This window comes from Coprococcus sp. RTP31081st1_H1_RTP31081_211007 (genome assembly GCF_040227275.1).
GTDB lineage: Bacteria > Bacillota > Clostridia > Lachnospirales > Lachnospiraceae > Coprococcus > Coprococcus aceti.
Window position 1 is genome coordinate 1 of sequence record NZ_JBEHVP010000008.1, and the last position, 57,671, is coordinate 57,671.

Consider the following 57,671-nt stretch of genomic DNA (forward strand, 5'->3'; position numbering starts at 1 on the left):
TCATCTCTGATCCGACGTTCTTGAAATTCTTGTTTGGAATTTCAGGGTTGTCATGTTGTTAATTTTTCAAGGTTCTTATATAGCTCTGATACTAAGTATGTCTAACGGAGAAGGAGGGATTTGAACCCTCGCGCCGCTATTAACGGCCTACTCCCTTTCCAGGGGAGCCCCTTCAACCGCTTGGGTACTTCTCCAGTATCAAGCGCTTGAACTTTCATTATGTATGAAAGTCAGCGGAGAGAGAGGGATTCGAACCCTCGCGCCCTTTCGGACAAACGGTTTTCAAGACCGCCTCGTTATGACCGCTTCGATATCTCTCCAAGTTGTTTTTGTTCGTCGCCATCAACCGGCGACTTGTACATATTATCACTTTACCATCTTTGTGTCAACATCTTTTTTCAAAAAATTTGAAGCAATTTTTAAATCCTCAGGAGTGGTGATTTTCAGGTTCTCATACGCCCCCATTATCACCTTCGTTCTGACGCTGCTATAACGCTCCACTATCATTGTGTCATCCGTTATAACCTGACATTTGTCATGCGCCAGTCCATCATAACAGGTAAGCAGAAGTTCCCTGTTAAAACTCTGTGGAGTCTGAACCTGCCACAGCCTGGATCTATCAGGAGTATCCACTCCCATCTGATCCTCATCTACTATCTTGATGGTATCCTTCACAGGTACACCCACTGTACACGCAGAATATATCTTTACTGCATCTATAGAATCTGTGATGATTTTCTGGGTTATGCATGGTCTCGCACCATCATGGATGAGTACATACTTCGCACCATCCGCCGCAATAAGTCCATTATGTACGGAGTCATAGCGCTCTGCCCCACCGGTCACGATCTTCCTGACTTTGGTGATGTTGTACCTGTCTACTATGTCATTTCTGCAATATTCTACATAATCCTCACCTGTGACAAGAATTATGTCATCAACCGAACTGTCCTGAAAGGCCTTGAGCGAATAATACAGTACGGGATAATCCCCCAGCGTCATAAACTGCTTAGGTATATCGCTGTGCATCCTGCTGCCCTTTCCGGCTGCAAGGACTATTGCCGTGACCTTTACTTCATCCACTGTATCAAAGATTTCTATATTTGATTCCTTGTAATCAGCATTATCCGCATCGCCCATGTTCATCTTCTCCCTAGTAGTAGTCTGACACCATCACACACTTGACCAGGCTGGTTATCTCTCACCCAGCTTGAGGTTTGGTATGGCATTCAGATCCCATCCATGTCTTGTTCCATTTATGTATTCGTAGTATCCCGCCGCACCTATCATGGCCGCATTGTCCGTGCACAGTATCGGCGATGGATGATACAATGTAAGCCCAGCCTTCTCACAGGCCGCCTTCATGCTGGCTCTGAGAGCAGAATTGGACGCAACTCCGCCAGCTATGGCTATCTTATCCATATGGTATTCCTTTGCCGCAGCAACCGCATGCTCTGTGAGCACTTCCGTTACTGCTTTCTGGAACGATGCTGCCACATCGGCCTCATTGATCTGCTCGTCTCTCATATGAGCCTGATTGATATAGTTGAGCACTGCGGACTTCAGGCCACTGAAGCTGAAGTCATAGGCTGATTCTGCCACCTTTGCCCTTGGAAATTCTATAGCGTCAGGGTTGCCCTCCTTCGCCTTACGATCTATCTTCGGTCCTCCCGGGTAACCCAGTCCTATAGCCCTTGCTACCTTGTCAAATGCCTCTCCTGCCGCATCATCCCTGGTTATTCCCAGTATCTCAAACTTGCCGTAATCGACTACCTTTACAAGATGTGTGTGACCTCCTGACACAACAAGGCACATGAACGGAGGCTCAAGCTCCTTGTTCTCTATATAATTCGCTGCGATATGACCTTCTATATGATGCACACCAACAAGTGGTATATCTTTTGCAAATGCTATGGCCTTGGCTGCTCCCACACCAACGAGAAGAGCGCCAACAAGCCCCGGTCCATATGTGACTGCAACCGCATCTATGTCATCCAGTGTGCACTCTGCCTCTTTGAGCGCCTGTCTTATGACCTGTGTAATCTTCTCTATGTGCTTTCGCGAAGCTATCTCCGGCACAACGCCTCCATAAAGTGTATGGATATCTATCTGTGAATATATTATATTTGACAGTACGTTTCTTCCATTCACAACAACCGCTGCGGATGTCTCATCACATGAGGATTCTATAGCCAGTATCTTTACATCTTTCTCCATAATTCATCTCACCTTTGTCGATCTATTCTACTCCTCCGAAAACTTGAGCGTTGTTGTCGTCCTGTCCTTTGCTGCAATAGTTCTCGGGAATATCTCTCTTATCTCATCCATAAACACCGCCGGTTTTGCCATCGACGGACTGTAATGTGTAAGCCACATCTCCCCCACATCTGCCTTTGCCGCTATGGCCGCAGCCTCCTGCATCATCATATGCTTATGCTCTATGGCTTTTATCTCTTTCTCCTTTTCGCCGTACATGCCCTCGCATATGAACAAATCTGATCCGGCTGCATACTTCTCTATAAGGGGGGTCGGTCTGGTATCTGTGCAGTATGTGAGCTTCAGGCCCTTGCGGTCAGGACCAAGCACCATATCAGGAGTATATATGTGTCCATCCTCCTCGTATGTGTTGCCCTTCTGCAAGCCATTCCAGTATTTCATTGGAATCTCATTCTCTCTAGCTCTGTCCACGCTGAATTTTCCTGTTCTTGGAAGCGAAAGGGAATATCCATAACATGTCACATTGTGATTCACCCTGAATGCATCCACCCTGAGATCCTCCCACATAAAGCTCTCCTCAGCCTCCGAGAGCTCCTGGAACCTGATCTCAAACGGAAGCTCAGGCGCTATAACCCTGAGGGAATTGACTACCTTCTCAAGTCTCTTTGGGCCAACCATAAGAAGTGGCTCCGTTCTCTCGGCATTGCCTATCGTGAGCAGCAGCCCCGGCAATCCGCTTATATGATCTGCATGAAAATGTGTGAAGCAGATCACATCTATCTGCTTAAAGCCTATCATGCCCTGCTGACGCATTGAGGTCTGGGTTCCCTCTCCGCAGTCTATCAGCATCTCGTGTCCGTTATATCTGACCACGAGAGATGTAAGTGCCCTGTATGGCAGCGGCATCATCCCTCCGGTCCCCAAAAGACATACGTCTATCATCTTCTATCTCCATTTCTAAGGCAGAGTCTATATGCATACTCTATGCATACTCTGTCACATCATCTATCCTTGGAGGTATGACACATTCATTTACAAGTCTGTCGTAACAGTCCTCACACATCCTGAGTGTGTATTTTCTGCCATCCTTGTGTGAGAAATACCCCCATTCCTTCTGAATAAGGACGTAATCCTCCTTGTTATGCATATCTCCAAATACAATTATCCTTCCACACCTATTACATCTGATCTCACTCATATTTATCTCCTGTCCGACTGTATGCAGCCCTGTTATGAGTCTGATTATAAGCTAGATCCTTCACAGAATATACCGACAATGTTTTCCAGCCGTGCAAATGTGGTCTCCACGCACTGTATATTCTGCATATATCTATTACTACAACTGTTTTTGCATAACCAGACCATCCTCCACCGGTGAGTCGTAGTATTTTTTTCTTGTAGAAATTTTTATAAATCCAAACTGCTCATACATAGCTATCGCAACAGCGTTGGATTCCCTGACTTCCAGAAATATGCTCTGCACATTCCTGTCCTTGCAGTCATCGATCATGGCTTCCATCAGCTTACAGCCGATGCCACGACGTCTTGATCCGGCATCCACTGCTACCCTGAGCAGATCTGCACTGTCACACACCGCCGAATATATGATATAGCCGGCGATTTCTCCTTCAGAAGTTTCAAGGATCTTGACATGATCGTACGTCCCCTGTATAGATGAGGACACCATCTCCTCATTCCACGGATGCGAAAACACCGCCATCTCAAGTGCAGCTATCCCGGCCAGGTCTTTCATATCTGCCAGTCTCGGGCGTACATGGGAAAAACAGCTATTCATGTCCATCATTCTCCAGTTTTGCCTTTTCAGCTCTCTCCCGCTCTGCCTGTGACTGTCTGAGATATTCAGGGGCAAATGTATCCCCCTCCTCATACTGTCCGGCTGCATATCTCACCTGGGCTGCGGCTGCCACCGAGCCAGCTCTCTGCTTATTCATGTGTGCCGGAGCAAATGCGTAGTCTGCCGTCATCTTCTCTTTTAAAACATCAGCATACACATCTATTCCATCTCCCACAAATATAACCTTTTCCCCTCTCTCATTGAGTTGGTCTATAAGGTCAGCAATATCCATAGGAGTCTGATCCATTATCGTCTCAAGCCTGTCATCACTGTTAAAACTATAAAGTCCCGTATACACCTGTTTTCTTCTCGCGTCCATGATAGGGCAGATAAGTCTGTCAGTTCCCCACACATTGTATGCAAGCCCCTCAAGTGTCGGCACCGCAATAACCGGTATATTCCATGCAAGTGCAAGTCCCTTGACCGTCGCTGAGCCTATTCTGAGTCCTGTAAATGATCCCGGTCCGGCAGCAACAGCCAGCGCATCAAAACTCTCTTTGTCCGTCTCTGTCATCTTCACGATCTCTTCCAGCATAGGAAGCAGTGTCTGGGAATGTGTCTTCTTGTAGTTGGTTGTATATTCAGCTATCAAATTATTGTTCTCGACTATGGCAACGCTCGCCACAAGTCCTGAGCTGTCAAATGCTAAGATCTTCATATCTGATCATGCCTCTCTTCTATCGTAATACGCCTGTAATCAAGGCCCTTTGAAAGGTCCTTCTCTATGTCGATTCTGGTATATGTGTCAGGTAATATCTCCTCGATGAGGTTAGCCCACTCTATAAGACATACTCCATCTCCATACACCATCTCATTGTAGCCTATCTCATCCATCTCGTCTACATCGCCGATCCTGTACACGTCAAAATGATACAGAGGCAATCTGCCCTCGTCATACTCCTTCACAATAGTGAAAGTCGGGCTGTTCACCACTTCAGTGATTCCAAGTCCAGCTGCCACCCCCTGGGATATTATCGTCTTGCCAACTCCCAGATCTCCATATATACAGTACACCTGGCCAGAAGCTGCATTCTGTCCAAGCTGTACTCCTGCATTGTAGGTTTCTTCCTTGCTATTACTCTCTATGACCATATTCTCTCCTGTCTGTCATACATATGTGTTCTCTCCGGTATTCCGGAACTATTCTGTTACTTCTAAAGATTGAGCGTGATCTTCCTGCCTTTTGCTTCAAATGGCCTGTATGCAACACCAGCCATGTCAAACATTTTCTTGGAGGCTATGGTGCTCTCTGTCATCGCATACTTGTCTGACATATACACTACTTCCTTTATACCGCACTGAATAATAGCTTTGGCACATTCATTGCACGGGAACAGAGTAGAATATATGATCGCATCCTTGAGATTGCCACCTCTGTAATTAAGAATGGAGTTCAGCTCCGCGTGGCATACATAGAAATATTTGTTGTCAAGCGGGGCTCCGGACTTTCCCCACGGCATTGTGTCATCGTCGCATCCTGCCGGCATACCATTATATCCCATGGACAGAATTCTGTTGTTCTTGTCCACTATACACGCACCAACCTGCGTTGACGGGTCTTTGCTTCTCTCTGCCGACATCATCGCAATGCCCATAAAATACTGATCCCACGATATGTAATCTGTTCTCTTCATACCCTGACTCCTTTCAAATTCTTTTATGTTCCCGCCTTATACGGGTGCAGCCGCATGAAAAGCGCTTCGCGCGGCGTCTGCTTCATCATAAGGAATCCCCCGCCTTAACGGCGGTTCCCCCTTATGATAATTTACGCCGGAGTTTCCCCCGGCGTATATTGTAAGGTCCTGCAGAACAGAACTTCATATGATTCTGTTAGAATTAACGATCGCCGAGTGCGAACTTGTCATGGATCGCGTTCATTGCGCGCTCTGTATACTGCTCGTCGATGAGAACTGTAACTCTGATCTCTGATGTTGAGATCATTCTGATGTTGATGTTCTCATCATAAAGAGCCTCGAACATCTTGGCTGCAACACCTGCATTTGACTGCATTCCTGCACCAACGATAGAAACCTTTGCAACATTCTTGTTGACATCTATGCTCTCAAACTTGCCTATGTTGTTCTTGATGATCTCCTCTGCTTTGTCTGCATTCTCATCACTACATGTGAATGTAATATCCTTTGTTCCATGTCTTCCTACTGACTGCAGTATCATATCTATATTGATGTCATTCTTTGCAAGCAGGTTGAAAAGCTTGAATGCAACACCCGGTGTGTCCTCTAATCCTACAACTGCCACTCTCGCTGAATCTGCATCCGCTGCAACTCCACTAACTAACATCTTCTCCATTCCAGTATCCTCCTTAACTATTGTACCCTCTGAAAAATTGAGACTTGAACGAACAACCAGCTGAACGCCGAACTTCTTTGCAAGCTCAACTGAACGGTTGTGCAGAACGCCTGCTCCAAGTGTAGCAAGCTCAAGCATCTCATCGTATGTTATCGTATCCAGCTTACGTGCGGTCTTTACCTTACGTGGATCTGCTGTATATACTCCATCCACATCTGTGTATATCTCACACGCATCAGCGTTAAGTGCCGCTGCAAGTGCAACAGCTGTTGTATCTGAACCACCACGACCAAGAGTTGTGTAATCGTCATACTTGTTAATTCCCTGGAATCCTGTGACAATAACTATCTTTCTCTGCTCCAGCTCATGTCTTATTCTCTCAACATCGATTCTCTTCAGACGCGCATTGCCATACACTGAAGTTGTATGCATTGCCACCTGGAATGCGTTCAGAGAGATTGCAGGAACTTTAAGAGAATTCATAGCCATAGCCATAAGCGATACGGACATCTGTTCACCTATTGTAAAAAGCATATCCATCTCTCTCTTAGGTGGATTCTCATTTACCTGCTTAGCCATATCTATCAGCTCATCTGTGTATTTACCCATCGCAGACAGAACTACGACTACGTCGTTCCCCCTCTGCCAATCCTCAATACATCTTTTGGCCACGTTAAAGATTCTTTCGGTATTTCCAACAGAAGTACCACCAAACTTCTTTACTATTAACATATTGTCCTCCTGATCGCTCATTTGAAAATTTGTATATTTAACTCTTCACCGGAGCGGTCCGGTAAAAAGAAATAAGCCTTTTGTAAAATACCGCAATTCGACTAGGATTGCAAGGTCATTGAATAATATTGTACTAATCCAGCACTCTAAGAGCACTCTTGACACCAATCTTATTGCAACATGCCTCAAATTCACCCTCTGTGATCACTGCTGTAACAAATGCCTTTTCATCGAGATCAGAATCGACATACTCAACATCACCAAATACCGCCTTGATGGCAGCCTCATTCTTCTCATCTGTTCTGACAAAGAATCTGCTCTCTGAGTCCGCAAATGTACCCATCTCAAGTTCTTCGTCCTCCCATATGATAGGAACATGTCTTCCCGCATTCTTCACTGCATCAATAACGTCTGATACAACCGCAGACGCTGTTGGAAGCTTTCCGGCGCCCTTGCCGTAGAACATTACGTCGTCAAGTGCATTACCATGTACAAGTATGCCATTGTATACATCATCTATCTTTGCCAGCGGATTGTCATGTGGAAGCATGACCGGGGCAACATATGAATATAGCTTGCCGTCTGTTTTTCTGGTTGTTCCGACAAGTTTTACAGAGTAACCCATCTTATCCGCATACTTGAAATCATCTGTTGTTATCCTGGTTATTCCCTCCATATGTATCCTGTTGTAATCCAGGTTCTTGCCATATACGAGAGATGTAAGTATAGCTATCTTTCTACACGCATCGCCACCCTCTACATCAGCCTCAGGATTGCGCTCCGCATATCCGAGCTCCTGTGCCTGCTTCAGCACTGTCGCATAGTCAGCCCCCTCTTTATCCATCTTGGTTAGGATGTAATTCGTTGTACCATTGAGTATTCCTGTGATCTCCGTAACATCATCCGCAGTTATGGATGTGTTAAGTGGTCTTATAACAGGAATTCCACCGCCTGCTGATGCTTCAAAGAAGAAATTGATATTGCTCTCTCTGGCAATCTTTATAAGCTCAGGTCCATGAACGGCCACAAGCTCCTTGTTGGAGGTTGCCACACTCTTTCCGGCAAGCAGGCACTTCTTGACAAATGTATATGCAGGCTCAACACCTCCCATAACCTCCACAACGACGCTTATATCATCATCGTTAAGTATATCTTCAAAATCATGGGTGAGAATATTCTCGACAGGATCCCCAGGAAACTCCCTGAGATCAAGCACTCTCTTAACGTTTATCTCCTGTCCAGCTCTCTTGTTAACAATATCATGGTTGGTGTTAATCACTTCCACAACTCCTGAACCCACTGTACCATAACCTAATACTGCTATATTCACCATGTTTTTATCTCCTTCTTATCTCCTTTTTCTGCATAATAATGCAAGTTTAGTACGTCATTACTTTATCAGTATAAAGCGTCATTGTCAAAGACTAATTTCTTATCATCAAATGACTCTCATGTGCTGCTACACCTCAACCTTATTCACCCATTTGAGATAGGCTGTCATAAATCCATCAAGATCTCCATCGAGAACCGCCGATACATTTGAATTCTCATAGGATGTACGTTTATCCTTGACCATGGTATACGGTTGGAGCACATACGATCTTATCTGACTTCCAAAACCATTGTCAGTTACCTCTCCGCGGATGTCCGAAATCTTCTCCAGATTCTCCTGTTTCTTCAATAGATAAAGTTTGGACTTCAGCATCTGCATAGCCTTATTCTTGTTCATGAGCTGTGATCTCTCATTCTGGCACTGAACAACTATACCGGTAGGATAATGTGTGATTCTGATGGCCGATGATGTCTTATTGATATGCTGGCCACCTGCGCCGCTCGATCTATAGGTATCTATCCTTATATCTTCATCCCTGATCTCTATCTCCAAATCCTGCTCTATATCCGGTATGACATCACAGGATGCAAACGAAGTCATTCTTTTGCCGGCCGAATTGAATGGTGATATTCTTACCAGTCTGTGCACTCCCTTCTCTGACTTGAGATATCCGTACGCATGCTGCCCATTTATCTGAATGGTCACAGACTTTATACCAGCCTCATCGCCCTCAAGGAAATCGAGCACCTCAACACTCATGCCGTGCTTTTCTGCCCATCTGGTATACATTCTGTACAACATACTCGCCCAGTCGCAGGACTCCGTTCCGCCCTCTCCTGAATGGAGTGTGAGTACCGCATTACAGTCATCAAACTCGTCAGTGAAGAGAAGATTTATCCTATACTCCTCAAATTCCTTCGTAAATATATCTATCTGCTCCCCTATCTCAGGCACAAGACTCGGATCATTCTCCTCCTCCGCCATCAGGATCAGTGTATCTATATCCACATAGTCATTTTCAAGCTTCTTATAGTTTTCAACCAGATCCTGAAGTCCCTTCAGTTCCTTCGATACCTCACGGGATCTGTCGATATCATCCCAGAAATCCGGCTGTTCCATCTCATAATTAAGCTTTGCTATTCTGTCTGTCTTGTTTTCAATGTCAAGGGATGACTTGACCTCCCCCAAGGGATCCCTATAGGAGGCCATCGTCGCCCTGAACTCATCCAATTCTATCACTTGGTTTCTCCTGTATCACGTATTTATGCGTTCTTACCGCAGCAGTTCTTATACTTCAGACCGCTTCCGCATGGACAGAGATCATTTCTGCCTATCTTCTTGGCTTTCTTTACAGGTCCCCTTGACACTGTGTCATCCTTATTGGTTCCTGTAACCTTATTCACCTCTTCACGCTCAATCTTCTGCTCAACCTTTATTCTGAGAAGAAGCTTTACAGTATCCTCACGGATCGCTGCTGTCATGTCATTGAACATGTCATATCCTGCGAATTTGTATTCTACAACAGGATCTCTCTGGCCAAGTGATCTAAGTCCGATTCCCTGTCTCAGATTATCCATGTCGTCGATATGATCTGTCCACTTTCTATCTATAGTCTTGAGGAGTATAACTCGCTCGATCTCTCTCATCTGATCAGGATCACCGATCTCTTCCTCCTTGGCAGCATAGAGCTCAAGAGCTTCATTGTACAGTCTGTCCTTCAGCTCGCTGATATCTGCCTTTTTGATCTCCTCTTCGGTAAGTGTAACCGGCTCAGCAAATGGAACTATGCCCCTTATCATGTCATCCAGCTCTACCTGATTCCAATCCTCAGGTGCTGTCTCTGATGAGCATACCTGATCTACTGCTGCATTTATATCATCCTTTATCATCTTGAGGATAACCTCGTGCATGTTCTCGCCGTCAAGAACTCGTCTACGCTCCTTGTAAATGATCTCTCTCTGCTCGTTGTTAACACGGTCATACTCAAGAAGATTCTTTCTTATGGCAAAGTTGTTACCCTCGATCTTCTTCTGTGCCTTCTCTACGAAGTTGGAAATAGTCTTATGCTCTATCTCCTCGCCCTCAGGTATCTTAAGGGTATCGTACACTGACATAACTCTCTCTGATCCGAAAAGTCTCATCAGATCATCTTCCAGTGACAGATAGAACTTTGACTCTCCCGGATCTCCCTGTCGTCCTGAACGTCCACGGAGCTGATTATCGATACGTCTGCTCTCGTGTCTCTCTGTACCGATGATCCTGAGTCCTCCGAGCTCTGCAACACCCTCGCCGAGCTTGATATCAGTACCACGTCCTGCCATGTTAGTCGCGATGGTTACCGCATTCTTCTGTCCAGCGTCTGCAACTATCTCAGCCTCAAGCTCGTGGAACTTGGCATTGAGCACCTTGTGAGGTATCTTTCTCTTGGACAGCATATGACTGAGTTCCTCTGATGCGTCGATATTGATCGTACCGACAAGCACCGGCTGTCCCTTTCTGTAACTTATATTAATCTGCTCAACGATCGCATTGAGCTTTTCTTTCTTAGTCTTAAATATAGAATCCGGCTGATCTATTCTCTGTATAGGTCTGTTCGTAGGAATGACAACAACGTCCATTCCATAGATCTCTCTGAACTCCTCTTCCTCTGTCTGGGCTGTACCTGTCATACCTGCCTTCTTGTCAAACATGTTGAAGAAGTTCTGGAATGTGATCGTTGCAAGAGTCTTGCTCTCTCTCTTGACCTTTACATTCTCCTTTGCCTCTATAGCCTGATGCAGACCATCTGAGAATCTACGTCCGGGCATGATACGTCCGGTAAACTCATCAACGATGAGTACCTCATCATCCTTCACCACATAATCTCTGTCTCTGAACATGAGGTTATGTGCACGGAGTGCCAGGATGATATTGTGCTGGATCTCCATGTTCTCAGGGTCTGAGAGGTTGTCAATATGGAAGAATTGCTCTACCATCTTCACACCATTTGCAGTGAGCATGACGTACTTGTCCTTCTCATTTACAAGGAAATCTCCATCCTCCTCTATCTCTGTCTTCATGAGCATATCCATCTTGGATATCTCTCCATCACCCTCACCTCGCTTCATCTGTCTCGCAAGGTAATCACACATCTTGTAGAGCTCTGTAGACTTGCCGCTCTGACCGGATATGATAAGAGGAGTACGTGCCTCATCGATAAGAACTGAATCCACCTCATCGATTACACAGTAGTGAAGATCTCTCAGAACAAGCTTCTCCTTGTAGATTACCATGTTATCTCTCAGGTAATCGAAACCGAGCTCGTTGTTGGTAACATATGTAATATCGCAGTTATACGCCTCACGTCTCTCGTCTGTTGTGGAACTGTTGAGTATGATTCCTACCTTAAGTCCGAGGAATTCATGCACCTGCCCCATCCATTCAGCATCTCGCTTTGCCAGGTAGTCGTTGACAGTTACAACATGGACACCCTTTCCTTCAAGGGCATTCAGATAAGCAGGAAGTGTTGATACAAGTGTCTTTCCTTCTCCCGTTCTCATCTCTGCGATTCTTCCCTGATGGAGAACTATTCCTCCTATGAGCTGTACCCTGTAATGCTTCATTCCAAGTACACGGTATGCAGCCTCTCTCACAACCGCAAATGCTTCTACCAATATATCGTCTAACGTCTCGCCGGCAGCAAGTCTGTCCTTAAACTCTTGTGTCTTGCCCCTCAGCTCTTCATCTGAAAGTGCCTGCATCTTCTCGTCGAGTGCCTCTATCGCATCAACTATAGGATTGATCTTTTTCAATTCCTTCTCGCTGTGCGTTCCAAATATTTTCTCAAACAAACCCATGTTGTTTTTGACCTCCTAGCTATCGTTATTCAGGGTACATTCTAACATCATATGACATTTATATCAAGCAAAAAGGAGACCTTCTATAACCGAAAGTCTCCTTTAAAATACTATATTCAATTATCATCGGCACTTATATTAACCGTGCTTTTGCCAATATCTGATCTTAATATTCAGGCTCGATGATTCCGTATGTGCCGCCCTTTCTCTTGTATACGACATTGACCTCATCTGACTCTGCATTCCTGAATACATAGAAATTATGTCCAAGCAGATCCATCTGGATACATGCATCCTCTGGATACATAGGTTTTACTTCGAACTTCTTAGTTCTCACGATCTTGATATCGTCATCATCCTCAACGTCCTCGTCGACAAATGCATCGTTCAGGTATGCTACATTCTGCTCCTTGTCAATGAGCTTCTTACGATGCTTGGTAACCTGTCTCTCAATAACCTCTACAACGAGATCGATCGAAACATACATGTCATCACTAACCTGCTCGGCTCTGATGATATGTCCCTTCATAGGAATCGTTACCTCTATCTTCTGTCTATCTTTCTCAACGCTGAATGTGACCTGTGCGCCAGTATCAGCCGCAAAGTACTTCTCAAGCTTTGAGAGCTTGTCCTGTACTGCATTTCTAAGTCCTTCTGTAACTTCAATGTTCTTACCGCTGATTATGTAATTCATGATGCCCAACTCCTTCTTTTTTGGATATGATCCAAATTGATATGACCATTATACCACAACGAGTCTTTTTTTCAATATATTTGACGTATTTTTATGTGCATATTGACAACTTTATTTATTTTCGCTGTCATGTTTTCGCCATTTTACACAAAAAGCGCACATGTATACCATGTGCGCTTCAATGTATTCATTATACCCTATTATATACAGCTTGTCTACTGTCCTATGATTCTGACTGCACAGAGCGGATCTCTGTAGAATGCAGAGGATATCTTGATACCGGTCTCCTCTGTGCTGGCATGTACTATCATTCCGTCTCCGATATATATAGCGCAGTGCTCTATAGAGCTGTCTCCATAGAAAAGTATGTCTCCAGGCTCAAGACTTGAAGTGTCTACTCTTGTTCCATACTGTGACTGTGCTCCCGCTGAGTGTGGAAGTGAATATCCAAACTGAGCGTATACAGCCATGACAAAGCCTGAACAGTCAGCTCCATCCGTAAGGCTCGATCCGCCATATACATATGGATTACCCACAAACTGTGTTGCAAAGTTCGCAAGGTCTATTCCTGTCTGGCCGCTCGGTGCCACTACATTGTTCTGTGAATCGTCTGAATCGCTGCTGTCAGATGATGTGTCGTCTGATGTATCCGATGACTGGTCTGCAGAATCTGTATCCGGCTGATCTGGCGTGTAGGAATCATCCTCTGTGCTCTGGCTGTCATCTGATGCGTCCTCAGCTTCTGCCTCGTCTGCGCTCTCCTGTTCCTGTCTTGCCTGCTCCTCTGCCGCCTTTTCTTCCGCAGCCTTCGCATCAAGCTCTGCCTGGATCTGCTCCATGGACTTGGCAGTTGCAAATGCATATGTATCATCTACAAATTCAGTGCTGACATAACCATTCGTCTCGTCGTCAAGTGCTATCTGCACCCATTTATCATCCTGTGATATGACATCAAAGCTCTGGCCTGATCCAACCTGTGTTATACAGTCGGAGTTCACATCAGCCTCTGTTCTTACGTTGAGTGTCTCTGTATTGACAGTTACCTGCTTCGGACAGTTCGCCTCGGCATAGGCTCCCGCATCATCTCCAAAAAGAAGCAGGTCATTCCTTATATATCCTGTACAGTCACCTGATGTGACCTTGGTCCACTCCTTGCCCTTCTTCTCTATGGTTGCTATTCCATTGTTCCCTATGATACCAACTACATCTGAATCAGTTCCGGCTCCCGATCTTATATTCACATAATCCTCGGTGGCAACAAGACACTTATCCTTGAAATCAGGATATTTCACCTTGTTCTCTTCGCTTGTCTTGTCCTTCTTAGCCTCCGCAGCATTCTTTCCTGCGGATGCTGTAGTCTTCTGTGCATCTGTGGACGTTGCCGCCTTTGCAGCATCGCCTGCGTTTTTATCATTGCCCGCAAGGGTGTTAGCATATCTGTCAAATGCAGATGAAATACCTACAGTTGAATCGCTGTATATCTGTCCCGCGCTCACCGTTCCTATGGAAGTGGTGATCATCATTCCTGCCGCTGCAGCAACAACTATAGTCTTCTTAAATGACTTTGCTTTAGACATTATAAAAAACCTCCTGTGCTGATCTTAACGCAACAATTATTACATCTTTGTTACAAATCTATTGTAGTATAGCAATAATGATTACATTTGTCAACACAGGAGGCGTTGTTTTATACGTTTGTATTTATTTTTTGTTACATATTTGTTACATATACTAGTTTGAAATTACAACTCCATCCTCGCCATTTACAGTAACTATAGCGCCAGACTTAAGTATCTTGGTCGCGTTCTGTGCACCCAGGATAACAGGTATGTCACGGCTGAGTCCGACTATGGCAGCATGTGAATTGCCACCGTTCTTCTCACACACGATCGCAGATGCAGTCTTGAGCTGATCCATGATCCTGTTGCTGGTCTCATTTATGACGATTATGTCTCCATCCTTATAGTTCTTGATGAGCTCATCCTCTGACTCGCATACACAGAGCGGTGCGGTTGCAGATCTCTCATTTATAGAGAAGCCCTTTACAAGGATATGTCCTACAACGTGTACCTTTATCAGGTTTGTCGTGCCGGTCACGCCAAGTGGGACTCCGGCGGTGATTACAGTCACCTCACCGTCCTTAACATAGCCGTGCTTCTTTGCCGCATCAACAGCATGCTCGAAGAGATCGTCAGTGTTGTTCTCCTCACCTATAAGAAGAGGCTGAACTCCCCATGAAAGATTGATCTGTCTGGCAACCTTCTTAACAGGGGTACATCCGATGATCGGACATTTTGGTCTGTACTTTGAGAGCATTCTCGCTGTCTTTCCTGACTTGGTAACAGTGATGATGGCTGCCGCTGCAAGGTCTATGGCCGTTGTACATGTCGCATGTGATATAGCACTCGTTATATCAGGATTCTGCACTGCATCCCTGTTGAAGAATCTCTTGTTGTAATCTATGTCTCGCTCTGCTCTCTCTGCGATGGTCTTCATGGTGTGAAGAGCCTCAACCGGATACTTGCCCGCTGCGGTCTCTCCTGAGAGCATGATTGCACTTGTTCCGTCATATATGGCATTTGCAACATCTGTCGCCTCTGCTCTGGTAGGTCTTGGATGTATCATCATGGAGTCAAGCATCTGTGTAGCTGTTATGACCTGCTTGTCCGCATTGTATACCTTCTTGATGATCATCTTCTGGATGATAGGCACATCCTCAAGAGGTATCTCAACACCCATATCTCCTCTTGCGACCATGATTCCATCGGACACTCTGATTATGTCGTCTATATTGTCAACGCCCTGCATATTCTCAATCTTGGCGATGATATTGATATTGTCACACTCATACTCGTCAAGGATCTTCCTGATCTCAAGTATATCGTCGGCTGATCTTACAAATGATGCAGCGATGAAATCGAAATCATTCTCAATACCAAAGATTATATCCGCCCTGTCTACATCGCTTATGTATGGCATGGTGAGGTTAACTCTTGGAACATTTACACCCTTGTGGTTTGATACAGGTCCGCCATTCTCTACGCGGCACACGATATCTTTATCAGTAACCTTCTCTATCTTCATATTTATAAGGCCGTCATCGATGAGTATGGTATCTCCCGGCTTGACATCGTTCACAAGATTCTTGTATGTAATGGATACCTTTGCCTGGTCGCCCACCACATCCTCTGTCGTCAGTGTAAATGTCTGTCCTTCTACGAGTTCAACCTTGCCCTCCTTGAAGTCCCCAACTCTTATCTCCGGGCCCTTAGTATCAAGCAGTGTTGCAACCGGAAGTCCAAGCTCCTCACGAAGCTTCTCCACTCTGTCCTTGTTCTTCCTGTGCTGGGCATGATCACCATGAGAAAAATTGAATCTGGCAACATCCATACCTTCGATCATGAGCTTTCTGAGCACCTCATCATCGTCCGTCGCCGGTCCCAATGTACAAATTATCTTTGTCTTTCTCAAATTCATATGAATACTCCTCCTACTGTTTTATATATTGTATTTGAATGTGTCTTCTATAATTATTTACCTTTGCTCATACTGGGCAAATTCTTGCGCCAGATCATTCTGTTCTACCTGTGCCGGACCTTCCTGTGGATCGTCATCCGGGTTATTCTTATGATACTGCGATACAGCGGCAAATATGTATATCACAGATATGAAAAGCGCCAGCATCCCCATCGTTCTCTTCGCCGGCCATATGTATGTTGCAATGACCATCATGAGGAAATACCATAATAACCTTATATATATGGCAGATTTGTAAATAGTGCCAAATGATACCTCGATCTTCTTCATGGATGCCGCTATCAGTCCCGCTACCGTTATAAGCAGTGACCAGAACAACGTGAGCACAAATCCAACAATTATCTGCAATACCCATGCAAGCACAAGCACTGGTGTGTCGAGCTTATTTATGAGATTGATCACATCCTGCTTTGTAACAGCCTTGAATCCATATGTCTCATTCAGGGATTCATATATATCCTTACATCTTATGATCTGTGTTCTTCCTGAGTTATATGTGAGTATCTCATCCGCTGATATGATGAATACGGTACGATACCCGCCGTCTGCAGCAAGGTCTCTTGCAACAGCTTCATCCACTTTCGTCTTCGATGTGTCGATCTTTATGTAGGACATGTTCTCATCATCCGACCAGTCGAATGTCCCATCGTAGTAAAAGCCATCTCCGGTCAGTGAAAAATCCTCCATATTCCGGTCTATCCTGTCCGCAAACCTTCCGCCGCCAAACAACTGGTTATATGGAATAAAGAATATCACCAGATAAGTCAGTGTGCTCATGATAAATGTTATCAGCATCGCCGATGACATCCGTCCAAATCGTCCATTTCTGTAATAAGCTTCCGGTTTTGCGACACCTACGAACATGTTCTTCAACGCGCCTAAAAATCCAACTCTTTTTTTATCATCCAACAGTTATTGTCCTCCAAATTTCATATGCCTGCTAATTATAACATAGACTTTATGTATTTAATATGAAAAACATCAACCTTTACCGACTTTTTTCTTGTTTTTCATTCAGGCTTTATGTTTTAGCTGGATTTTAATAAGCATTTTGTAATATATTCGTAACAAATCAGTGCAGTTTTATTGACTTTTCATAGCGTACATTATATTATGTAAACTGTGCTCAAAACTTTTTACAAAACGGGAGGAATTCATGATTATCAGAAAATTTACTAGGATAATTCTGGGCGCTGCTCTGGGTATAAGTGTATTCGCATTTGCCGGCAACGTGCCCGAAACAGCCTATGCCGCAAACATGTCCGACATAAGCGTTACATCAACGAGGGAGGATGTACAGCAGGTGGTGGACGATGGAAACTTCGACTACACAGAGCTTGACGGTACAGAGATCGATCACATATACGAGTTGTATAATAACGATCCCGAAACCATCAAACAGCTCCAGCGTCAATCCGATTACAACGCCACCGGCGATATAGCTACGCTGAGTGCCAGATATACCCACTCTTCCATGTTCGATGGCTACAAAGTCATCAAGGGCATAGACGTATCCGAGTGGAACGGCGACAACATCAACTGGAAAAAGGTTAAAGCCGCAGGAATATCCTACGCATTCATACGTGTGGGCGGACGCTACTACGGTTCAGGAAAATATTTCATCGATTCTACATACAAGGATAATATCAAAAATGCACTGAATGCAGGTGTTGACGTGGGTGTGTACTTCTACTCACAGGCCATCAGCACATCGGAGGCCAAGACAGAAGCCAAATACACTACCGACCTGATCTCAGGCTACAACATAACTTATCCCGTTGTCATGGATTATGAATACGCATGGGAAGATGGAGGTCTGAGCGGTCGTCTGTACAACGCCCACCTTTCCAAGAGTGCAGCTACACATGTCATAAAAGCATTCTGTGCGGCAGTTGAATCAAAGGGCTACGTAGGCATGATCTACGCCAGCAAGACTGTCATCACAGACGACATGAACGCATCTTCGATCGCACAGTCATATCCTATATGGAATGCCCAGTACAACGACACGGACACTCTCACAGTGAAACATTCATACTGGCAGTACAGCGACGTCGGCAAGGTGTCAGGAATCAGCAATGCAACTGATATGAATTTCAGATATGTCAAATCTCCTGCCGCGCCTTCATCTCTGACACAGTCAGCGTGCACAGACTCCACTATCACACTGACATGGACGAAGATCCCTGAGGTCTATGCTTACCAGATAGTACGTTACGACAGCTCCGAAGATAAATACGTCTCCGTGGGAACTGCCAAGGGTGCCGGAACGACTACATTTACAGATAAGAATCTTCAGGACGGTAAAAAGTATACATACAAGGTACGCGGATATTACAAATTGAGCTCAGGAGCCATCTACGGAACCTACTCAGCAGAGTGTACCGGCATTACAATAGCTGATACCATAGAGAACTTTGCGGCTGCAGTTACAGCGCCTACATCTGTAAAACTTTCATGGTCACCTATCCCTGCAGCAACAGGATACAGAGTATACAGAAGCAACGGTTCATCAGGCAGCTACGAGACGATTGCCACGACCAATTCTCCTGACGACTGCGAGGTTACCGACAGCCAGCTCAATCCTGGCACAAAATATAACTACAAGGTACGCGCATACACAACAACTGATACCAACACCATCTGGCACGTTCTATCAGATGCCAAGACCATAACCACCGACCCAGGCGAGGTTACAGGGCTCAAGATCACTTCAGCCTACACAAGCTCACTTACACTGAAGTGGAATAAGCAGGAAAATGTTGACGGATACATCGTATATGTATGGGAGCCATCCAATGCTACTTGGACAAGGCTTGCAAAGATCTCTTCCAAGTCTACTGACACATACACACACAAGGGACTTCCTCATTCAACTGAGTACAGCTACACGGTATGTGCATATTACAAGAAAAATGGAACATACCACTACACAGAGACAGCCAGCGCAGTGAGCGGATTTACCGGACCTGCTGTTCCTTCCCAGATCGCAACCGCATCAAGGACAGCCAATTCCGTGACCATAAGATGGACACAGATATCTGATGCCACAGGCTACACGGTATACAAATATAATACGTCCAGCAAGTCATTTGAGCAGGTGGCACGTATCAGCGGAAGCAGCAACAGAACATACACATTTACAGGACTTAAAGCCGGAAAAGAATACAAATTTGGAGTGAGAGCATACACAGAGCGGAATGGATTCACAGGCTTCAGTGACCGCAAGGATTTCAGCTCCTGCACTCTCCCGGCAACCTTTACGTCATCCTTCAAATACACACCACTTGGATCGCAGAGATTCCTCCAGTGGTCAAAGCTGTCATACGCTGACGGCTACATCGTATACAAGTATGATCAGAAGGCAAACAAATACACAAGAGTTAAGAAGATAACATCCAACAAGACAAATTTCTGTTTTGTTCCTAACCTCAGAAGAGGCTACGGTTACCGTGTTCTTGCTTACATGAAGTACAACGGCAAGATATACTACGGTGCAATTTCAAAAGCACCGATCAAGAATACATCTCTTACCGGAACGATCACTGACAGCAGCGTAAACCTCCGTGCAAAAGCCGGAACAAACAGCAGAGTAGTCAGAACGCTTGCAAGGGGTTCAAAGGTCAAGATCTCCGGCTACGCAAAGTCTGGAAGATATATCTGGTATAAGGTCACATACACCAGAGGCTCCAGAAAATATACGGGCTATATAAGATCTGATTTCATACGTGTCAAGTAATTCTGATTCTTATACAATTAAAATAGGGAAAAGCATACATACTATGTATCTCCTGCTTTTCCCTATTTTTTTTATATTTTTTCTCAATATTTTTCTCATGCAGGCCTTTTATTAATAATATTTTAATAATATTTTAATAATCTTTTTGTAATATAATCGTAACATTTGTATTAGGAGGCTTACATGAGAATAAAACGATTATCTAAACAACTTTTTATTATTTCCCTTGGAATATTTATACTGACTGCGGCAGATAATATCTTCGACTCTGCCACAGTATACGCGGCTGACACCTCCACCATCTCAACATCATCGACCAGATCTGAGGTCCAGGAGGTTGTGGATGAAGGTAACTTTGACTACACTCAGTTGAGCGATGCCGAGATCGACCACATATATAGTCTTTACGGCAACGATCCTGAGACGATAAGGCAGTTGCAAAAGCAGTCAGACAGCGCTAATCCTTATGGTGTTGCCACGCTCTCATCGACAACATATACACACGCATCCCAGTTCAAGAACTCCACTGTCATGAAGGGGATAGATGTATCGGAGTGGAACGGTTCCATCAACTGGAGAAAGGTAAAATCCAGCGGCGTTACATTTGCCTTTATCAGGGCTGGAGGAAGGTACTATGGCTCAGGTGCATATTTCGTCGACTCCAAATTTGCTGAGAATGTCAAGAATGCAACTGCGGCAGGGATTGATGTCGGAGCGTACTTCTACTCTCAGGCCATAAACGCCGCCGAGGCCAGGCAGGAGGCGGCATACACCTTGAACATCGTATCCTCTTACAACCTGACACTTCCCATCGTCATGGACTACGAATACGCATGGGAGGGTGGACTGACCGGCAGGCTCTACAATGCGCACCTGTCCAAAAGTGCTGCCACCACGGTCATCAACACTTTTTGCAGTACAGTGGAAGCAAGCGGCTACGTGGGCATGCTGTATGCGAGCAAAAGTGTTATAACCGATGACATGAAGATCACCAGTATAAACAACAAATACCCGATATGGAATGCGCAGTACAACGATTCAGACACGCTGACCGCCACTCATTCATATTGGCAGTACGATGACAACGGAACCGTCGCCGGAATAAGCTATCCGACGGATCTCGATTTCAAATATGTAAATACACCGGCAGCACCTACAGAACTCACATTTAAGTCATCGACCAACTCATCCATAACCCTCACATGGAATAAGGTTCCGGAGGTATATGGTTATCAAATAGTTCGTTACGATGAGGCCGAAGGAAAATATGTGTCGATCGGAACAACAAAGGGGGCTGGAACTCTGACCTACACTGATAACGGTCTCACCAGCGGTAAAAAATATACCTACATGGTGCGCGGATACCATAAATTAAATACCGGCACTGTATACGGAGCTTACTCGCAAGAATATAGCTGCACCGCCACCTATGCAGAAGCTGTAACTGCATCGACAGATCCTGAACCTCCAATCTTCGATACCGCCCCGGACATGCCTACCCAGGCCGCAATAGCAGACAGGACTTCCAGTTCCATTAATGTCCGCTGGAGCAAGATTTCCGGAGTCACAGGCTATTTCGTGTACAAATACAACACGTCCACTGGTAAATATGACAGAATTGCAAGATGCATAGGCGACGAATCCAGAAGTTATAACTTTACCGGACTTTCTCCCGCCACAACATACAAATTCGGCGTGAGGGCGTATTATGAATACAACGGTGTGATCATGTACAGCAACCGCCTGGAGTTCAGCAAATGTACAAAGCCACGAACCTTTACATCTTCATTTAAGTATACTCCTATCGGTTCGTATCGCTGTCTGCACTGGCAGAAGCTTTCAAATGTATCCGGCTACATCATATACAAATATGATATTGCCCATAACAAATACACAAGAGTAAAGAAAATATCCTCTTACAAAACAACCAGTTGTATACTTCCTGCTTTGAAGAGTGGCTTCGGCTACAGGATTCTTGCATATAAGAATGTCAATGGTTCGATAGTATATGGCGACATTTCAAAAGCTCCCGCAAAAGCCAGCTCATTGAGCGGAACAGTCATTGACAGCCAGGTCCGTCTCAGGGCAGGGGCAGGAACCAACAAACGTATCATCCGGGAACTTGCCAGAGGATCAAAGGTCAAGATCAGCGGCTGCAAATATTCCGGCAAGAATGCGTGGTATAAGATCACTTACACCAAGGGCTCAAAGAAATACACCGGATATGTAAGATCCGATTTCATAAGAATAAACTAGTCTTAATTCAAACAACAAAATAGGCATCATACCTGATCAGGTATGACGCCTATTTTGTATCTATCATAATGATCGTCTGTTAGCGGAAACTATTTCACAACCTTGAATGAAGCCTTTACATAGCCATCTGCATAAAGCACAAGCTCTCTGCCATTGCTGCCCCACATGAGCTCTTCCTCTGCGTATGAAGGCTCTACAAACTTAACATCAAGTCTCTTCAGGTCCTCGTGTGCACATGCTGCTGTGCGGAGGAGCAACATTCCCTGAACTACAGGATGGTCTGTGAGGTGGATCTTATTCTCGTCTCCTGTCTCCTTGCTGAATGCATAAACCTCTTCCTTTGTAAATGTGTGGAATGGCTTCTCGTCCTCATAATCCGTCTTCTCCACTCTCTTGATCTCCTTCTCCTTGTCTGATGCCTTTACGAGTGTGATGGTCATCTTCTCAACAGGAGTCTCTTCTCCCTCTACCTTTCCAAGGATAGAGAGTATGTACATGAATGCGTTCTCCTTAACATCACCATACTCATATGTGATGCTGTCGGCAGCCTCTGCCTTCTCTCTGTCTACTGTGTAGGATATCTTGCCTATAAATGCGCCCTGATATGTGGATGCATCCATGTCTGTCATCTTTGTTCCAATTCCCATGATCCTGTCATAAATCTTCATATACTTCTCCTTCTAAAACTTATTCTGCATGTTATATTCTCTTATTTGCGTGCAGTTAATCCTTCTCATCCAATTGCCTTGCGCACGGAGCACCCACTAATGTCTATGAATGTTTTCTGTCCGTGACAAATCCGTTTCTTCTTATCATGTCAAAGTCAAGGTCAAATGATGTGCCATCGGTGGTCAGGAAGTCACCGCTTATGACCGCATTTGCCCCGGCTGCAAGTGCAGCCTCGCCGTTGTCCTCATATCTTCCTCTTCCAGCCGCAAGCCTTATCATGACTTGGGGCATGACAAATCTGTATACTGCTATCGTTCTGACGTACTCCTCCTCAGTGAGAGGTGTCTTGTCATAGAATGGCGTCCCCTCCCTCGGATTGAGGAGGTTCATCGGAACCGAATCCACGCCAAGCTCTCTGAGTTCAAATGCAAGCGCCACCCTGTCCTCAAGTGTCTCGCCCATGCCGAACAGACTGCCACTGCACACCATGAGTCCCGCAGCCTTTGCAGCGCGTATTGTCGCCTTCTTCTGTTCCTGGGTGTGACTGGTGCACACCTCCGGAAAATATGCAGGTGATGTCTCAAGGTTATTGTGTATCATTGTAAGTCCCGCACCCTTAAGCTTCGTAATGTCATCCTGATCCAGCAGGCCAAATGACGCGCATATGTTGATATCCACATTGTCGTGTATATCCTTGACCGTTTTCTCAGCAAGCTCAACCTCCCGCTTTGAAAGTCTCCTGCCCTCAGCCACAAGGCAGTACCTGAAGCTTCCCTTGTCATAGTCAATCGATGCACCCTCAGTAACCGCTTCATTACCAAGCAGATTTATCTCTGGTATATCCTTCTTCGCTATCCTGGACTGTGCACAGTATCTACAGTTCTCTGTGCATCTGCCCTCCTTCACGCTTATGACCGAACACACATCGCACCGGTCTCCGCAGAAATACTCTCTTATCTCATTTGCTGAAGCCGCCAGTATATCCAGATCCTCATGTGCAAGCTTTAGAGCCTCATCATATGTGATCTCCGCTCCACCATTCAGCACGCGGTTCTTAAGCTCCTCTACATACTCTCTGCCCATATGATTCCTACCTCTTTTCTGTAAAGTTCCCAGTTTCATCTGGTCTTCAGCCCTTGTGTATGTAAATCACAGAATCTGCCGGATGTCTGCAGTGTCTACCGCCCATCTGACAGTTCATATGTATATATGGAAAGAGCCTGCCACCGGCAGGCTCCCCCATCTGTATATAACTCTCTATATCTTTCACAGATATTTAGTATCAGCTATTTATCTTGTGTTCTCTGTTATGTCTCCAAATGATCACATTAGGATTACAGTGCAGCCTTGATCTGCTTGTAGATACCCTCGGCATCAAGCTCATACTTGTGAAGCAGTTCCTTTGCAGGGCCTGACTCACCGAATGTATCTCTCACACCGATCCTTGTCAGCTTTGTAGGACACTTCTCAGCAAGCACCTCTGCAACAGCACTTCCGAGACCGCCTATGATGGAGTGCTCCTCAACTGTGAACACTCTTTCTGTCTTCTGAGCTGTCTCAGCGATGATATCCTCATCGATAGGCTTGATAGTGTGGATGTTGATGAGTTCAGCATCTATACCGTCAGCAGCGAGCATATCCACAGCCTTCACAGCCTCAGATACACAAAGTCCTGTAGCTATGATAGATATGTCCTTGCCGTCCTTGAGCTTAACCCCTTTGCCAATCTCAAACTTGTATGTGCTCTCATCATTGAGTACTGGAACTGCCAGTCTTCCAAATCTGAGATATACAGGTCCAACATACTCATATGCAGCCTTGACTGCTGCTCTGGCCTCTACATCGTCACATGGGTTAATGACAACCATGCCCGGGATCTCTCTCATGAGTGCGATATCCTCACAGCACTGATGTGTTGCTCCATCCTCACCTACTGAGATTCCTGCGTGGGTTGCACCGATCTTCACATTCAGATGTGGGTAGCCGATGGTATTTCTCACCTGCTCAAATGCACGTCCTGCAGCGAACATTGCAAATGAACTCATAAATGGAACGTATCCGCATGTTGACATTCCGGCAGCTATTCCTGCCATGTTCGCCTCCGCGATGCCACAGTCAACGTGTCGCTCAGGATAAGCTTTCTTAAAAATAACTGTCTTGGTTGCCTCTGCAAGGTCTGCATCTAAAACAACAAGATCATCATGCTCCTTTGCGATCTCTACTAAGGCATTGCCATAGCTCTCTCTGGTTGCGATTGCTTTATTCTCTATCATAATGCTGCAGCCTCCTTCTCAAGTTCTTCCATGGCGATCTTATACTCTTCTTCATTCGGAGCCTTTCCATGCCAGCCGGCCTTGTCCTCCATGAATGATACACCCTTGCCCTTGATCGTGTGGGCGATGATCGCTGTAGGCTCACCCTTGTGGAACTTTGCCTCAGCAAATGCCCTGTCGATCTCGTCAAAGTCATTGCCATTGATATTGATAACATGGAAGTTGAATGCCTTGAACTTCTCATCTATAGGATATGGTGAACATACATCCTCAACCGTTCCGTCAATCTGAAGATTGTTGTTATCTACTATAACGCACAGATTGTCAAGCTTTCTATGTCCTGCGAACATAGCTGCCTCCCATATCTGTCCCTCCTGGATCTCTCCGTCACCGCAGAGACAGTATGTTCTGTAATCCTTGCCCTGCATCTTTGCTGCAAGTGCCATACCTACTGCAACTGAAAGTCCCTGTCCCAGTGATCCTGATGACATATCCACTCCTGGAGTGTGCTTCTTGTCAGGATGTCCCTGAAGGTAAGATCCAACATGTCTGAGTGTCTTTAAGTCTTCTATTGGGAAAAAGCCTTTTAACGCAAGTGCTGCGTAGTAGCCCGGAGCTGTGTGTCCCTTTGAGAGCACGAATCTGTCACGATTCTCGTCCTCAGGATTCTTAGGATCCACATTCATCTCCTCGAAATAAAGATAAGTAAACAGGTCTGCTGCTGATAATGAGCCGCCTGGATGTCCGCTCTTTGCATTGTATACACCTGTAACAATGCCCTTGCGAACTTCTACAGCTTTTTTCTGAAGTTCTAATTTGTTCATCTCATTCTCCTTTTAACTTGATACTGTATTTGTATCATACAGAGTCATTATAACATAATTTCTTCTATTTAGAAGTACGTTTTTACATGCATTTTTCAAGAAATATTACAAGGTTTTTTTAAGGTTATCTGTGCATTTCGACCAAATATACCTGCATGGGTGTCCGGCGGATCATTGTATTCACTTTGTCCGCCTCGCAGCGCACCTGTCCACATATCAGCCGCTGATCCACTCATACAGTATGCCTGCCATCTCCCTGACATAGTATGTCGGAAGCAGCCACCATGCAGTGCTTCCGGCTATGGAACCCGTATCTATACCCTGCTTTTCCGCAATTCTCTTTGCCCTGTACTCATGGAATTCATTTGTCACGATATTCATTCCGTCAGGCAGGTCATTCTGTTCTATTATCTGAGCCGAAAACTTTATATTCTCCCTTGTGGATGTGGACTTGTCTTCCATATATATTCTCTCCGGAGCAATTCCGTGCTCTGTAAGGTATTCATACATGCACTGAGCCTCCGACATGCTCTCATCTGCGCCCTGTCCACCGGACACAACACATACAGCCTCCGGGTTCTCATCAAGATAATCCTGTGCTGCTATAAGTCTCTCTCTCAGCATAAGGCTTGGTCCACCGCCTCTAACTGCGCATCCGAGCACTACGACTGTGGCATCCTGTTTAGGCTTTACACAAGCCGCATAGACCATGTGATAAGTGATGACCACAACAAGGGCAAGCGCAGCAGTGACAAGTGCAAGCACGAAACTTAAGCATATCTTTCCTGCTTTTTTATCCCAAAGCTTTCTGACAGATTTGTCTATCTTTGCCCTGAATACTCCATACAATGTGAGAAGTGCAAACACGCCTGTTCCCAGCAGGGTTCCTATATTCACATGGCAACCTCTGAACACCGGATATATGAACATCAGCATTCCCAGCACGCCTATTATACAGAATATAACTCTCCATATATGATATCCCCGTGTACGCACCGCCACACCATCTTTGTTTATTTCTTTACTCATATCTTCATGGCTCTTCTGAGTCATTTTATCTGTCATCTATTCTATCCTCCCTGTTTTTTCTCTTTTCAGCTTCTTAATACCATTCACACAGAATAACAGTGACATAACTGTTGCTATAGTCCAGCCTATCGGCCAGGCCAGCCATATTCCTGTGGCGGAACCTATAACTCTTGACAGCACTATCGCCAGCACCACTCTAAGTATCAGATCCGTAAACGTCGATGTCATGAATCTGCCCATCATGCCTGTTCCCCTTAGTATTCCATCAGCTACAAGTTTTGCCGATACTACAAAGTAGAACGGCGCCAGTATCCTGAGATACGTGACTCCCGTGTCAAGGGCAAGTCCTGTCCTATTCTCCATAAATGGATACATGCCATAACGGCCAAAGAAGAAGTACAAAACCGCAAATGGTATGCATAGTCCCCATATGAGTTTTATTCCAGCTTTAAGTCCCTGTCCTATCCTGTCGATCTTACCCGCGCCAAGATTCTGTGCGGTATAGTTGGATATTCCATTTCCAAGTGTTGTAAATGACGTTATGACGAGATTGTTGAGCTTTACAGCCGCCGCATAGCCCGCTATGACAGAGGCTCCAAATCCATTGATGACGCTCTGAATAATTATATTTCCAACTGAGATAAAGCTCTGCTGAAGTATGCTCGGTATGGCTATGACTGCTATCTTGCCCAGCATGCTTCCCGAAAATACACGGACCTTCCCCTCAGTGCGAACTGCTGTCAGGCGTCTGAACACAACTATTATCGCAAGTACAGCGCTCACGCCCTGACAGATGAATGTAGCCCACGCAACTCCATTTACCCCCATCTCAAATGTCTTTACAAACAGTATATCAACGGCTATATTGGACACCGATGAGATGGCAAGGAATATGAACGGTGTTCTCGAGTCGCCCAGCGCAGAGAATATTCCTGTCGCTATGTTGTAGAAGAACAAAAATGGCACGCCCAATATGTATATGTTCAGATAAGTAAGCGAATCTCTCATCAGCTCATCCGGGGTATCAATAAGTGCCAGCAGTCTCTCTCCAAGCAGGAATCCAACCAGCATGAGAACCGCCACAAGTACCGCGCTTGCTATGAGAGTAGTCCAGACCGCAGTCTTCATCTCGCTGTATTTCTTTGCCCCGAACAGCTGGGATACTATGACCGAACAGCCTATATTGCATCCAAATGCAAATGCTATGAAAATAAGTGTTATCTCATAGCTATTGCCGACCGCCGCCAGAGCATTTTCTCCTATGAACTGCCCCGCCACAAAGCTGTCCGCTATGTTATAGAGCTGCTGAAATATCACACTTCCGAAAAGTGGCAGGCAGAATCTCCAAAGCACGGATTCAGGCCTTCCCACAGTAAGATCTTTGTTCACTTTTTTCCCTTCTTTTCTATAATTTACTCCTGTTTTCGGTTTTATTCTAAACTCGTTCACCCGGCATTACAATAGGCAAAATAGTAAACATCTTCGGCTGAACACCCGTTTTTTGTACTTATTCCCATATATTTTCTATCATGTTATGCATATAAAAACGACAGTACATGCCGAGATGGACATATACTGCCGAATCTTTTTATATTTTAAGTTTCTTGGTAATTACAGTATATCTATGTATTCCCCTGACAGCGCCTTGTTCATCGATCTGACAGCACAGAATTTACCGCACATACTACACGTGTCGCTGTACTCGTCATCAGGCTTTCTGCTGTCCCTGATCTCCTTTGCAGTCTCAGGATCTATGGCACATGCAAACTGTGCATCCCAGTCGAGGACACGTCTCGCATCCGCCATCTTGTCATCTATATCCCTCGCTCCAGGTATCCCCTTTGCTATATCTGCCGCATGGGCTGCTATCTTGGAGGCTACGATTCCCTGCTTGACATCGTCTACATTTGGCAGGGCAAGGTGCTCTGCTGGTGTTACGTAACAGAGGAATGCTGCGCCGTTCATGGCTGCGACCGCTCCGCCTATGGCACTTGTGATGTGATCGTATCCCGGTGCTATATCTGTGACAAGAGGTCCAAGTACGTAGAATGGTGCGCCCATACAGAGTGTCTTCTGAACTTCCATGTTGGCTGCAATCTGATTGAGTGGCACATGACCAGGGCCCTCAACCATAACCTGTACGTTATGATCCCACGCGCGCTTTGTCAGCTCTCCAAGTCTGACAAGCTCCTCTATCTGACATACATCCGTTGCGTCCGCAAGACATCCCGGACGACATGCATCTCCAAGTGATACTGTCACATCGTATTCCTCGCATATATCAAGGATCTGGTCAAAATACTCGTAGAACGGATTCTCATTGCCTGTCATGGTCATCCATGCAAATACAAGACTGCCGCCACGGCTGACTATATTCATCTTTCTCTTATGTTTCTTGATCTGTTCGATCGTCTTTCTTGTTATTCCGCAGTGGAGAGTCACGAAGTCAACTCCATCCTCCGCGTGGAGACGTACCACATCGATGAAATCCTGTGCTGTCAGTGTCGCAAGATCTCTCTGATAGTGGATAACGCTGTCATATACCGGCACAGTTCCTATCATAGCCGGACACTCTGAAGTGAGCTTCTGTCTGAACGGCTGTGTATTGCCGTGGCTTGACAGATCCATGATCGCCTCTGCTCCCATCTCGACAGCACTCATAACCTTCTGCATCTCGATACCATAATCCTTGCAGTCTCTTGACACACCGAGGTTGACATTGATCTTGGTCCTCAGCATGCTTCCAACTCCCTCTGGGTTTAAGCATGTGTGCTTCTTATTGGCAGGTATCGCTACCTTACCCTCTCCTACCAGTTTCATCAGCGCCTCAGTGGACATATGCTCTTTCTCGGCAACTTTCTCGATCTCAGGAGTTACTATGCCTTTTCTTGCTGCGTCCATCTGTGTTGTGTAATTTCTCATCTGTTCCTCCAATCTGATCCGGCTTTATAAATCTGTTCCAGATCTAATATTTGTTTCTCTTACACTTTTATAGTGGCGGAAGGTGGTGCCCCCAATCAGCCACTTTAGGAATATCCCACTCATGTAGATTATTCCTTATAAAGGAGCAGACGCATGAAAGGCGCTTACGCGCGGCGTCTGCGTAATATGTCGTCAAGCACCGCTTGATGACCTGCGCGCACATCAGTGCGCTTCCACTCTTCACAAGGAATCCTCCCACTTACGTGGGTCCCTCCTTATAAAGGAGCAGACGCATGAAAGGCGCTTACGCGCGGCGTCTGCGTACTTCACAAGGAATCCTCCCACTTACGTGGGCCCCTCCTTATGAAAATAAAAAGAGACACAGGAATGCGTCTCTTCTTTCTTACATCATTATGTATGTATCAAACGTATCCCTACGGCGGCATTATCCGCATCAGGTTGTGGGTCGAAGCGTTCAGCCTCCTCTCAGCCGGCTAACTCGCCAGCTCCCCCTATACTATCCAATTCTCTGACAACAAGTATACCGCTGTCAGATCGTAACATCAACATATTTTTCTGTGATGTTACACCGTATGCTGCAACTCATTACTGATCTGCATCTTTTCTAAGGTCATAATAGTGCGGAATGATGTCCTCATAATGTCCGTCAGGCATTCTAAAGCCTCCCGGGATAACGCCCAGCGGAGTAAAACCAATCCTTTTATACAGATGGAGTGCATGTACATTTGATGCTACTACGGCATTGAACTGGAGCACTCCAAAGCCTTTCTTCTTTGCCATGGAGATACAGTCAAGCACAAGCTTTTCTCCTATGTGCTCACCGCGGATATCGCGTCTCACGGCATAGCTGGCGTTACATATATGTCCGCATCTTCCCACGTTGTTCGGATGAAGTATGTAGAGTCCTACCACCTCACCACTCTCTGCGTTCTCGGCGATACCGGTATATGTCTGCTCTTTGAAAAATGCATCTCCTGATTCCGGTGTCAGGACTTCCTCCTGTGGAAATGCCACACCATCATCCACAACCTGGTTCCAGATCTCTGATGCTGACTTTGCATCTGCTGCCATGTACTCTCTTATGTTTATATTCATCTATGCGTCCTCCTATTATGATAAGATTTCACTTATGTTCTATTTATTATTATATCGTTCTGTCTGGCAGCGCACTATGTATACATCAAAACAGTGTATATTGCCGATATTCAGCAATAATAATCAGATTATGGTGCTGACAGTTATGGGCATATAGCTGTCAGCACTTTAAACATTGTACTACTGTCTATTTATGTTGCAAATTGCACCTCCTTTATCTGCTACATATCCACAGCCTGCCTCACTTCTCTCTTTTTCCAGCTCACAAATCCATACATGTCGTTCACAAAGAATATGACGAAGTTTACAACTACAGGAATATATGACGGATTCTCAAAAGATGCGAGAACCCATAATACTATGAGTACTACATCATTTGCTGCATATCCCACCGCATAGTATGACGATCTCAGCATGGTGAGCGCAGCCGCCAGGAAACTTGTGACTATGGATATTGTGCTGAATACTATATTCGGCGTGTCAAGTATCATGAGTATATAGTAGAATACAACCGTTACAAGCACTGTGCTGACAGTGAGCCATATCACATGTCTTCTTGTCAGTTTCTGTATGGCTACCTCACTGCTGTTGCCCTCCGATGGATTCTTGAACCACGTTATGACTGACCACACCGCCATGGGCATAGTCATACCGAGGTAGGTTATCATCTCACCCCAGTAGCGGAACCTGAAAGATATGATACCGTATAATATGCTGAATACCACCATCAATATCTGCGCCCACACATTTCCTTTTGCAGCAAATATAAGCGATGTCACACCTATGAGTGCCGCCGCCAGTGTGAGGATATCCAGATCTGTAGCGAGAAGATTTGACGCCAGCACTATAATGAGGGAACACAGCCAGATAAGCCATTCCCGCTTAGTCAGTTCTTTTATTGGATTGTTCATGATGTCTTTACTCCTTCTGCTCCACTGGGGTATCTTTAAACCTTCTAATACTGCGTCTTTTTTCTATGCTATCTCTTACTTCCATAGCTATGTCTGCCTCCGTCTGTCTCCGTAAATATATGTATGTAAACTGTCTATTATCCAAAGCATCATAATTGCTGTATATCTATAACCATGCACTCCTCAGATGCCTTAAATCCCATTGATTCGTACAGCGGTCTTCCGCTTTCCGTGGCATCAAGACTTATCTCCGTGGCACCATGTACACGCGCATCCTCTATAAGCATATTCACAAGCTGCCTGGCGATTCCTCTCCTCCGATAGTCCTTTTCTGTATATACATTCATGAGATGTGCTCTCTTTCCAGAAGTATGAGAAAATGTTGGCATAATTTCAATATAAGACATACTGGCACACGCCACACATCTTCCGTCATCGACAGCTACAACTGTTGTCTGATCACCCTCAAGAAAATATCTCCTGCTGTTTGTCACCAATTTATCGTCAAATATATAATCAACTGGAAGATCATTGACTATCCTAAGCATGGACAATCTGACATTCATCAACATATCTATATCGCTCGCGTCCGCTATCCTATATTCCATAATATCCCCCTAATCAGTCCTTGACATTTGCTAACCTCCTGTTATAATAACACAAGTCGGACGGTATGTTGAATATTAATATACCTTGCAAGGTGTTCTGCAGATGCAGGATTCCCGGATGGAACATGAATTGCGATAAAAATATATCAGAATTTTCATGAGCCAGATAAGATACTTTATCTTATCTGGCTCTTTTTTTATGCGGCTGGCAGGTTAATTTGTCCCCGCGATCATGTGCCTTTCCGATTTTCAATGATTTTCAATTATAAACTATTTTTTTTAAGGAGATTTACAAATGAACCTGTTAAAAGACGATCTGAAAAAGCTTTACTTCAAATTCCTCATTCCTTCCCTTGGAAGTGCCATGGTCATGTCCATATACACCCTGACTGATGCCATCGTCATCGGAAAAGGTGTTGGAGCTGATGCCCTGGCCGCTCTGAGCATCACAACGCCCCTGCTGTGCATACTTATGTCAACCGGGATTCTCTTTGGCGTGGGTGGCTCAGTACAGATGAGCGTGCACAGAGGAAGTGGCAACACAATGAAATCTAACCGTTACTTCACCGTGTCATTCATGATGATCGCGGCAATCACCGCACTGCTGTGGATACTGTACGGAGCATGCATGCCATCACTGCTGAGGCTCATGGGTGCAAATGCCACTCTATACCCATATGCCATGTCATACATGCACTATATAAACATGTTCCTGCCGGTTGCAGTATTTTCCAACTTCATAGCTATATTTGTGAGGGCTGACAATGACCCGAACCGCGCCATGGCAGGCGTCCTGCTGGGTGGAGTGTTCAATATCGTGATGGACATTGTACTGGTATTCCCACTGAAGCAGGGAATCGGCGGAGCCGCACTTGCCTCTGTAATCGGTATGCTGATCCAGGTACTTGTCGCCTCATCACATTTCCTCAGCAAGAAGAATGAGCTGCGTTTCATAATGCCACACAGGATCCTGAACAGCATGAAGAATATCGTGACAGCCGGTATCCCGAGCTTTTTCAATGAATTTGCAAATGGATTTATAGTGCTGCTGTTTAACATACAGATATTGAAGTACTGCGGCGAGAATGCCCTGTCCATATACAGCGTCATCTCAAACTGCGTCATCCTGTTCAATTCTCTGTTCACAGGAGTTGGTCAGTCTGTGCAGCCTGTGATCTCGACCAACTATGGAGCAAATAACATAGGCAGAATAAACACCATGATCAGAATGGCTTACACAACCATCCTGATCATGGGTGCGCTGTTCTCACTTCTTGGAATACTTTTTCCAAGGGTGCTCTGCAGTGTGTTTATAGATATGAATGAAGGTCTTGGTGTCATTGCCGATCTTGGTGTCAGAGCGTACTTCTTTGCATTTGTGCCATTTGGGATCAACCTGATGACCTCCTACTATCTCCAGGCCATACTGAAATCCGGGCAGTCTCTGTGTATATCACTGCTCCGAAACATCATACTCAGCAGCGTGTGTATACTGACGTTTCCTGTTTTGACCGGTGGCAATAGCTTGTGGTTTGCTGCACCTGTGACCGAGGCTGTGACACTTACTGTCAGTCTGGTATTTCTGGCGTGGGAATCCCAAAGGTAGGGTAGCCATTACATGTGTATTCAAATTAGGCGATACGAGATATAATGGATGTGTTGACTTTAACAAATAGGGATTAGGGGGTATAAAATGAAAATGCACGAAATGGATTTGATTGAATTCCTTATTAAAGAAGGACACACTGATATTGCAGAAAGTATTAAAGACTACCGAAAAAATACTATTAAAATGTGTGTGAAGGATGTGGAAAATGTAATTGCAAAAGGCACAAGTAAAATCGGTGGCTTTCCCGATCTTCCACCCGAAATTCCATATCCCACAATGTCGGGCTATTCCTGCAAGCGCGGAGATGACACTGAGCGGTACGAAAAATCAGCAATGCAGCTTGTTGCTCAAATCAATCTTGCGGACATTGCCGACTTGGATATTGAAAACAAGCTTCCGCACACGGGTATTTTATATTTTTTCTGGAGCGGAGAAATCGACTCAATTCACCAGACCAACAAATGGGTTGAAAGCGTTGCTGACGACCCCGAAAATTCGGCTTATCACAAGGTGATCTGGTACAATGGCGACCTGGCAAATTTAAAGAGAACTGAGCCGCCTGTTCCATATTATTCAAAGTATTTTACAGAAGTTTTTGAGGAAAAGGCCGTCGAGTTTGAACTCACCACAGATTATCAGCCACTGGGAGATGTGCTTGACTGTGACCTATTTGACCGTCTTGAAGAAGTTGCTCCAGATTATGATATCGAATATCTTTCGTATGACGGAAACAAATTATTCGGTTATCCTACGGGTGGTAATATACCGGATGTAAACACAAAAACTCATCTGCTGTTTCAATATGGTTACAACGTTGGTTGTCTATGGAATATCTTTTGGATCATTTCAGATGAAGATTTAAAGAACCGCAATTTCGACAAAGCGGTCTTTAGTTTCGATTTGGACTAATAACTATAATTCTAAGTAGGAGCAGAACACTCCTGCTCCTACTTGGTATAAATTCAGTGCTTTATACAGAATTCACAGCCACCGCTCTGTCCAATACAGTCTCTGCAATCAGAATCCACCTCAAACACATCTTCACCCGCAATCAGATATGTTCCAACAAGACTCATCTTCGGCGACATACGTTCTCCGTTCCATGACACGCCTACCTGTGATGCATCCATAAGTCCAAGCAGCTCAGGTACAGCATCCATGCCCATTCCATAATATCCCGGGCCGAATGATGGACTGCAATATTTCTTCTCATATACACTGTTCTTTCTCTCAAGATATCCTTGCAGCCACCCTCTTATGACATCCATGCATGCCACCTGAAATGCCTCCATGTAATACTGGTCAAGCACAGAACCAGTGTTTTCCAGATCTACAACCGGTGCATGAAATGCATAAATGTAACCTTTATCAATAAGACTGATGTCAAGCTGTGTCAATATTCCGCACTCTATCTTTTTCCCACAAAAAGTAAAATAGCCGGGGCAAATGCACTCAGGAGCAAATTCCTGTAAAAGAACATCCACCGCACAAGATCCAGACATATCTTTCATAACCCCATCCAATATTCTGTCAATATTGATCTGATGCTCATACTTCATATCTGCATCTATTTCATTTATATGGGTAATCTGCATCAATCGTTCTTTCACCTGAGTCTTGAGCTTTCGAAGATCTATATGCAAAAGCTCATCTTCCCTCTGAAGGCGTCCAATAACCATATCATACATCTCTGGCTGATGTACTAAAAGACAATTACTGCAATCTTTTATCCGCTGCCCTTTCCGGCTGATCACATACTCAGGATTACCTAGGCACCGTTCCTCGCGATAAAGTGGGCAGTAGCAGAACATGCAATTAAAGTTCTCTACTTTCTCCACTTTATGACACGGGAAAAACTCACATTGTGTATTCTGAAAAAATTTATAACTATTTTCCATAATATATTATGCCGTTTTATTTTTCTGTTTTTTCATTTTTTTCTTAACTATCTCTACACCTGCATAAATCAGGAATCCAGCAAGTGACATGATCAGCCCCAGCCTCAAACCTGGCGTATGATAAACCATTTGTACTGTATGCTTACCCTTATCAAGTTTTATTCCCATAAAAGTATCTGCAAGCTCATCAATTTTAACCTCTTTACCATCCACAACAGCAGACCATGCATCTTCATAAGGTATTGAAAGCAGTATTTCTGTATCATCGTCAACATCTACTTCACCAGTAATTCTATTTTTAGAAATTTTTAAATCTGTTTTATATCCAGTGTTAAGAATATTGATCGCTTTTTCAAACACATCTGTATTCAGCTGCGATACATACAATGTATGCTTCTTGTCCCTATTGGTTTTTCTCTTTATAACTAAATCTATTTGATCTCCAGCCTTATATTCACCAATGTACATGCTGTTGATTTCAAACCTGTGACATGCATTCTGAATCAACTCGCCATTTACATATACCTCACAATTGTTATCATATAAGCTACTATGTGTTTTGCTTCCATCAACAAACACGTATACCGGTCCATCTTTTTTTACATCCAATTTCCATTCTTCATTACCATTCTTGTCAGTATGTATATATTCTGAATCAACATTCTCATATACATCTACTTCTTCACCAAGCATAGCGGATAACAGGTTCTGCTGATTTTCAAATGGGTCATTGCCAAATGAAACCTTCTTTATATCGTCATTCACCGGATAGCCGAGGGGCAAAGCGTATTTATTTTTATATACCTGTGCATACTGAGTCTTCAGATCCGTTTTCTCGTATCCTGATGCCGGACTCTTTAATTGGACATATTTTATTGACAGCAAAGAATCTGTCAGCAGCATAGGACTATTCCAATATGTCTCACGTAAAAAAAGCTTCTCCCCAGGGATATCAGAATATCCCATATAAGCTAGAAATCTGTCAACATTAAAATCATAAGCTGAACTATAATGCTCTATGCTATTATAACCATACAGCAGTGACTCCCCCGTCGCTATATCTCTTCCAATAGTCTTTAGATAATTATAATCATTTTCATATCTGAAAAAGCTTCCCTTCTCAGTATCATTAAGACTATCGACTATATTCTCGGCAGCAACTGTGTAATCAGAAAAACTCCTTGCATCATTATTGTATTCAGAAAAAGCAATGTACACATTATAACCGGCTTCTATCGCAGTCAGGCATGCCACTCCAAAGCATACTACCTTGGAAACATTTTTTCTATTGTTACCACATAACAGCACTATTATCCCTATACCAAAAATTGCCATATAAATAATGACTATATTACGCGGTGAATTTATTTTCTTTATATAATATAAAAATGCCAAACCTACTGCAACAACCCCCATTGCAGAAGCTACTTCTTTTTTTGATACCTGGTCTTTTTCCCATAATTGAACCTCTCTTGCAGCGATCATTATCATTACAAAAGAGAGTACAAAACTAAATCTGAAGAAGTATGAAGTGCTTCTAACAAAGGCTGTCCACACAAGTTCTAAATCTCTAAGACAATAACAGCTGCACAACAAAGCAAGCAGACATGCCATACAGATTTTTTCTTTTTTCTTCACAGCAGAATTAAAGAAAAATGCAACAACAGCAATAAGAACGATGGTTCCCGTAAAAATAGGGGGTGCATCCTGCGCATTCACTTTCGCACCAACATCAAATCCACTAAGGAACTGTGTTATATCCATATTAACTATACGGCTCAATCCAACGGTATTATTTGTTGCAATTCCTCCAACAAGCGCCATACACGCAGGAAGAAGTATACACAGACTCGCCAACACTCCACATAACATTGTTACTATATATCTAAATATACTTTTCCATTCTGTTTTCAACGCTTTTTTTATACTAAAGTCATTTGCATTAAGATATTCAACAATAAATAGTATTCCTGACATCAGACATACCATATAGCCAGTGTACCAATTACAGAAAATTGCAACGAATACAGAAGTAAATAGCAGCCCCGTTTTCTTCTTATCAACGCACTTCCATACTCCTAGTGCTATCAATGGCAAAATAATAACTCCATCAAGCCACATAACGTTTCTACAATTATACACATTATATTCCATAAGTGCATATAACGATGATAATACAAGGCCTGGTATCACCGATATTTTGAACCTTTTATCAACATATATGTATCCTGTTATTCCACACAAACCAATTCTGAGCAAAATCATAAATGCCATAAACTGTGGTATCTGCGCCTTTGAAAAAAACACAATAAACAAATTTAATGGACTAGACAAATAATAAGCTACTATCCCTATCATCCTGCCGCCAAGTGCTTTTCCTGTAGAATATTCTATACCTGCATTTCCATGAAACACATCCCATAAATATCCATAATAGTCCTTATACTGTAGCAATGAATCCCAGATCATCGTAGACTTATTACCAAATGGTACCACTCCGCACACAGCCATAACAATCAACGTTATAATAACCGGTAACAAAAATGCCAATGCAATGATGATCATTTTTTGTCTTAGAGTTTTTTGCTTACTCATCAATCTCCTCCTGTAATCCACATCTTTATTATCAACTATCTATAGCTTGACAATATCTAAAAAGCAATTAATTATCTGATTGCCCTGTTTTTCGCAGCACCCATAAACATGATAACCGGAACCACTATTCCAACGATCATCATAATCACTGCTATCAGTTTGCTGTCACCGGACACCAGTGTCACTATACCGCTTATTATCGCAAGTATCACCAGAAATGCTGCCCATACAACTATGGCAGACGCCTTTGCAACCTTGTTGCTTCCGGCTATTCCAAATATACCGCCTATGATGGCCGCCAGCGACGCTATTCCGGCCACAACGCCACATACGACAGCCTTTGTCGATGGCTCATCTGCAAGCACAAGTTTTGCAATGTCATAATATCCGGCATTTACAAGCCCCCATATGAGCATGATGAGCGACGATGCCGTCACCATTCCCTTTCCAGGTAATTTTTCCATAGATTATTTCTCCTTTTTCATTCTCATATCACTGTCTGCTCCACACATAACAGAAGGCCTGTGTTCTGGCTGCAAACTTCTCAGTCTTGAGCAGTTCTCTTACCTCTGCCTTTGTGTACCATCCTGGAGTGATCTCCTCCAGAGTTGAAGTGCTCGGCTTGAACTCGCCTCTCGCCTTGCCTACAACACACATATTTGTCTCATTTGAAAATCCTACAGCACTGTAGCTTGTCCCTATTGTGTCACTGATCTCGTACAGCTCAAGTCCCGTTTCCTCCATAAGCTCACGTCTGGCACTGACCTCAGGAGTCTCCCCCGGATCTATGAGTCCGGCAGGGAAATTATATACCCATTCACCCGGAGCAAGTCTGAACTCCTTATCTATAAGGATCCTCTCATCTGCCTCGTCTGTGGCGATGATGACCACCGCATCTGCTGCCTTGCCATGAAGTCCCTCGAAATCGGTGATTTCTCCATTCCTGCTTATCATCTCATAGTTCTTAACTATTCCGTCTACAGTCTCGTACTGAACATCGTATCGTGTGATGAACTTTCCCTGTTCTTTCTTTTCAATTCCTACAAATTTCAAAACACTTTCTCCTCTACTTGCAAAGCTCTGCCACAACCTGATTGATGACCTTGCCGTCTGCCTTGCCCTTGAGTTCAGCCATGACAGCCTTCATGATCTGGCCTTTATTCTTTGTTGCTATCACATCTGCAAATTTTGTTGTGAGGATATCTCTCACCTCATCCTCTGACAGAAGCTTTGGCGCATACTCGTTGAACACATCATATCTTGCCTTGTACTGCTCCAGAAGATCTGTTCTGTCTGCAGGGCAGGTATCGATCTGCTCTTTTACAGACTTGATCTCCTTGAGGATAACACTATCAACTATATCCTCAGGAATGTTGTCTCTGCAGCCGTTATCGATTCCGACCTTCTTAACTGCTGATACGAGGGATGAGATGCTGTCCTTTCTCTCCTTATCCCTTGCCTTCATTGCTGCTATCATATCCTTCTGTAACTTCTCAAGTGTCATTTTTATTTCCTTCTTTCTTTATTTTTATCACTTTTTTATTTTATACCATATTGAACGCTGCTTTTGCAAAACAACATTCTCTGCCTGAAGCTGTTCCAATTTCTTCTGAATATCTGCTTTTTCTGTCTGAAGTTCTCCAAGTTTTGCCTGAAGATCATATTTCTCCTTCTCAAGTTCTTTTATCCGGATACCCCTGTCAGCCTTTTCCTTATATGTCTGCTGTAGTTTTGCATTTATCTCCGACTTTTCCTTGTATGTTCTTTGAAGCTTGGCATTTATCTCTGACTTTTCCCTGTAGGCACGCTCATTTTCTTCAATGCGTTTCTTTAATTGTCTGGAATTTCTACCAATCTCATCCCTCAATTCTCTGCGTTCTTTTTCATGACATTCACATACCCTGATCAGTGCATCCTCTACCGGCTCTCCATCATATTCAAGAATCTTCTTCGCAAGTGCATTATCTCCATATTCAGGTTTAAGCCATTCCTCTATCTTCTGTAACTGAACGTCATTCTGGTCGGCGTCCACATTCTTATGGTAAAGGCCTATTTCCTGTGAGCCCGGTAAGTACCGAAGATCCTCACATGGCATAGCCGCCACAACCGGAACTCCTGACATGATCTCTATTAGCTTAAGCCAGATGTCATCCGCCCACAGGCACATCTCCACCATCTTGTCTTTGTCGAACCACTTATCATCATAAATTCCTGGTGGATATAAAGTTCCTGCGCCCCCGGTTGCAAATAACTGCATCTTTGGTCTGTACAGACAGGCAACCGTCTCCTTCATCCAATACCTGTACGGAATAAGCTGCCCTTTATCTGAAATGACCATCCAGTGTGTCCTCACAGCGGATACCGCCTCTGGATACTGTAAATATGACATATACAGATTCTCAAGCATGTATGGAGGATATTGCAGATCGTCATCTATCGTCACGACCACGTCGTCCGTGAACTCCTGCAGCGCATAGAAATACTTCTTGTGCGGCTTCAGATCATCACACCATCTGACCTCCAGCTTATCCTCAAACTGCAGCTTTCTGAGATCATCCGGAAGATCGTCATCCTTATTAGGGAACTGCTCCTCCGCCAGCCACAGAACGATCTTATCTGCCTTTCTGGTCTGTGAATATATCGACTCAAGCATCTGTGCTATGCCCGCAATTCTGGCGGGATAGGATGTGAGCGACACTATTATCCTTCTCGTCTTGAGCTTTTTCAGCTCCGATGAATCATGTTTCTTTATGATGGAATATTTGCGGAATAACTTGTCATCATTGAGTCCCTTCTCTGTCAATCCGTCAAATATCTCACTGTTAAATACGCTGTGCGCTTTCTCGTAAAACTCTATTCTCTCTGCAGAATCCAGTTCTCTGCAATACTTCTCATAATTGTCCACATACTGACGTATGGCAAAGTACATAACAGCATTCCACAGATCAGTCCTGTCTGCCATGCCCTTCACATGCTCCGTCACACAGTCAACGGTCTTCGGAACATCCGGCAGCTTCTCAGCCTCACTCTCAGGAACAACATTCCTTGAAAATGTCAGATTGCTTATATATGCTATCTTCTCCGCCGCTACAGCTCCAATTGCCGAATATATAGCTTCGCTGTCACAACCGGCAATGCCCAGTCCTGCATCTATTATGAACTGCTTTCTGTAGAGTTTATTGCCAACTAATGGTCGTACCACATTCATGATCCTGCCACGGCAGTCCTTCCAGTTAAACACCTGCTTTCCGCCGTGAACCCACTCAAAATGTACACCTCTTCCGAAGGTCTTCCCACCGTCACTGTCTATAAGCTCGCAGTTCGAAATCACCATGTCCGCCCCGCTCTGCTCTGCGGCGTCATGCAGCTTCTCCAGCATGTTCTCCGGATAAACCTCCGAGCCATCCACGAACAGTATATATTCTCCATGCGCGCGCTCAATCCCCGCGAATCTGTCCGCTTCTATTATCTCGTACTCCTTAAATGTCTGGCCAGCCAGCTTTGTCCGGCATGTCTCCACACCGCTTCCGGCTGTAAAAATCACTGATATAACCGGTTTCATAACCCGATACTCCTTTCATTGAACACCATCCTATTGCTGTCCCTCATGATGTCCCGACTCTAGGTCTGTCAATAAATTTTATATCTTAAGTATTTCCGATAGATTCTTCTGTATTCCTGCCGCAACCTCAGGCTTATTCATGGAATACACATGTATATGCTTCACTCCATTTGCCATGAGATCTATGATCTGGTCTGTGGCGTATGCAATTCCCGCCTGCCTCATCGCAGCCTCAGTATCGCCAAATGCATCGACTATGCTCTTGAATCTCTCCGGCACGTTACAGCCTGAGAGCTTGACAGCATTCTTGACCTGTACTCTTCTTGTTATAGGCATAATACCCGGTATGATCGGCACTGATATTCCCGCCTCTCTGATTCTGTACATGAAATTAAAGAATATGTTGTTGTCGAAGAACATCTGGGTCGTAAGATAATCACATCCAGCATCGACCTTTTTCTTAAGCCCAATTATGTCTTCGTGCTTATTTGCCGAGTCTGGGTGTACCTCAGGGTAACATGCTCCGCCCACGCAGAAATCTCCTGTCTCCTTGATGAGCTCCACCAGCTCTGATGCATGTGAGAACTCTGCAAATACCTGTCCATCATAGTTCTTCGGTATATCGCCGCGGAGAGCAAGTATATTCTCTATACCGGCATTCTTCATGTCAGCAAGCGCAGTCTTGATGCCCTCTTTGCTGGCACACACGCATGTCAGATGTGCTATGGTCGGCACGTCGTACTTCTCCTGGATCTCCTGGGCAAGCTGGATCGTATGTCCCTTGGTGCTTCCCCCGGCACCATATGTAACGCTCATGTAATCCGGCTTAAATGCCGCTATACCAAGCGCCGCTGCCTCAACATCCGCAAAGTCTGTATCCTTCTTTGGCGGGAACACCTCAAATGAGAGTGTCGCCTTGTCCTGTGTGATCAAATCTCTTATCTTCATGTACTACCTCTGTATATTTGTCTATTCCTGTTTATTTCAATCTGGACTCATTTATATCCGGACTCATTTGTATCCGGTCCCGATAAATAATTTTGCTTTTTTTCTTACAGCTCTTCAAGCAGCGTCGGTATCTCCATAAGTGTTTTCACCTCATAGTCCGGATGTATATCCGCCGCCTGCTGCCCATCCGGATTGAACCATATCGTCCTTATCCCAGCATTTATTCCGCCCTGTATATCTGATGTCAGACTGTCTCCTATGATCACAGTCTCATCTGCCTTTATCTCTGGTCTCCTGCCAAAGCAATAGTCAAAGAATTCTCTGGACGGTTTCTCTGCTCCGGCATCCTCAGATATGAATATATCCTCAAAATACTTGCCTATACCGCTGTCCGCAAGTCGTCCGCTCTGTACATTTGAGCCGCCATTTGACACAATGTACATTCTGTATCTTCCGTGCAAGGTTTCAAGCAGCTTTATCGTATCAGGGAATACAAATCCCTTCTGGCTGAGCTGATCCTCATAGTAGGCTGTCGCCTCTGCAGCAGAGTATTCAACTCCCAGCTCTGCAAAAAGTATCTCATATCTGCTCTCCTTCACCTGCTGCCTTGTGAGCAGTCCCTGTTCAAGCAGTTTCCATCTCGATTTGTTGATCTCGCTGTATCTGGATATGACCTTTTCTGTAGGCTCCACCCCTATATGCCTGAGCATATTGGAGAGCGCTCTGCTCTCGCTGCGCTTGAAGTCCAGCAGTGTCTCATCCAGATCAAACAATATGTTCTGTACCATATAACTTCCTTATATCTTTCTTTTCAAATTCATATGCTGACTTATCAATGTCTGCCGTTATGGTTCTGTATTTTATACATTACTCTTATGCGTAGCTGCCGGATTTTTCCAGTGCGCACATTCTTAAATATTATATTCCACTCACCTGATAATAGCAATAGAGCCGGTTACAAATCTTCTGCTGTGACCGCCCTCTCTTCGGCAATCCCGCACGATCCGCAACCGGCTCTGTTCCGTCTATTTTATTAAGTTTATTTGTATTTTCATTTACTTCATGCTCTTGCTGAGTCCGCTCATCGCGAACTCTGACAACTGTTTTCTGTAGAGAAGTGAACTGAGCAGATACTCTATAACACCACCCAAAAGGATGGCCGCATATCCAAGGATAGCAAGCTTTACAATTCCAAGGCTTATAACCTCCGATATATGATGGTGATACAACCAGGAATTTAGTGTTGACATGCAGGTCATTATCACCAGCATAAACACGATAAGACTTGCCACAAAATATTTGTAACATACGCCACAGAATATCATAGCTCCGAACAATATAAATATGATCATAAACAATGTATCCTGATAGTTTTCTGTATTCTCCGGATACATTCTGATAAGTATATATTTCTCCGCAACAAGTATTGTGAAAAGTACAAGATACACAACTGTGCTGACGATCACTGGCATTCCCACCTCCAGTTTTCTCTTCATCACGCTTGACTGCACATAGTCCGATGCATTCATGTATATTATCATCTGGTAGGCAAACATTCCAGTCAGCATAAAATAGAAACCGCCCAGAATATTCGTTCCGTGTGATGACAGTTCGAACACAAACCCTATTGCAGTGAACAAAATAAGCATCATCACATTTGTCTTTAACTTATATCCATATCTGAGAAGTTTAAAACCAAGTATCAAATCTTTCATCCCTTAATCCTCCTTGTCTAATATATATCATTCCTCCCGCCGGCAGGCGGGGCGGATAGTCTAAGCCGTTTCCAGCCTTGAACAACAATCTGTTAATCCATATCCAGATAAGACGCCTCAACCTTGCGGTACATATGTCTGCGCGTCACATATATTCCAACCGGCAGCAATACCGCCAGTGCTGCAACTATGAGCCATGTAAACTTCTGCAATCCCGAAGATATCGTTATATATATAACCGCAGCTCCCGATGCTCCTGATGACAGCATGGACAGCAGACTCATGACCTGAACATTCTGGACATATCTCGTAATGTTCAGCGCCCACACGGAAATATCTGCTGTGAGCAGTATCGACAGGCAAAGCAGTCTTACCGGGTTACCCACCATAATTTCATATGGTACGGCCACTATCACCATGCATATCGCGATCCTCGCCGGTCGGACAAGCAGATCCGCCGTAAGCGCATTCCGTAACATGGCTTTCCCCTTTGTTGACGTCTTCAGATAATCCATTCCAAGGCAGCCCTTCACACATATTGCACCGAATCCCCAATAATCAGCCATAACCTCGATCGCAGTCATGAGCGCCGCTCCCACACCGAGCATGACCGCTGTTACATAATATTTTCTCACTCCTATATCGATCAATGCCAGTATCACCCCCAGTATGATCGGTATCAACACATTACACACTAGCCGGTATTTTCCATTCGTAATGGCTCTGTAATCCTTTATCATCCTCATAATTACGCTCCTATAAATACGTGAAACACTCTAAGCTGTTTTACTTTAATACCATTTTTGTATTATTCTTCATGACCGCTACACTTATCTGAAACAGCGATGGTATCTCCTTGCTCACATTCATGCCGGCTAGCTTGTCCAGATTCTCTGCAAGACAGATTCCCTCAAAACCATATGGATTCTTAGTCATGGTATAAAGAATCTTTGATGCCGCCTCTGCATCCTGGGCATCTCCCTTTATCAGTATGTATTTCTCCTTCAGATCCTCCACAAATCCGCACTCGACCACATTTCCATGTTCCATGATGATCGCATAATCAGTGATGCTCTCCATATCGGATATATTGTGTGTTGAGAACAATACACTCTTCTCCCCCGCTCCGTCGCTTATATAATCGCCGATCATCTGGCACAGCTTGTCTCGCATAAGCGGATCAAGAGGCGATGCCGGCTCATCGAGCAGCAGCAGGTCTGTATCCCTCGCCATGACTCCTGCAAGCATCAGCTTAGTTCTGGTTCCATCAGAGAGTGCTGAACACTTTTTCTTCAGAGCAACACCGTCCGGGGAATCAGGAAATATCGCAAGTTCTCGGCAATATCTTTCGAACTCGTCCCTGTCAAAATTGTCAAAGAGCAGACTGCTTATCTCCTCCACATCAGATACAGTCCACTGTGGAAGGTAATATCTGCCTGTTCCCGTATAGCCTATCCTGTTCTTTACATCCGCCCTTCTCTCCTTCTCCTCCGATGAATACTTGTCAAAGAAAGTCAGCTCACCTTTGTAATCAAGCCTTATTCCTGAAAGCATATTGAGAAGTGTCGTCTTTCCCGCTCCATTTTCTCCGATGAGTGCTGTCGCAAATCCATTCGGCACCCTCAAATCCGGTATATCCAGTGTAAATGTCTTAAACTTTTTGGAAATATTCTCCCCTTTTACAGCGCAGTCATAATTCATCATCCAATCCTCCATTAAACCTTAAACTCTCTTCACGTCTTTCTTTTTCCCTGTTCTCTGTCTGCTTTGTTCTCTGTCCGCTTTGTTCTCTGTCTGTTTTGTTCCCTGCCTGTCAGATTGTCAATCCTGTACCATAAGCAAGGCATCAAGCATATTCTTTAGTTCATCGTCCGACAACCCCGCAATACGTGCCGCAGCTATGGCCTCCGTCAAAGATGCCTCTACCTTTCGAAGATGCTGCTCTATCAGCATCTCACTGTCCTGTGCATTCACATAAAAGCCCTTGCCCTGTTCAGCCGTGACCAGCCCTTCCTGCTCCAGCAGCTCATAAGCTTTCATGGTGGTGATAACACTTATCTTCAGATCCCGTGCCAGCCCCCTGATAGACGGCAGATATTCGCCCTGGGCATATTTGCCCGCCAGAATGTCCGACTTGAAGCTGTCTGCTATCTGCTGATATATAGGCACTCCTGAGTTCTGAGAAAGTCTCATATGTACACCTCCTTAAACTGTTCTCAACTGTTTATATGTTATATATACACTATGTACAGATGTGTGTCAACAACTTTTTACTCTAAACCCTAAAATAATAATATCTTCATCTCCTTGTCCACGCAAAAAATCCCCGCCGGCACTGATCTGTTCGGTACCGGCGGGGATTTATCTGTCATATTATTCTATTGTTCAAGCGGGCATGTTATCTGGAACATCTCCTCACACACCTTGTGTACAAGTCTGGCTGTCTCCGTGTCTGCCAGCTTGTAATATACCTCCTTGCCCTCTCTGCGGCTCACGATCAGGCCGCTGCCCTTGAGCTGCTTCAGGTGGTGCGATACGGCCGGATCACTCATCTCCATGGCCGCCGCTATGTTGCTGACACATTCCTCGAGGTGGCACAGCATCCAGAGTATCCTTAGCCTTGTGCCATCGCTGAGCTGTTTGAATATATCTGCCATGCTGCTGCAATCTTCCACAGACGGCATGCATTTTATGATCTTGTTCTCATTGTCGCAGTGACAATGCGGCAAATGTATCTCTCCCATGCGGTCTCCTCCTATTCTTTGAAGCTCAGTGCTCTTGTCGCATTTAATACCGCAAGGATCATAACTCCTACATCTGCGAATATTGCCCACCACATGTTGACAAATCCAACTGCGCCCAGTGCAAGGCATGCAAACTTGATCACAAGTGCAAATACTATGTTCTGGTGTACGATCCTGAGTGTCTTCTTGGATATCTTCATGGCTGTCGCTATCTTTGCAGGATCATCATCCATGAGGACGATATCCGCAGCTTCGATAGCTGCATCGGAACCAAGGGCTCCCATGGCAATTCCTATATCTGCTCTCGAAAGTACAGGGGCGTCATTGATTCCATCTCCGACAAATGCAAGCTTCTCCTTCTCTCCCTTGGCTGCGATGAGCTTCTCGACCTCATCCACCTTGTCTCCAGGGAGAAGTTCACTTCTCACCTCATCCACGCCAAGCTCGCTTCCGACTGCATCTGCAACCTTCTTCGCATCACCTGTGAGCATGACTACCTTCTCCACGCCTGCTGCCTTGAGACCACTTATAGCCTCCTTTGCATTTGGCTTGACAACATCTGATATGAGAATATATCCTGCATACTTTCCATCCACGACAACATGTATCTCTGTTCCAACCGATGTAGGAACCGCTGCCTGTATGTTCATCTGCTTCATGAGCTTGACATTTCCTGCGGCAACCTCATGACCATCAACAACCGCTGACACACCGTGTCCGCTGATCTCCTTTGCGTCTGTGACCCTGTTGTTGTCGATTTCCTTGCCATATGCCTCCTTCAGGCTCTTGCTGATAGGATGGTTGGAATAGCTCTCGACCAGCGCTGCCTTTTCAAGAAGATCAGCTTCGCTCATTCCTCCCTCAGGATGTATCTCTGTAACCTGGAACACACCCTTTGTGAGTGTTCCTGTCTTATCGCACACGACATACTTTGTGTATGAGAGAGCCTCAAGATAGTTGGAACCCTTGACCAGAATACCCTTTGCCGAAGCTCCGCCGATTCCTCCAAAGAAGCTCAGTGGAATGGATATTACCAGTGCACATGGACAGCTTATAACAAGTGTTGTCAGTGCTCTGATGATCCACTTGGACCATGCTGCAGGATTACCCATGATAATGTTTACCAATGGCGGAAGCACTGCAAGCGCAAGTGCTGCTATACATACAGCCGGTGTATAATACTTTGCAAATCTTGTGATGAAGTTCTCTGATCTGGACTTCTTCATGCTTGAGTTCTCAACGAGATCAAGGATCTTTGATACAGTTGACTCTCCAAATTCCTTGGATGTCTCGATCTTGATAAGTCCTGTGAGGTTGACACATCCACTGATGATCTCATCGCCGACATGAACCTCTCTAGGTACGCTCTCACCTGTGAGGGCACTTGTGTTGAGTGAGGATGAGCCCTCCACAACCTTACCATCGATAGGCACCTTCTCGCCCGGCTGTACAACTATGACTGTTCCGATCTGAACGTCATCCGGATCAACCTGTTCCAGCTTGCCATCCTTCTCTATGTTGGCATAATCCGGACGGATATCCATGAGTGCTGTGATATTCTTCCTGCTCTTGCCTACGGCGTAGCTCTGGAACAGCTCGCCTATCTGGTAGAACAGCATAACCGCTGATGCCTCCTTGTACTCACCGAGCACCATGGCGCCAACCGTAGCTATAGCCATAAGGAAATTCTCGTCAAATACCTCTCCGTGTATGATTCCGAGAAATGCCTTTTTAAGTATATCGTAACCTATGACGAGATATGGAATCAGGTAAGCCACGATCTCTATGCATCGCCACATAACTGACGGATTCTCAAGATCCACCATCCCGGTCTTGTCAAGCACCGTAAATGTGACAGCCATGGCAACCAGAAGAACCGCCGATATTATAATTCTTCTGAGCACTTTTTTCTGTTTCTTTGTCATAACATCCTCCTATCTGATAGAGCACAGATCTTTCACAGTTAGCCGTGACTAAACAACCTGCTATACCATAATCCGGCAGTCATCATGCACATGCATAACCGCCTTTGGTTACATAAAGATCTCGCAGTCAGGCTCAACCTTCTTACAAGCCTTAAGTACATTCTTCATAACCTCAGCCTCGTCAGCTCCGTCGTCGAACTCAACGCTCATCTTCTGTGCCATGAATGCCACTGTTGCATCCTTAACACCTGCTACCTTCTTTGTAGCCTCCTCCATCTTTGCTGCACAGTTTGCACAATCAACTTCAATCTTATACTTCTTCATAATAGTTATCTCCTTTTCATTGTTCTCATTGAATCTATGAACATTTAAACATGTATTTAATTATATGTCAACAGTAAAATGCTATTCTTTTTAAAATTTATTTATATGAACATCTGTGCATTTAAAAAAACCTGTGTATATAACATATATTCACAGGACACGCGGAACGTGTCTTATCATATGCCATATACACAGGTTTTTGTTCCAGATATATCTGATTCCACTTTCAGATCATGTTTCAGATCCTACTTCAGATCCTCCACAAGCTCATAGAGAGCGATTGCTGAGTTGAAGTTATCAGGTATGATCTCATCACTTGGGATGACAACTCCGTACTTATCTGCTATCTCTGAAATGATAGAGATGATATCGAGTGACTCCAGGATTCCGTCGTCAACGAGTGCCTCCTCATTTTCAAAATCAACATTTGGCTTGATCTTCTTGAGCATCTCAATAAATTCTTTCATTGTTCAATTCTCCTTTGTATGATCTTCTCTGCAAACCATCTATACGTTCTGCTCTGCAAGCTTTCTTACTTCCTTTCGCAGAACTGAACCCTTGAACGTCTTTGGTATACTTTCAACATAGATATACTTTCTTGGAAGCTTGTAGCTCTCAAGTCTGTCAGCAAGAAAGCTTTCAAAATCAGCTTCCTCATAGCCATCCTTCTGCACGACCAGTATGACCGGAAGCTCTCCAGTGATCGGGTCTTTGATTGAAGTGTAAGCCACATCATCTATATGCTCATATCCAAGTGCAAGGTCTTCTATCTCTGCAGGAGATATCTTGCTTCCACCATAGTTTATCACATCATCGGCCCTGCCTACAAGTATGCAGTCGCCATCCTCATCCAGATATGCCAGATCCTTTGTCCTAACATATCCATCCACAATGGTCTCAGCAGTGAGTTCGGGGTCATTGTAATAGCCTTCCATGACTATAGAACCGCCCCAGGACAGAAGTGCCGGTGACTCCGGGCTGCCATTTGTAACCACGTTACCCTCGTCGTCAGAGAATCTTACGACCGAGTTCACGGTAGGTCTTCCTATACATCCTGTCTTGTTGCCATTGCCACTGAACTCCAGTATGCATGCGCATCCGGCTTCAGATGAACCATAGAAATTATACAGTCTTGTATGTGGAAGCAATCTGAGCAGCTTCTCCTTGTCTGACTCGGCAAGAGGTGCTGAGCCTATCTGTATATAATCAAGCTGATCTGCATAATCCGCGATCCTGTCATCAGACAAATGGAATATCATTCCGAGTGATGCCGGTGATATCGCCATGGATGTCACTCCGTATTTCTCTATGAGCTTCCACAGCGTTCCGATAAATACCATTCCGTCCATCAGACATACTGTGCCGCCATTTACCATGTCTGACTGGTATCTTCTTATTCCAAATGAATGGTTGAGAGGCATTGGTATTATCTCCACATTGCCCTTCTTCATGGCTGTTCCCTCGATGACATTGCCGGCTATTCCCACATCACCTCTGTGGTGCATGACAACGCCCTTTGAAGATCCAGTAGTTCCCGTTGTGAAGAGCAGCATCGATCTGTCCTCCTCACCCGGAAGCTCAAGCTCTGCCTCGCTCTCATCCTTCATCCTGGTTATTATTTCCTTCTGGCTTATACACTTTATTCCATCCACAGGCTTGTCTGATATGAGACATGCCGCGTCAACTCTCTGGCCTATCTCAACTGCCCTCTCTGCGGATGTGGATTTCTCTATCGGCACGACAAGCACCTGCATGTACTGCAGTGCAGTGAACACTGTCAGATAATCTATGTTCTGTGTGCATCTGATCATTACATGATCGCCCTTGCATATGCCCATATCCCGCAAAGCGTGTGCAGTCTTTCTTATATTGCTCCAATACTCTGCGTATGTGACTGTCTTTCTTAGCTCACACACCGCCAGAGTGTCCGGCTGCGTCTGGGCATACTCCTGAATATAATGTAATACCGTCTGCTTATACATTATTCGTTCTCCTTCTTGTACTTCTCCCATTCTACCATGAGACTGCTTTCCTCATCTGCCCAGGCATCACAGGCATCAGTCCAACTCTGCTTCTGCTCATCTGTAAGCTTACTCTGCAGGCCGTAATTGTCCTCTATATATTGTGCAAGATATGTGGTAACCTTCTTGGCACCCGCAATATTTACATGCTTGCTGTTGTAGAAATCTGTTGAATAATCCAGATTCAGTTCATCAAGAACATTGTTCATGTTCAGATAATCATATCCCTTTGAGGCTATGTACTCGTCAAGCTGAAGCTGCTTGGATGCCTGACCCTTTGATGGGTAGTAAGGTGTCGCAACCAGCAGAACCTTAACTCCGAGCTCCTCTGCCTTTGTCTCTATGTCATCGATATATCCGAGTGTCTCATCCGACAGATGAAGCTGTCCGTCAGACTCGAACACAGGCTCCTTGATCTTCGTGATCTTCGACCTCTGCCTACCTGTCTTGAACTCGTCCGTTCCCTGATTGAGTCTGTCTATAAGCACCTGTCTGTCAAATGTCAGCAGATTATCGTGATACTTCAGAATAGGGAACATGAGCTCGAACTTTGACTTCTCATCCGCTCTGTAATACTTCTGTATCATCTCAAACTTCGTCGATGATGGTCTCATGCCCGATGTCATGACCTCCATACGATAATTGTAATGCTCATCCTTTATCTTTGTGACATCGCCTCGTATGATAATACTTCTGACCTCAACCACAAACAGATCCAGATCCTGGGTCTTGGCAGCCTCCTCCATGAGATACGGCGCAAGTCTGATATCCTGAGCCGCAGTACCTATGAGCATCGATGTGTAACCCTGCTCCTCATACGCCTGGGTCGGTATCCAGTATCTGTACATCGAACTGGAGCCGATGAGCACCGTATTGATGGTGTTATCCTCCTCCGCATAGTAGTTTGTCCACACATCAGAGTCAAAATCCTGTGGTCTCGCCAGTTCTCCCGCCTTGTTCAAGCCAAGGAAAAGCACTGTACATATCGAAAATACTGATATTGTATATTTTATCCACGCTGGCATATCTTTCTCCCTTCTCATCAGAACTGTTCATATATAAATGATGCGCCCGCACCAGAGCCGTATACTCCGCATATGGCAATGAATGCCAGACCTGCTGCCATGACCAGCCATTTGAATACTATGTTCTGCTTTGCAAGCCATTCTCTGACATCGCCTGTGCTGCCTCTTCTCTCCATGATCTCCTGCGCGATGGACACAGCAAGAAGGAGAAGGCATCCAAATATCAAAACTCTCCACTCTCTTCCTGAAAGTGAAAATTCATCCACAATATTATACACCCTTGAGTGATCAAAAACCATGGAACGGATCATCCAGATCGAACTTCGGATTCCCTGTCCCATAAATATGAGACGTCCTATGACACAGAGGATGAATGTTCTGAGCATTCTGAATATCTCCCAGCTTATGCAGTCAGTCTTTATCCTGAGCGCCTTTGTAAGCTTTGCCAGCGGTTCCTCAAAAAGTGTCGACATGCATATCAGCACTCCGTGATACAAGCCCCATGCTATATAATTCCACTTTGCGCCGTGCCAGAGACCGGTCAGCACCCAAACACACAGGATAGGTATGCTCGCTGCAAATACCTTTCCTATCACATTTCCTAAGTGATCTCTTATCTTGACATTGAGCTTGAGGAACAGCTTTGATGTTGACACCGGGTAGAATACATATTCTCTGAAGAATGCACCCAGTGACAAATGCCATCTTCTCCAGAACTCAGGAAGTGTCTGTGAAAAGTATGGTCTTCTGAAGTTCTCTCCCAGAACGATGCCGAAGCACTCTGAAGTGCCCCTTACTATGTCCATACATCCTGAGAAATCGCAGTATATCTGGATGGAATATGCGATTCCCACTGCCAGGAATATTCCGCCATGATAATCAAATGTATGCCCAAATATCTCTTTTGTAAAAGCTCCTATCCTGTCAGCTATAACGATCTTCTTCACAAATCCCCAAAGCATGAGCCAGACACCTCTCATGATAGTGTCCATATTGAAGCTGTGCTCCTCCCAGAGCTGATATCCTACTTCCTCATATCTGGCTATAGGTCCCTGGGTAACATGTGGGAAATAAAGCACATATGACAGGTATCTGAAGAAATTCTTCTGCGCTGATATTCGTCCGTTATACAGATCCACGAGATATGAGATCATCATGAATGAGTAAAATGATATTCCCAAAGGTGCTATGAGATTCCAGTCAGGAATGCTCTGCAATCCGTCGTATGGTATGAATCTCTTTATATTGTCGAGCACAAAGCCAAATGCCTTGAACGCCGCCAGAACACCGATAACTATGACAAGTGCCCACACAAGGAACTTCTTTCTCTTCGCCTTCTCAGCAGCCTTGATCTTTCGTGCGGTTCTTCTGTCCGCATCCTTTGCCAGCTCCTCCTGCTCGTCCAGACTCTTCTGCAGCCTCAGTGAGAACAGATACACGACAACAGCCGTGGCAATGACCAGAAACAAGTACTCTATCCCGGCATATCCGTAGAACACAAGACTCGCAAGGAGCAGTATCACCCACTGTATCTTCTTTGGAACTATGTAGTATAGCACTATTGTACACAATAAAAAAACTATAAATGTATAAGTTACTACTGACATGTCCTCTCCCTCTTCTACAAGTAAAAATTATTTATACACTGCTAAACGCCGGCCAGTATTTTAACAGCAGCGCACATGCTACTGACATGACCGCCAGAACCAGCAGAGTTATCTTCCAGCCCTCTTTGAACATATACTTTGGCGACAGGCCGTATCCAACCGGTATCGCCCTGATGGATGTCGGAAGCATGTATGACAGGTTGACTCCCACAGATGCCACATATATGTACGGTATCGGATTGAGTCCGCAGCCCTGTGTGATGGATATTACCAGCGGCATGGCTACCGCAGCCGTGGCTGTGTTGGATGTCACATCCGACATGAGAAGTGTAACGGCAAGTATCACGAACACTGTGATAAATCCGCCCTTCATATCAAGCTTTGATATACACTCACCAAGTGCCTCTGCAGCACCGGATTTGTTGATGAGTGTTCCGGCGGCAAGTCCACCGGCAAATATATACATAAGTCCCCAGATGATCTTACCCTGAACATTCTTCCACACCATAATACGCTCTCCGTTCTTGTTGGTGAGAAGGAATGATACTATGGCGCATATGATAAATACATACGCCGGCTTGAGTCCCGGAAGTATGCTCTGGTAGAGCTGTCTGGTAAATGCAAGCACCGTGGCAAGAACAAATAACACAAGTGCTATCTTCTCCTCGTAGCTCATAGGAGGAAGCTCCTTGTATTTTGCTACAAAGTATTCCCTTGAACCGCCAAGCATCTCTGTCTTCTTCACATCACGGATCATGAACAGGATATTTACAAGCACAAGTATGAGCATGATAGGCAGGAATCTCACGACCCACGAAGAGTACATGTACTCCTCGCCTGTTATCTGCTGTATATATTCGACCGTCACAAGATTCATCGCACCTCCGAGCGGCGATGCCAGACCACCGAGTCCGGTTGCATATGCTATCGTGAGAAGTATCTTTGATGCAGTCTTGTTTGTCTTGATGTCGTCCATTCCTATATACTTGAGCATGGCGATCGCTATAGGTGTGATCGTCGCACATACCACTGCATTTGGAAGCACCGCTGACAGAACTGCAGACAACACAAACCAGAACACAAGCTGTATCCTCAAACTGCTGCCGATAAGTCTCAGGAATGTAATGGCTATCCTCTTGTCAAGCCCGGTATTCTCCCACATCACGCTTATGATGGAAGCTCCCAGAAGAAGCAGTATCGTCTCGTCTGCGTAGTTGGAAATGACCGCCGACATGTCAGTCATCTGAAATATCGCATTTAAGGCTATCGGGAGGAATGCAGTTACCGCATAGTCCACCGGGCCTGTTACCCACCAGTACGCCATCCACATGATGGTTCCTATCGCTGCTCTTGACTCAAATGTCGTGAATACTCCGTGTGGCAAAAGTGCCGTAAACAGCCCGAATAACAATGGGCCGATCAGTAAATGTACTATTCTCTTTCGTTCTTTCATAAATATATCTCCTATTTTCAATAAAACACTGATTTTAAATTATACACATTTAAAATTAATCTTTCATTAAAAAAATTAATATATATTAAAATCCACAGACATTATTCTGCATTTACCGGGATTTTAAATGTAAACAGGCTTCCTTTTCCGGGCTCACTGTCAACATCCACGATTCCGCCGTAATATCTGGCGATCTGCATTACCTGTGACAACCCCAGGCCAAAACCCTCCGCACTTCTGTCCGGCTCACCTCTGTAAAAACTCTCAAATATCTTTTCCTTTGTGCTCTTATCCATTCCCCGGCCCTCATCCCTGACCGAGATAAAATAGCTGTCATTTTTCACACCGCAGGACACATGGATATTACCTCCATCATTGCTGTACTTCACCGCATTTGACATCAGATTGTTCACGACGATAACTATATGGTTCATATTCGCTTTGACCATCGTCGGCTTCAGGTCGTAGGTAAACTTAAGATTCTTCTTACAGATGTACTCCACATCATCGCACACAGACTCCACCACATCCAGCAGATCTACATCCTCAACCGCTATGACTGCGTTTTCATTGTCCATGACCGACATCTGAAGAAGCTGTTCTATGAGCCCCTTCATACGTGAGGTCTGTCTCTCGAATACCTCTATGCTCTCAAGCATCTCCTCATCGCCATTCTTCTCCGCGATCTCCCTGGAAAGCTGACACTGGGCATGCATGACTGCTACAGGTGTTCTCAGCTCATGGGATACATTTGCATTGAACTCAGCCTGTCTCTCAAGCTCCTGATGGACTTTTCTGTACAGGTTGTTATTCGCATCGGTCAGCATATCAAGCTCTTTGAACGGACCGTCATACTCCAGATTCTCTGTAAAATCAAGATTGTCCACGCTCTTATCTATCGAACGGTTCAGGCTTCCCATTGGAACTGCTATCAGTTTCCTCAAAGCAAATGCATATATCACAAATGCTATCAGCACGATTCCAATAACACAGTATGATTTATATAACAGTTCACTGTAATTGCTCTCTATATCCCTGACGGATACCATGACACAGATCTTGTATTTAGAAGTCTTCTTCAGCGGCTCTTTGTCTGTTCTTCCCTGCCTGACGACCGCAAAATACTTGACCTTCCCTGCATCTATATGCATAAGATCTCTTATGCTTATATCCGGATTATCCGCATATTCCTCAGGCACCTCGCCGTCAAGGATCTCGCCGTCATTTCCCTGAAGGAACACATATATCTGCTCATTACTGTCCGGATCGTCTTCACGGTCGTAAAATCCATCATCTATATGTGGCTTCTTCTGTGAATCATACACTATGTATCGTCTGATCTGGGCTACCTCCTGTGTCAGCTTCTTATAAGCCATCAGGTTCA

General features: G+C 44.7%; 51 protein-coding genes, 2 tRNA genes and 1 riboswitch (1 of these 54 running past the window's edge). Of the genes, 4 read left to right on the forward strand and 49 right to left on the reverse strand.

Translation table 11 applies throughout. From position 1 onward, the window contains the following. Window positions 1-105 precede the first annotated feature (105 nt). The 18 genes from ABUA31_RS11880 to ABUA31_RS11965 all read right to left on the reverse strand — a co-directional run bounded on the left by ABUA31_RS11880 (window position 106) and on the right by ABUA31_RS11965 (window position 17,423). Window positions 106-194: transfer RNA gene (locus ABUA31_RS11880), tRNA-Ser, on the reverse strand. A 40-nt stretch (window positions 195-234) separates the two neighbouring features. Next, window positions 235-320, reverse strand: a tRNA-Ser gene (locus ABUA31_RS11885). Window positions 321-366: 46 nt separating this feature from the next. Continuing rightward, window positions 367-1,140 (reverse strand): 2-C-methyl-D-erythritol 4-phosphate cytidylyltransferase, encoded by a 774-nt coding sequence (gene ispD / locus ABUA31_RS11890; RefSeq protein ID WP_349819015.1) that lies wholly within the window; start codon window positions 1,138-1,140, stop codon window positions 367-369. 54 nt (window positions 1,141-1,194) lie between these two features. Beyond that, complete coding sequence (gene tsaD / locus ABUA31_RS11895; RefSeq protein ID WP_022215803.1) at window positions 1,195-2,217, reverse strand: tRNA (adenosine(37)-N6)-threonylcarbamoyltransferase complex transferase subunit TsaD; 1,023 nt, start codon at window positions 2,215-2,217, stop codon at window positions 1,195-1,197. 27 nt (window positions 2,218-2,244) lie between these two features. Further along, window positions 2,245-3,159: a ribonuclease Z gene (locus ABUA31_RS11900; RefSeq protein WP_015533863.1), complete on the reverse strand. Its 915-nt coding sequence runs from the start codon at window positions 3,157-3,159 to the stop codon at window positions 2,245-2,247. 40 nt (window positions 3,160-3,199) lie between these two features. Beyond that, a complete protein-coding gene (locus ABUA31_RS11905) occupies window positions 3,200-3,415 on the reverse strand; it encodes a hypothetical protein (protein ID WP_117874613.1) in 216 nt (71 codons plus the stop codon). 138 nt (window positions 3,416-3,553) lie between these two features. Continuing rightward, entirely contained in the window at window positions 3,554-4,012 is a 459-nt protein-coding gene (gene rimI / locus ABUA31_RS11910) for a ribosomal protein S18-alanine N-acetyltransferase (protein ID WP_349819016.1), read from the reverse strand. Beyond that, window positions 4,005-4,730 carry a tRNA (adenosine(37)-N6)-threonylcarbamoyltransferase complex dimerization subunit type 1 TsaB gene (gene tsaB / locus ABUA31_RS11915; protein WP_022215805.1) on the reverse strand — a complete coding sequence of 242 codons (726 nt, stop codon included), beginning with the start codon at window positions 4,728-4,730 and terminating at the stop codon, window positions 4,005-4,007. The genes rimI and tsaB overlap by 8 nt, the downstream gene beginning before the upstream one ends. Beyond that, window positions 4,727-5,164, reverse strand: coding sequence for a tRNA (adenosine(37)-N6)-threonylcarbamoyltransferase complex ATPase subunit type 1 TsaE (gene tsaE / locus ABUA31_RS11920; protein WP_349819017.1), 438 nt, complete (start codon window positions 5,162-5,164; stop codon window positions 4,727-4,729). Before tsaE ends, tsaB begins: the two co-directional genes overlap by 4 nt. Before the next feature lie 62 nt (window positions 5,165-5,226). Beyond that, window positions 5,227-5,706 carry a deoxycytidylate deaminase gene (locus ABUA31_RS11925; protein WP_015533858.1) on the reverse strand — a complete coding sequence of 160 codons (480 nt, stop codon included), beginning with the start codon at window positions 5,704-5,706 and terminating at the stop codon, window positions 5,227-5,229. 202 nt (window positions 5,707-5,908) lie between these two features. Beyond that, window positions 5,909-7,114, reverse strand: a complete 1,206-nt coding sequence (locus ABUA31_RS11930; RefSeq protein WP_022215807.1) for an aspartate kinase — start codon at window positions 7,112-7,114, stop codon at window positions 5,909-5,911. A 133-nt stretch (window positions 7,115-7,247) separates the two neighbouring features. After that, on the reverse strand, window positions 7,248-8,447 hold the full coding sequence (locus ABUA31_RS11935; RefSeq protein WP_117874610.1) for a homoserine dehydrogenase: 1,200 nt from the start codon (window positions 8,445-8,447) through the stop codon (window positions 7,248-7,250). Between the two features lie 126 nt (window positions 8,448-8,573). After that, window positions 8,574-9,686 (reverse strand): peptide chain release factor 2, encoded by a 1,113-nt coding sequence (gene prfB, locus ABUA31_RS11940; RefSeq protein WP_055146426.1) that lies wholly within the window; start codon window positions 9,684-9,686, stop codon window positions 8,574-8,576. A gap of 23 nt (window positions 9,687-9,709) precedes the next feature. Further along, the gene (gene secA / locus ABUA31_RS11945; RefSeq protein WP_015533855.1) at window positions 9,710-12,283 is read right to left on the reverse strand and encodes a preprotein translocase subunit SecA; all 2,574 of its coding nucleotides are present in this window, start codon (window positions 12,281-12,283) and stop codon (window positions 9,710-9,712) included. A 166-nt stretch (window positions 12,284-12,449) separates the two neighbouring features. Further along, complete coding sequence (gene hpf / locus ABUA31_RS11950; protein WP_022215810.1) at window positions 12,450-12,977, reverse strand: ribosome hibernation-promoting factor, HPF/YfiA family; 528 nt, start codon at window positions 12,975-12,977, stop codon at window positions 12,450-12,452. Window positions 12,978-13,192: 215 nt separating this feature from the next. Beyond that, entirely contained in the window at window positions 13,193-14,554 is a 1,362-nt protein-coding gene (locus tag ABUA31_RS11955; protein WP_055146429.1) for a C40 family peptidase, read from the reverse strand. A 154-nt stretch (window positions 14,555-14,708) separates the two neighbouring features. After that, window positions 14,709-16,454 (reverse strand): pyruvate kinase, encoded by a 1,746-nt coding sequence (gene pyk / locus ABUA31_RS11960; RefSeq protein ID WP_022215812.1) that lies wholly within the window; start codon window positions 16,452-16,454, stop codon window positions 14,709-14,711. Between the two features lie 57 nt (window positions 16,455-16,511). Continuing rightward, entirely contained in the window at window positions 16,512-17,423 is a 912-nt protein-coding gene (locus tag ABUA31_RS11965; RefSeq protein ID WP_349819018.1) for a DUF1189 family protein, read from the reverse strand. A gap of 247 nt (window positions 17,424-17,670) precedes the next feature. Between ABUA31_RS11965 and ABUA31_RS11970 the strand changes: the two genes are divergently transcribed. Together ABUA31_RS11970 and ABUA31_RS11975 are read left to right on the forward strand one after the other, a co-directional pair. Next, window positions 17,671-20,253 (forward strand): fibronectin type III domain-containing protein, encoded by a 2,583-nt coding sequence (locus ABUA31_RS11970; protein WP_349819019.1) that lies wholly within the window; start codon window positions 17,671-17,673, stop codon window positions 20,251-20,253. Between the two features lie 183 nt (window positions 20,254-20,436). Further along, window positions 20,437-22,509: a GH25 family lysozyme gene (locus ABUA31_RS11975; protein ID WP_349819020.1), complete on the forward strand. Its 2,073-nt coding sequence runs from the start codon at window positions 20,437-20,439 to the stop codon at window positions 22,507-22,509. Window positions 22,510-22,598: 89 nt separating this feature from the next. Here the strand turns inward: ABUA31_RS11975 and ABUA31_RS11980 are convergent, their stop codons facing one another. The 10 genes from ABUA31_RS11980 to ABUA31_RS12025 form a co-directional block, all read right to left on the reverse strand. Then, complete coding sequence (locus ABUA31_RS11980) at window positions 22,599-23,177, reverse strand: hotdog family protein (protein WP_349819021.1); 579 nt, start codon at window positions 23,175-23,177, stop codon at window positions 22,599-22,601. A gap of 103 nt (window positions 23,178-23,280) precedes the next feature. Beyond that, window positions 23,281-24,261 carry a biotin synthase BioB gene (gene bioB / locus ABUA31_RS11985; RefSeq protein ID WP_349819022.1) on the reverse strand — a complete coding sequence of 327 codons (981 nt, stop codon included), beginning with the start codon at window positions 24,259-24,261 and terminating at the stop codon, window positions 23,281-23,283. Between the two features lie 251 nt (window positions 24,262-24,512). Further along, window positions 24,513-25,451, reverse strand: a complete 939-nt coding sequence (locus ABUA31_RS11990) for a transketolase family protein (protein ID WP_349819023.1) — start codon at window positions 25,449-25,451, stop codon at window positions 24,513-24,515. Then, complete coding sequence (locus ABUA31_RS11995) at window positions 25,448-26,275, reverse strand: transketolase (RefSeq protein ID WP_349093414.1); 828 nt, start codon at window positions 26,273-26,275, stop codon at window positions 25,448-25,450. Before ABUA31_RS11995 ends, ABUA31_RS11990 begins: the two co-directional genes overlap by 4 nt. Window positions 26,276-26,491: 216 nt before the next feature. Further along, window positions 26,492-27,340 (reverse strand): YdcF family protein, encoded by an 849-nt coding sequence (locus ABUA31_RS12000; RefSeq protein WP_238051449.1) that lies wholly within the window; start codon window positions 27,338-27,340, stop codon window positions 26,492-26,494. Further along, window positions 27,341-28,693: an MATE family efflux transporter gene (locus ABUA31_RS12005; RefSeq protein ID WP_022215819.1), complete on the reverse strand. Its 1,353-nt coding sequence runs from the start codon at window positions 28,691-28,693 to the stop codon at window positions 27,341-27,343. 222 nt (window positions 28,694-28,915) lie between these two features. After that, the gene (gene thiC, locus ABUA31_RS12010) at window positions 28,916-30,226 is read right to left on the reverse strand and encodes a phosphomethylpyrimidine synthase ThiC (RefSeq protein WP_004850265.1); all 1,311 of its coding nucleotides are present in this window, start codon (window positions 30,224-30,226) and stop codon (window positions 28,916-28,918) included. A gap of 414 nt (window positions 30,227-30,640) precedes the next feature. Next, window positions 30,641-30,749: riboswitch (TPP riboswitch) on the reverse strand. Window positions 30,750-30,832: 83 nt separating this feature from the next. Continuing rightward, window positions 30,833-31,342, reverse strand: a complete 510-nt coding sequence (locus ABUA31_RS12015; RefSeq protein WP_161171991.1) for a GNAT family N-acetyltransferase — start codon at window positions 31,340-31,342, stop codon at window positions 30,833-30,835. 221 nt (window positions 31,343-31,563) lie between these two features. Beyond that, complete coding sequence (pnuC, locus tag ABUA31_RS12020; protein WP_161171992.1) at window positions 31,564-32,253, reverse strand: nicotinamide riboside transporter PnuC; 690 nt, start codon at window positions 32,251-32,253, stop codon at window positions 31,564-31,566. Window positions 32,254-32,402: 149 nt separating this feature from the next. Continuing rightward, the gene (locus ABUA31_RS12025; RefSeq protein ID WP_161171993.1) at window positions 32,403-32,861 is read right to left on the reverse strand and encodes a GNAT family N-acetyltransferase; all 459 of its coding nucleotides are present in this window, start codon (window positions 32,859-32,861) and stop codon (window positions 32,403-32,405) included. A gap of 295 nt (window positions 32,862-33,156) precedes the next feature. On the opposite strand from ABUA31_RS12025, the gene ABUA31_RS12030 reads away from it, so the two are divergent. Next, window positions 33,157-34,467 carry an MATE family efflux transporter gene (locus ABUA31_RS12030; RefSeq protein WP_161171994.1) on the forward strand — a complete coding sequence of 437 codons (1,311 nt, stop codon included), beginning with the start codon at window positions 33,157-33,159 and terminating at the stop codon, window positions 34,465-34,467. Between the two features lie 87 nt (window positions 34,468-34,554). Next, window positions 34,555-35,379, forward strand: a complete 825-nt coding sequence (locus ABUA31_RS12035; RefSeq protein ID WP_161171995.1) for a DUF1963 domain-containing protein — start codon at window positions 34,555-34,557, stop codon at window positions 35,377-35,379. Between the two features lie 53 nt (window positions 35,380-35,432). Here the strand turns inward: ABUA31_RS12035 and ABUA31_RS12040 are convergent, their stop codons facing one another. From ABUA31_RS12040 to ABUA31_RS12140, 21 genes are all read right to left on the reverse strand, one after another. After that, window positions 35,433-36,368: a cysteine-rich small domain-containing protein gene (locus ABUA31_RS12040; RefSeq protein ID WP_161171996.1), complete on the reverse strand. Its 936-nt coding sequence runs from the start codon at window positions 36,366-36,368 to the stop codon at window positions 35,433-35,435. 6 nt (window positions 36,369-36,374) lie between these two features. Then, window positions 36,375-38,963, reverse strand: coding sequence for a YfhO family protein (locus ABUA31_RS12045; protein WP_161171997.1), 2,589 nt, complete (start codon window positions 38,961-38,963; stop codon window positions 36,375-36,377). A 71-nt stretch (window positions 38,964-39,034) separates the two neighbouring features. Next, complete coding sequence (locus tag ABUA31_RS12050; protein ID WP_117874591.1) at window positions 39,035-39,427, reverse strand: hypothetical protein; 393 nt, start codon at window positions 39,425-39,427, stop codon at window positions 39,035-39,037. Window positions 39,428-39,455: 28 nt separating this feature from the next. Further along, window positions 39,456-40,016: an NUDIX hydrolase gene (locus ABUA31_RS12055; protein ID WP_055146459.1), complete on the reverse strand. Its 561-nt coding sequence runs from the start codon at window positions 40,014-40,016 to the stop codon at window positions 39,456-39,458. Between the two features lie 13 nt (window positions 40,017-40,029). Continuing rightward, window positions 40,030-40,467: a GatB/YqeY domain-containing protein gene (locus ABUA31_RS12060; protein ID WP_015533834.1), complete on the reverse strand. Its 438-nt coding sequence runs from the start codon at window positions 40,465-40,467 to the stop codon at window positions 40,030-40,032. Between the two features lie 27 nt (window positions 40,468-40,494). Beyond that, the gene (locus ABUA31_RS12065; protein ID WP_349818928.1) at window positions 40,495-42,525 is read right to left on the reverse strand and encodes a glycosyltransferase; all 2,031 of its coding nucleotides are present in this window, start codon (window positions 42,523-42,525) and stop codon (window positions 40,495-40,497) included. A 78-nt stretch (window positions 42,526-42,603) separates the two neighbouring features. Further along, on the reverse strand, window positions 42,604-43,473 hold the full coding sequence (metF, locus tag ABUA31_RS12070; protein ID WP_015533832.1) for a methylenetetrahydrofolate reductase [NAD(P)H]: 870 nt from the start codon (window positions 43,471-43,473) through the stop codon (window positions 42,604-42,606). A gap of 104 nt (window positions 43,474-43,577) precedes the next feature. After that, on the reverse strand, window positions 43,578-44,261 hold the full coding sequence (locus ABUA31_RS12075) for a YjjG family noncanonical pyrimidine nucleotidase (protein WP_015533831.1): 684 nt from the start codon (window positions 44,259-44,261) through the stop codon (window positions 43,578-43,580). A 267-nt stretch (window positions 44,262-44,528) separates the two neighbouring features. Next, window positions 44,529-45,188 carry a hypothetical protein gene (locus tag ABUA31_RS12080; protein ID WP_022216674.1) on the reverse strand — a complete coding sequence of 220 codons (660 nt, stop codon included), beginning with the start codon at window positions 45,186-45,188 and terminating at the stop codon, window positions 44,529-44,531. Between the two features lie 92 nt (window positions 45,189-45,280). Beyond that, window positions 45,281-45,934: a hypothetical protein gene (locus ABUA31_RS12085; protein ID WP_015533830.1), complete on the reverse strand. Its 654-nt coding sequence runs from the start codon at window positions 45,932-45,934 to the stop codon at window positions 45,281-45,283. A gap of 40 nt (window positions 45,935-45,974) precedes the next feature. Then, entirely contained in the window at window positions 45,975-46,892 is a 918-nt protein-coding gene (locus tag ABUA31_RS12090; protein ID WP_349818929.1) for an ATP-binding cassette domain-containing protein, read from the reverse strand. A gap of 117 nt (window positions 46,893-47,009) precedes the next feature. Next, entirely contained in the window at window positions 47,010-47,381 is a 372-nt protein-coding gene (locus ABUA31_RS12095) for a GntR family transcriptional regulator (RefSeq protein WP_022058324.1), read from the reverse strand. A 185-nt stretch (window positions 47,382-47,566) separates the two neighbouring features. Beyond that, entirely contained in the window at window positions 47,567-47,932 is a 366-nt protein-coding gene (locus ABUA31_RS12100) for an ArsR/SmtB family transcription factor (RefSeq protein ID WP_022216672.1), read from the reverse strand. 11 nt (window positions 47,933-47,943) lie between these two features. After that, entirely contained in the window at window positions 47,944-49,857 is a 1,914-nt protein-coding gene (locus tag ABUA31_RS12105; protein ID WP_055273724.1) for a heavy metal translocating P-type ATPase, read from the reverse strand. Window positions 49,858-49,965: 108 nt separating this feature from the next. Then, the gene (locus ABUA31_RS12110; RefSeq protein ID WP_055146474.1) at window positions 49,966-50,184 is read right to left on the reverse strand and encodes a cation transporter; all 219 of its coding nucleotides are present in this window, start codon (window positions 50,182-50,184) and stop codon (window positions 49,966-49,968) included. Window positions 50,185-50,426: 242 nt separating this feature from the next. Continuing rightward, window positions 50,427-50,648, reverse strand: a complete 222-nt coding sequence (locus tag ABUA31_RS12115) for an acyl carrier protein (RefSeq protein ID WP_015533823.1) — start codon at window positions 50,646-50,648, stop codon at window positions 50,427-50,429. A gap of 39 nt (window positions 50,649-50,687) precedes the next feature. Next, window positions 50,688-52,163, reverse strand: coding sequence for a class I adenylate-forming enzyme family protein (locus tag ABUA31_RS12120; protein ID WP_349818930.1), 1,476 nt, complete (start codon window positions 52,161-52,163; stop codon window positions 50,688-50,690). Then, window positions 52,163-53,227 carry a hypothetical protein gene (locus tag ABUA31_RS12125; RefSeq protein WP_055223172.1) on the reverse strand — a complete coding sequence of 355 codons (1,065 nt, stop codon included), beginning with the start codon at window positions 53,225-53,227 and terminating at the stop codon, window positions 52,163-52,165. The genes ABUA31_RS12120 and ABUA31_RS12125 overlap by 1 nt, the downstream gene beginning before the upstream one ends. Window positions 53,228-53,244: 17 nt before the next feature. Continuing rightward, the gene (locus ABUA31_RS12130; RefSeq protein WP_055280557.1) at window positions 53,245-54,834 is read right to left on the reverse strand and encodes an MBOAT family O-acyltransferase; all 1,590 of its coding nucleotides are present in this window, start codon (window positions 54,832-54,834) and stop codon (window positions 53,245-53,247) included. Between the two features lie 31 nt (window positions 54,835-54,865). Then, window positions 54,866-56,287: an SLC13 family permease gene (locus ABUA31_RS12135; protein ID WP_015533820.1), complete on the reverse strand. Its 1,422-nt coding sequence runs from the start codon at window positions 56,285-56,287 to the stop codon at window positions 54,866-54,868. A gap of 101 nt (window positions 56,288-56,388) precedes the next feature. Further along, window positions 56,389-57,671: the 3' portion of a sensor histidine kinase gene (locus tag ABUA31_RS12140; RefSeq protein ID WP_349818931.1), read on the reverse strand. It continues 115 nt past the right edge of the window; the window shows 1,283 of its 1,398 coding nt (coding positions 116-1,398); the start codon falls outside the window, past its right edge; its stop codon occupies window positions 56,389-56,391.

Excerpts from the sequence above, each read along its gene's own strand:
- pyk (WP_022215812.1), bottom strand. The coding sequence starts at position 16,454 with ATGAATTTGAGAAAGACAAAGATAATTTGTACATTGGGACCGGCGACG.
- ABUA31_RS12030 (WP_161171994.1), top strand. The coding sequence starts at position 33,157 with ATGAACCTGTTAAAAGACGATCTGAAAAAGCTTTACTTCAAATTCCTC.
- ABUA31_RS12025 (WP_161171993.1), bottom strand. The coding sequence starts at position 32,861 with ATGGAATATAGGATAGCGGACGCGAGCGATATAGATATGTTGATGAAT.
- ABUA31_RS12045 (WP_161171997.1), bottom strand. The coding sequence starts at position 38,963 with ATGAGTAAGCAAAAAACTCTAAGACAAAAAATGATCATCATTGCATTG.
- ABUA31_RS11980 (WP_349819021.1), bottom strand. The coding sequence starts at position 23,177 with ATGAAGATTTATGACAGGATCATGGGAATTGGAACAAAGATGACAGAC.
- ABUA31_RS11925 (WP_015533858.1), bottom strand. The coding sequence starts at position 5,706 with ATGAAGAGAACAGATTACATATCGTGGGATCAGTATTTTATGGGCATT.
- pnuC (WP_161171992.1), bottom strand. The coding sequence starts at position 32,253 with ATGAACAATCCAATAAAAGAACTGACTAAGCGGGAATGGCTTATCTGG.
- ABUA31_RS12075 (WP_015533831.1), bottom strand. The coding sequence starts at position 44,261 with ATGGTACAGAACATATTGTTTGATCTGGATGAGACACTGCTGGACTTC.
- ABUA31_RS12085 (WP_015533830.1), bottom strand. The coding sequence starts at position 45,934 with ATGAGGATGATAAAGGATTACAGAGCCATTACGAATGGAAAATACCGG.
- tsaE (WP_349819017.1), bottom strand. The coding sequence starts at position 5,164 with ATGGTCATAGAGAGTAATAGCAAGGAAGAAACCTACAATGCAGGAGTA.
- ABUA31_RS12060 (WP_015533834.1), bottom strand. The coding sequence starts at position 40,467 with ATGACACTTGAGAAGTTACAGAAGGATATGATAGCAGCAATGAAGGCA.
- ABUA31_RS12100 (WP_022216672.1), bottom strand. The coding sequence starts at position 47,932 with ATGGGAGAGATACATTTGCCGCATTGTCACTGCGACAATGAGAACAAG.
- ABUA31_RS12105 (WP_055273724.1), bottom strand. The coding sequence starts at position 49,857 with ATGACAAAGAAACAGAAAAAAGTGCTCAGAAGAATTATAATATCGGCG.
- ABUA31_RS11905 (WP_117874613.1), bottom strand. The coding sequence starts at position 3,415 with ATGAGTGAGATCAGATGTAATAGGTGTGGAAGGATAATTGTATTTGGA.
- ABUA31_RS11975 (WP_349819020.1), top strand. The coding sequence starts at position 20,437 with ATGAGAATAAAACGATTATCTAAACAACTTTTTATTATTTCCCTTGGA.
- tsaD (WP_022215803.1), bottom strand. The coding sequence starts at position 2,217 with ATGGAGAAAGATGTAAAGATACTGGCTATAGAATCCTCATGTGATGAG.
- ABUA31_RS11970 (WP_349819019.1), top strand. The coding sequence starts at position 17,671 with ATGATTATCAGAAAATTTACTAGGATAATTCTGGGCGCTGCTCTGGGT.
- ABUA31_RS11930 (WP_022215807.1), bottom strand. The coding sequence starts at position 7,114 with ATGTTAATAGTAAAGAAGTTTGGTGGTACTTCTGTTGGAAATACCGAA.
- metF (WP_015533832.1), bottom strand. The coding sequence starts at position 43,473 with ATGAAGATAAGAGATTTGATCACACAGGACAAGGCGACACTCTCATTT.
- ABUA31_RS12000 (WP_238051449.1), bottom strand. The coding sequence starts at position 27,340 with ATGACAGATAAAATGACTCAGAAGAGCCATGAAGATATGAGTAAAGAA.
- ABUA31_RS12120 (WP_349818930.1), bottom strand. The coding sequence starts at position 52,163 with ATGTATAAGCAGACGGTATTACATTATATTCAGGAGTATGCCCAGACG.
- ABUA31_RS12125 (WP_055223172.1), bottom strand. The coding sequence starts at position 53,227 with ATGCCAGCGTGGATAAAATATACAATATCAGTATTTTCGATATGTACA.
- ABUA31_RS11935 (WP_117874610.1), bottom strand. The coding sequence starts at position 8,447 with ATGGTGAATATAGCAGTATTAGGTTATGGTACAGTGGGTTCAGGAGTT.
- thiC (WP_004850265.1), bottom strand. The coding sequence starts at position 30,226 with ATGAGAAATTACACAACACAGATGGACGCAGCAAGAAAAGGCATAGTA.
- ispD (WP_349819015.1), bottom strand. The coding sequence starts at position 1,140 with ATGGGCGATGCGGATAATGCTGATTACAAGGAATCAAATATAGAAATC.
- ABUA31_RS12095 (WP_022058324.1), bottom strand. The coding sequence starts at position 47,381 with ATGAGACTTTCTCAGAACTCAGGAGTGCCTATATATCAGCAGATAGCA.
- ABUA31_RS12080 (WP_022216674.1), bottom strand. The coding sequence starts at position 45,188 with ATGAAAGATTTGATACTTGGTTTTAAACTTCTCAGATATGGATATAAG.
- ABUA31_RS12065 (WP_349818928.1), bottom strand. The coding sequence starts at position 42,525 with ATGAAACCGGTTATATCAGTGATTTTTACAGCCGGAAGCGGTGTGGAG.
- ABUA31_RS11990 (WP_349819023.1), bottom strand. The coding sequence starts at position 25,451 with ATGATAGAGAATAAAGCAATCGCAACCAGAGAGAGCTATGGCAATGCC.
- secA (WP_015533855.1), bottom strand. The coding sequence starts at position 12,283 with ATGGGTTTGTTTGAGAAAATATTTGGAACGCACAGCGAGAAGGAATTG.
- rimI (WP_349819016.1), bottom strand. The coding sequence starts at position 4,012 with ATGAATAGCTGTTTTTCCCATGTACGCCCGAGACTGGCAGATATGAAA.
- ABUA31_RS12135 (WP_015533820.1), bottom strand. The coding sequence starts at position 56,287 with ATGAAAGAACGAAAGAGAATAGTACATTTACTGATCGGCCCATTGTTA.
- hpf (WP_022215810.1), bottom strand. The coding sequence starts at position 12,977 with ATGAATTACATAATCAGCGGTAAGAACATTGAAGTTACAGAAGGACTT.
- ABUA31_RS12040 (WP_161171996.1), bottom strand. The coding sequence starts at position 36,368 with ATGGAAAATAGTTATAAATTTTTTCAGAATACACAATGTGAGTTTTTC.
- ABUA31_RS11995 (WP_349093414.1), bottom strand. The coding sequence starts at position 26,275 with ATGAACAAATTAGAACTTCAGAAAAAAGCTGTAGAAGTTCGCAAGGGC.
- ABUA31_RS12115 (WP_015533823.1), bottom strand. The coding sequence starts at position 50,648 with ATGAAAGAATTTATTGAGATGCTCAAGAAGATCAAGCCAAATGTTGAT.
- ABUA31_RS12130 (WP_055280557.1), bottom strand. The coding sequence starts at position 54,834 with ATGTCAGTAGTAACTTATACATTTATAGTTTTTTTATTGTGTACAATA.
- ABUA31_RS12090 (WP_349818929.1), bottom strand. The coding sequence starts at position 46,892 with ATGATGAATTATGACTGCGCTGTAAAAGGGGAGAATATTTCCAAAAAG.
- bioB (WP_349819022.1), bottom strand. The coding sequence starts at position 24,261 with ATGGGCAGAGAGTATGTAGAGGAGCTTAAGAACCGCGTGCTGAATGGT.
- tsaB (WP_022215805.1), bottom strand. The coding sequence starts at position 4,730 with ATGAAGATCTTAGCATTTGACAGCTCAGGACTTGTGGCGAGCGTTGCC.
- ABUA31_RS11900 (WP_015533863.1), bottom strand. The coding sequence starts at position 3,159 with ATGATAGACGTATGTCTTTTGGGGACCGGAGGGATGATGCCGCTGCCA.
- ABUA31_RS12035 (WP_161171995.1), top strand. The coding sequence starts at position 34,555 with ATGAAAATGCACGAAATGGATTTGATTGAATTCCTTATTAAAGAAGGA.
- ABUA31_RS11955 (WP_055146429.1), bottom strand. The coding sequence starts at position 14,554 with ATGTCTAAAGCAAAGTCATTTAAGAAGACTATAGTTGTTGCTGCAGCG.
- ABUA31_RS12050 (WP_117874591.1), bottom strand. The coding sequence starts at position 39,427 with ATGGAAAAATTACCTGGAAAGGGAATGGTGACGGCATCGTCGCTCATC.
- ABUA31_RS12015 (WP_161171991.1), bottom strand. The coding sequence starts at position 31,342 with ATGAATATAAACATAAGAGAGTACATGGCAGCAGATGCAAAGTCAGCA.